The 47720-nt window shown below is 69.6% G+C and carries 43 protein-coding genes and 1 riboswitch (1 of these 44 running past the window's edge); of the genes, 22 read left to right on the top strand and 21 right to left on the bottom strand.

Annotation, left to right across the window (positions count from 1 at the left end; all coding sequences use genetic code 11):
- The 3 genes from ABZY57_RS00470 to ABZY57_RS00460 all read right to left on the bottom strand — a co-directional run.
- Positions 1 to 1300, bottom strand: a 1300-nt coding sequence (locus ABZY57_RS00470; protein ID WP_356506638.1) for an MFS transporter, incomplete at its 3' end; no start/stop codon positions are given.
- Between the two features lie 105 nt (positions 1301 to 1405).
- Positions 1406 to 2488 (bottom strand): inositol-3-phosphate synthase, encoded by a 1083-nt coding sequence (locus ABZY57_RS00465; RefSeq protein ID WP_356506636.1) that lies wholly within the window; start codon positions 2486 to 2488, stop codon positions 1406 to 1408.
- Positions 2489 to 2537: 49 nt separating this feature from the next.
- Complete coding sequence (locus ABZY57_RS00460) at positions 2538 to 3140, bottom strand: PadR family transcriptional regulator (protein WP_356506634.1); 603 nt, start codon at positions 3138 to 3140, stop codon at positions 2538 to 2540.
- A 274-nt stretch (positions 3141 to 3414) separates the two neighbouring features.
- Here ABZY57_RS00460 and ABZY57_RS00455 point away from each other — a divergent pair, with 274 nt between their 5' ends.
- Positions 3415 to 5955 carry a transglycosylase domain-containing protein gene (locus ABZY57_RS00455; protein ID WP_356506632.1) on the top strand — a complete coding sequence of 847 codons (2541 nt, stop codon included), beginning with the start codon at positions 3415 to 3417 and terminating at the stop codon, positions 5953 to 5955.
- Positions 5956 to 6067: 112 nt separating this feature from the next.
- Positions 6068 to 7528, top strand: a complete 1461-nt coding sequence (locus ABZY57_RS00450; RefSeq protein WP_356506630.1) for a glycosyltransferase 87 family protein — start codon at positions 6068 to 6070, stop codon at positions 7526 to 7528.
- A 1-nt stretch (position 7529) separates the two neighbouring features.
- Here the strand turns inward: ABZY57_RS00450 and ABZY57_RS00445 are convergent, their stop codons facing one another.
- The 3 genes from ABZY57_RS00445 to ABZY57_RS00435 form a co-directional block, all read right to left on the bottom strand.
- On the bottom strand, positions 7530 to 8561 hold the full coding sequence (locus ABZY57_RS00445; protein WP_356506628.1) for an alanine racemase: 1032 nt from the start codon (positions 8559 to 8561) through the stop codon (positions 7530 to 7532).
- A gap of 67 nt (positions 8562 to 8628) precedes the next feature.
- Positions 8629 to 9747, bottom strand: a complete 1119-nt coding sequence (locus ABZY57_RS00440) for a peptidoglycan bridge formation glycyltransferase FemA/FemB family protein (RefSeq protein WP_243331146.1) — start codon at positions 9745 to 9747, stop codon at positions 8629 to 8631.
- Positions 9748 to 9876: 129 nt separating this feature from the next.
- On the bottom strand, positions 9877 to 10188 hold the full coding sequence (locus ABZY57_RS00435; protein WP_356506626.1) for a hypothetical protein: 312 nt from the start codon (positions 10186 to 10188) through the stop codon (positions 9877 to 9879).
- Positions 10189 to 10437: 249 nt separating this feature from the next.
- Between ABZY57_RS00435 and rpsF the strand changes: the two genes are divergently transcribed.
- From rpsF to rplI, 4 genes are all read left to right on the top strand, one after another.
- On the top strand, positions 10438 to 10728 hold the full coding sequence (gene rpsF, locus ABZY57_RS00430) for a 30S ribosomal protein S6 (RefSeq protein WP_015034882.1): 291 nt from the start codon (positions 10438 to 10440) through the stop codon (positions 10726 to 10728).
- Positions 10729 to 10800: 72 nt separating this feature from the next.
- A complete protein-coding gene (locus tag ABZY57_RS00425) occupies positions 10801 to 11403 on the top strand; it encodes a single-stranded DNA-binding protein (protein ID WP_356506624.1) in 603 nt (200 codons plus the stop codon).
- 43 nt (positions 11404 to 11446) lie between these two features.
- The gene (rpsR, locus tag ABZY57_RS00420; protein WP_005315025.1) at positions 11447 to 11683 is read left to right on the top strand and encodes a 30S ribosomal protein S18; all 237 of its coding nucleotides are present in this window, start codon (positions 11447 to 11449) and stop codon (positions 11681 to 11683) included.
- Between the two features lie 18 nt (positions 11684 to 11701).
- Positions 11702 to 12148, top strand: coding sequence for a 50S ribosomal protein L9 (gene rplI / locus ABZY57_RS00415; RefSeq protein ID WP_243331152.1), 447 nt, complete (start codon positions 11702 to 11704; stop codon positions 12146 to 12148).
- A 151-nt stretch (positions 12149 to 12299) separates the two neighbouring features.
- On the opposite strand, the gene ABZY57_RS00410 is transcribed toward rplI, so the two are convergent.
- Complete coding sequence (locus ABZY57_RS00410) at positions 12300 to 13637, bottom strand: MATE family efflux transporter (RefSeq protein WP_356506621.1); 1338 nt, start codon at positions 13635 to 13637, stop codon at positions 12300 to 12302.
- 451 nt (positions 13638 to 14088) lie between these two features.
- On the opposite strand from ABZY57_RS00410, the gene dnaB reads away from it, so the two are divergent.
- Positions 14089 to 15552 (top strand): replicative DNA helicase, encoded by a 1464-nt coding sequence (gene dnaB / locus ABZY57_RS00405; protein WP_356506818.1) that lies wholly within the window; start codon positions 14089 to 14091, stop codon positions 15550 to 15552.
- A 10-nt stretch (positions 15553 to 15562) separates the two neighbouring features.
- Positions 15563 to 16948 (top strand): serine hydrolase domain-containing protein, encoded by a 1386-nt coding sequence (locus ABZY57_RS00400; protein WP_356506619.1) that lies wholly within the window; start codon positions 15563 to 15565, stop codon positions 16946 to 16948.
- Positions 16949 to 16958: 10 nt separating this feature from the next.
- Here the strand turns inward: ABZY57_RS00400 and ABZY57_RS00395 are convergent, their stop codons facing one another.
- The 3 genes from ABZY57_RS00395 to ABZY57_RS00385 are packed head-to-tail and all read right to left on the bottom strand — an operon-like array spanning position 16959 to position 19557.
- Positions 16959 to 18134, bottom strand: a complete 1176-nt coding sequence (locus ABZY57_RS00395) for a winged helix DNA-binding domain-containing protein (RefSeq protein ID WP_356506617.1) — start codon at positions 18132 to 18134, stop codon at positions 16959 to 16961.
- A 53-nt stretch (positions 18135 to 18187) separates the two neighbouring features.
- Positions 18188 to 18652, bottom strand: coding sequence for a GNAT family N-acetyltransferase (locus ABZY57_RS00390; protein ID WP_356506615.1), 465 nt, complete (start codon positions 18650 to 18652; stop codon positions 18188 to 18190).
- A 17-nt stretch (positions 18653 to 18669) separates the two neighbouring features.
- On the bottom strand, positions 18670 to 19557 hold the full coding sequence (locus ABZY57_RS00385) for a GNAT family N-acetyltransferase (protein ID WP_356506613.1): 888 nt from the start codon (positions 19555 to 19557) through the stop codon (positions 18670 to 18672).
- A gap of 145 nt (positions 19558 to 19702) precedes the next feature.
- Here ABZY57_RS00385 and ABZY57_RS00380 point away from each other — a divergent pair, with 145 nt between their 5' ends.
- Positions 19703 to 20353: an HAD-IB family phosphatase gene (locus tag ABZY57_RS00380; protein WP_356506611.1), complete on the top strand. Its 651-nt coding sequence runs from the start codon at positions 19703 to 19705 to the stop codon at positions 20351 to 20353.
- A gap of 121 nt (positions 20354 to 20474) precedes the next feature.
- Positions 20475 to 21686 carry a globin domain-containing protein gene (locus ABZY57_RS00375; protein WP_356506609.1) on the top strand — a complete coding sequence of 404 codons (1212 nt, stop codon included), beginning with the start codon at positions 20475 to 20477 and terminating at the stop codon, positions 21684 to 21686.
- Positions 21687 to 21715: 29 nt separating this feature from the next.
- Here the strand turns inward: ABZY57_RS00375 and ABZY57_RS00370 are convergent, their stop codons facing one another.
- The 4 genes from ABZY57_RS00370 to ABZY57_RS00355 all read right to left on the bottom strand — a co-directional run bounded on the left by ABZY57_RS00370 (position 21716) and on the right by ABZY57_RS00355 (position 24358).
- A complete protein-coding gene (locus ABZY57_RS00370) occupies positions 21716 to 22195 on the bottom strand; it encodes an NUDIX hydrolase (RefSeq protein WP_356506607.1) in 480 nt (159 codons plus the stop codon).
- A 118-nt stretch (positions 22196 to 22313) separates the two neighbouring features.
- Complete coding sequence (locus ABZY57_RS00365) at positions 22314 to 23477, bottom strand: cystathionine gamma-lyase (protein ID WP_356506605.1); 1164 nt, start codon at positions 23475 to 23477, stop codon at positions 22314 to 22316.
- Complete coding sequence (locus ABZY57_RS00360; RefSeq protein ID WP_356506816.1) at positions 23474 to 23965, bottom strand: low molecular weight protein-tyrosine-phosphatase; 492 nt, start codon at positions 23963 to 23965, stop codon at positions 23474 to 23476. The genes ABZY57_RS00365 and ABZY57_RS00360 overlap by 4 nt, the downstream gene beginning before the upstream one ends.
- Before the next feature lie 12 nt (positions 23966 to 23977).
- Positions 23978 to 24358 carry a phage holin family protein gene (locus ABZY57_RS00355; protein WP_356506603.1) on the bottom strand — a complete coding sequence of 127 codons (381 nt, stop codon included), beginning with the start codon at positions 24356 to 24358 and terminating at the stop codon, positions 23978 to 23980.
- Between the two features lie 90 nt (positions 24359 to 24448).
- Between ABZY57_RS00355 and ABZY57_RS00350 the strand changes: the two genes are divergently transcribed.
- From ABZY57_RS00350 to ABZY57_RS00335, 4 genes are all read left to right on the top strand, one after another.
- Entirely contained in the window at positions 24449 to 24766 is a 318-nt protein-coding gene (locus ABZY57_RS00350) for a cupin domain-containing protein (RefSeq protein ID WP_356506814.1), read from the top strand.
- Between the two features lie 145 nt (positions 24767 to 24911).
- Entirely contained in the window at positions 24912 to 25139 is a 228-nt protein-coding gene (locus ABZY57_RS00345; RefSeq protein WP_356506601.1) for a DUF5326 family protein, read from the top strand.
- A 290-nt stretch (positions 25140 to 25429) separates the two neighbouring features.
- A complete protein-coding gene (locus ABZY57_RS00340) occupies positions 25430 to 26167 on the top strand; it encodes a helix-turn-helix domain-containing protein (RefSeq protein ID WP_356506812.1) in 738 nt (245 codons plus the stop codon).
- 97 nt (positions 26168 to 26264) lie between these two features.
- Positions 26265 to 26714: an SsgA family sporulation/cell division regulator gene (locus tag ABZY57_RS00335; RefSeq protein WP_267754475.1), complete on the top strand. Its 450-nt coding sequence runs from the start codon at positions 26265 to 26267 to the stop codon at positions 26712 to 26714.
- Between the two features lie 218 nt (positions 26715 to 26932).
- Here ABZY57_RS00335 and ABZY57_RS00330 read toward each other — a convergent pair whose 3' ends face one another.
- Positions 26933 to 28339: a YibE/F family protein gene (locus ABZY57_RS00330; protein WP_356506599.1), complete on the bottom strand. Its 1407-nt coding sequence runs from the start codon at positions 28337 to 28339 to the stop codon at positions 26933 to 26935.
- Between the two features lie 72 nt (positions 28340 to 28411).
- A riboswitch (TPP riboswitch) is annotated at positions 28412 to 28556 on the top strand.
- On the opposite strand from ABZY57_RS00330, the gene thiC reads away from it, so the two are divergent.
- Positions 28551 to 30338: a phosphomethylpyrimidine synthase ThiC gene (thiC, locus tag ABZY57_RS00325; protein WP_356506597.1), complete on the top strand. Its 1788-nt coding sequence runs from the start codon at positions 28551 to 28553 to the stop codon at positions 30336 to 30338. It overlaps the preceding riboswitch by 6 nt.
- 72 nt (positions 30339 to 30410) lie before the next feature.
- On the opposite strand, the gene ABZY57_RS00320 is transcribed toward thiC, so the two are convergent.
- Positions 30411 to 31274, bottom strand: a complete 864-nt coding sequence (locus ABZY57_RS00320; RefSeq protein ID WP_356506595.1) for an FkbM family methyltransferase — start codon at positions 31272 to 31274, stop codon at positions 30411 to 30413.
- A gap of 106 nt (positions 31275 to 31380) precedes the next feature.
- A complete protein-coding gene (locus ABZY57_RS00315; protein WP_356506593.1) occupies positions 31381 to 32493 on the bottom strand; it encodes a glycosyltransferase in 1113 nt (370 codons plus the stop codon).
- 260 nt (positions 32494 to 32753) lie between these two features.
- Here ABZY57_RS00315 and ABZY57_RS00310 point away from each other — a divergent pair, with 260 nt between their 5' ends.
- The 3 genes from ABZY57_RS00310 (at position 32754) to ABZY57_RS00300 (ending at position 36521) form a co-directional block, all read left to right on the top strand.
- A complete protein-coding gene (locus ABZY57_RS00310; protein WP_356506591.1) occupies positions 32754 to 34268 on the top strand; it encodes a hypothetical protein in 1515 nt (504 codons plus the stop codon).
- A gap of 142 nt (positions 34269 to 34410) precedes the next feature.
- Positions 34411 to 35460, top strand: a complete 1050-nt coding sequence (locus ABZY57_RS00305) for an aldo/keto reductase (RefSeq protein WP_356506810.1) — start codon at positions 34411 to 34413, stop codon at positions 35458 to 35460.
- 263 nt (positions 35461 to 35723) lie between these two features.
- Entirely contained in the window at positions 35724 to 36521 is a 798-nt protein-coding gene (locus ABZY57_RS00300; protein WP_356506589.1) for a hypothetical protein, read from the top strand.
- A gap of 3 nt (positions 36522 to 36524) precedes the next feature.
- Here ABZY57_RS00300 and ABZY57_RS00295 read toward each other — a convergent pair whose 3' ends face one another.
- The 3 genes from ABZY57_RS00295 to ABZY57_RS00285 all read right to left on the bottom strand — a co-directional run bounded on the left by ABZY57_RS00295 (position 36525) and on the right by ABZY57_RS00285 (position 40071).
- Positions 36525 to 37337 (bottom strand): hypothetical protein, encoded by an 813-nt coding sequence (locus ABZY57_RS00295; RefSeq protein WP_356506587.1) that lies wholly within the window; start codon positions 37335 to 37337, stop codon positions 36525 to 36527.
- A gap of 148 nt (positions 37338 to 37485) precedes the next feature.
- Positions 37486 to 38742: a metallophosphoesterase gene (locus ABZY57_RS00290; RefSeq protein WP_356506808.1), complete on the bottom strand. Its 1257-nt coding sequence runs from the start codon at positions 38740 to 38742 to the stop codon at positions 37486 to 37488.
- A 213-nt stretch (positions 38743 to 38955) separates the two neighbouring features.
- Positions 38956 to 40071, bottom strand: a complete 1116-nt coding sequence (locus ABZY57_RS00285) for a LacI family DNA-binding transcriptional regulator (RefSeq protein WP_214954921.1) — start codon at positions 40069 to 40071, stop codon at positions 38956 to 38958.
- A gap of 362 nt (positions 40072 to 40433) precedes the next feature.
- Here ABZY57_RS00285 and hisC point away from each other — a divergent pair, with 362 nt between their 5' ends.
- Positions 40434 to 41516: a histidinol-phosphate transaminase gene (hisC, locus tag ABZY57_RS00280; protein WP_356506584.1), complete on the top strand. Its 1083-nt coding sequence runs from the start codon at positions 40434 to 40436 to the stop codon at positions 41514 to 41516.
- Between the two features lie 91 nt (positions 41517 to 41607).
- On the opposite strand, the gene ABZY57_RS00275 is transcribed toward hisC, so the two are convergent.
- The gene (locus ABZY57_RS00275; RefSeq protein WP_243331197.1) at positions 41608 to 41976 is read right to left on the bottom strand and encodes a cyclophilin-like fold protein; all 369 of its coding nucleotides are present in this window, start codon (positions 41974 to 41976) and stop codon (positions 41608 to 41610) included.
- A gap of 190 nt (positions 41977 to 42166) precedes the next feature.
- On the opposite strand from ABZY57_RS00275, the gene ABZY57_RS00270 reads away from it, so the two are divergent.
- The 3 genes in view from ABZY57_RS00270 to cydD are tightly spaced (at most 51 nt apart) and all read left to right on the top strand, a layout consistent with a single transcriptional unit that may run on beyond the window.
- Positions 42167 to 43672: a cytochrome ubiquinol oxidase subunit I gene (locus ABZY57_RS00270; protein ID WP_356506582.1), complete on the top strand. Its 1506-nt coding sequence runs from the start codon at positions 42167 to 42169 to the stop codon at positions 43670 to 43672.
- An 18-nt stretch (positions 43673 to 43690) separates the two neighbouring features.
- Positions 43691 to 44692, top strand: coding sequence for a cytochrome d ubiquinol oxidase subunit II (gene cydB / locus ABZY57_RS00265; protein WP_356506580.1), 1002 nt, complete (start codon positions 43691 to 43693; stop codon positions 44690 to 44692).
- A 51-nt stretch (positions 44693 to 44743) separates the two neighbouring features.
- Positions 44744 to 47720 carry the 5' portion of a thiol reductant ABC exporter subunit CydD gene (gene cydD / locus ABZY57_RS00260; protein ID WP_356506578.1) on the top strand. Its footprint extends 575 nt past the window's final position, so 2977 of the gene's 3552 nt are visible here — the first part of the coding sequence; the start codon lies at positions 44744 to 44746; the stop codon falls past the right edge of the window.

Here is a 47720-nt window from a genome sequence, read left to right as displayed (position 1 = left end):
GGGGGGGTTGGGGCTGGGTGCAGGGCGATGTTTCACGTGAAACATCGCCCTGCCGCATGAGGAGTGCCGCGGTAGCGCCGTAGAGCATCGCCACCCCCAGGATCAAGGGGACGGAGCGCCCGTCGAGGGGGAGCACGAGAGCGGCCACCCCGGCGGCGCCGACGAAGGCCGCGTTGAAGAGCACGTCGTAGACCGAGAAGACGCGGCCGCGAAAGGCGTCGTCCACCTGGGACTGCACGACGGTGTCGGTGGAGATCTTGGCCCCCTGGGTGGCCAGGCCCAGCACGAAAGCGGCCGCCAGCATCGGTCCGGGCGCGAAGAACAGGCCGAGCGCGGGCACGAGCACCGCGGCGCTCGCGGCGCACAGGGTGATGGAGCCGAGGGGGCCCAGCCGGCCCACCATCCACGGAGTGATGACGGCGGCTGCGAAGAACCCGGCCCCGGACACGCCGACCGTGACCCCCAGTAGGGCCAGCCCGTCCGCCTCGTTGTCGGACCAGGCATAGCGGCAGAGCATGAGCAGCGTCACGAACAGGGCCCCGTAGCAGAACCGCATGACGGTCATGGCGGTGAGCGCCCGGGCCGCCTCGCGCCGGGAGGACAGGTGCCGCAGACCCTCGGCCAGGCCGCGCACGGTGAGGGCGACCCCCTGGCGGACCGTCGGGTTGATCCGGCCGGGAAGGTGGTCGGGGCCGAGGAGGTTCAGGGCCAGGCGCAGGGAGACCAGGGCCGCGCACAGGTAGAGGCCGGCTCCCAGGAGGACCACCAGGGCGTCGGAGTCGTCGGCCAGCACGCGGACGAGGAAGGCCAGGCCCCCGCCGGCGACGGCGGCGAGCGTGCCCGCGGTGGGTGAGAGGGCGTTGGCGGTGACCAGCTGACCGGGTGCGACGACCCGTGGCAGGGAAGCGGCCAGCCCGGCCAGTACGAAGCGGTTGACCGCGGTCACGGACAGGGCCGAGGCGTAGAAGAGCCAGTCGGGGACGTGCGCGACGATCAGCATGCCGGTGACGCAGGCGAGGAAGGCCCGCAGCAGGTTGCCGTAGAGGAACACCTGGCGGCGGCGCCAGCGGTCCAGCAGGACTCCCGCGAAGGGGCCGATCACCGAATACGGCAGCAGGAGGACCGCCATGGCCGAGGCGATGGCCGCGGCCGAGGCCTGCTTCTCCGGGGAGAAGACGACATAGGCGGCCAGTGCGACCTGGTAGACCCCGTCGGCGGCCTGGGAGAGCAGCCGTACGGCGAGAAGGTTGCGGAAGTCCCGCAGACGCAGGAGTACGCGCAGATCACGTACGACAGCCATGAGGGACAGGGTCACATACGCGGAGGGTCCCCGGGCACATTGCCCGGGGACCCTCCGCGGAAGAACAGCCGAAGTCCAGGTGTCCTTGAGGACGCCGGGTTCCGACTAGCGCTCGACCTCGCCCTTGATGAACTTCTCGACGTTCGCGTAGGCCTCGTCGTCGAAGTACTGCACCGGCGGGGACTTCATGAAGTAGCTCGAAGCCGACAGGATCGGGCCACCGATACCGCGGTCCTTGGCGATCTTCGCGGCGCGCAGGGCGTCGATGATGACACCGGCCGAGTTCGGGGAGTCCCACACCTCGAGCTTGTACTCGAGGTTCAGCGGAACGTCACCGAAGGCGCGGCCTTCGAGGCGGACGTAGGCCCACTTGCGGTCGTCGAGCCACGCGACGTAGTCGGACGGGCCGATGTGGACGTTCTTCTCGCCGAGCTCGCGGTCGGGGATCTGCGAGGTGACGGCCTGAGTCTTGGAGATCTTCTTCGACTCGAGGCGGTCGCGCTCCAGCATGTTCTTGAAGTCCATGTTGCCGCCGACGTTGAGCTGCATGGTGCGCTCAAGACGGACACCGCGGTCCTCGAACAGCTTCGCCATCACGCGGTGCGTGATGGTGGCGCCGACCTGCGACTTGATGTCGTCGCCGACGATCGGGACACCGGCCTCGGTGAACTTGTCGGCCCACTCCTTGGTGCCGGCGATGAAGACCGGGAGGGCGTTGACGAAGGCGACCTTGGCGTCGATGGCGCACTGGGCGTAGAACTTCGCCGCAGCCTCGGAACCGACCGGCAGGTAGCAGATCAGGACGTCGACCTGACGGTCCTTGAGGGTCTGGACGATGTCGACCGGGGTCTCGGTCGACTCCTCGATCGTCTCGCGGTAGTACTTGCCCAGACCGTCCAGGGTGTGGCCGCGCTGGACGGTCACACCCGCGCTCGGGACGTCACAGATCTTGATGGTGTTGTTCTCGCTGGCGCCGATGGCGTCCGAAAGGTCGAGGCCGACCTTCTTCGCGTCGACGTCGAACGCGGCGACGAACTCGATGTCGCGCACGTGGTAGTCGCCGAACTGGACGTGCATCAGACCGGGGACCTTGGCCGCCGGGTCGGCGTCCTTGTAGTACTCGACGCCCTGCACCAGCGAGGCGGCGCAGTTGCCTACGCCGACGATGGCTACGCGAACCGAACCCATTCCGGTTGCTCCCTGTTTGTTCTCGGACGAGGCCTGCGAGATGCAGACCTCACTTTTCAGTTTCGTCGGACGGACCGGGTCGTCTCTGATCCCGTCCCGCCCTCTCACTCTCGATGAGCTCGTTCAGCCAGCGCACTTCGCGCTCCACGGATTCCATGCCGTGGCGTTGCAGCTCGAGCGTGTAATCGTCGAGCCGCTCGCGTGTGCGAGCCAGCGCGGCGCTCATCTTCTCCAGGCGCTCCTCAAGGCGGCTGCGACGGCCTTCCAGTACCCGCATGCGTACGTCTCGTTCGGTCTGACCGAAAAAGGCGAAGCGGGCGGCGAAGGACTCGTCCTCCCAGGCATCGGGGCCCGTGTGGGAGAGGAGCTCCTCGAAGTGCTCCTTACCTGCTGCCGTCAACCGGTAGACGATCTTGGCGCGGCGCCCTGCGAGTGAAGCGGCGAGAGCGTCTTCCGGGGCATTGCCCGGTTCTTCGATCAACCAGCCGTTGGTGACGAGCGTCTTGAGGCAGGGGTAGAGCGTCCCGTAGCTGAACGCTCTGAACACCCCCAGCGAGGTGTTGAGCCGCTTGCGCAGCTCGTAACCGTGCATGGGGGATTCGCGAAGCAGGCCGAGAACAGCGAACTCGAGGATGCCTGAGCGCCTGCTCATCCGCCTGCCCTTTCCCCGCCTCGGAGTCTTTATGTCGAGCTGATGTATCGACTCGATACATCCAGACGATAGAACGGGTGGCCGCCCGCTACAAGTGCCGACACGGTGACCGGCGTCACATCACTGATTTGCGTGAGGCAAGTTGCCTGATTTGGGGTGAACTTCGGCACTGATTAGCTTTTGGGCGTGCGTAGTCTGTGCGCCATGACACCGGGGGGACCGGAACTCACCTGCCGCTTCCAGGCCACTCGCCTGCCCGAGGAGTAGTCGTTCGATGAGCGAGCACCGCCGCAAACCGCAACAGCCCCAGAGCGGTGGCCGCGCCGCCGCCCGCAGGGCTGCCCAGCAGCGCCCCGCCAGGGGCGCCGGTTCCGGGCGTGACGTCCCCACCGCGTCACCCAGCGGGCCGTATTCCCAGGAGCCGGGTCACGGCAGCCGTTCGGACGCCCGGAGATCCGCCGGCCGCGGCTCGGCGGGACGGGGCAGAAGCGCCGCTGGAGCAGCGGCCGCCGGCCGCCCCAAGCGGTTCATCAACTACCCGCGCGGGGAAAAGGCCGGCTGGAAGCGCTTCGTCCCGTCCTGGAAGCTCGTCAGCGGCACGGCCCTGGGCTTCTGCGCGATCATCACGGCAGGCGCCGGCATCGGCATCGCCATGGTGAACACGCCCGACGCGAACAAGATGGCCGATGCGCAGAACAACGTCTTCTACTGGTCCGACGACACCCAGATGGTCGCGACCGGCGGCTCCATGAACCGTCAGATCGTCCCCATCGAGAAGATCCCCCTGTCGATGCAGAACGCCGTGATCGCGGCGGAGAACGAGTCCTTCGAGTCGGACAAGGGCGTCGACCCGATGGGCATCGCCCGCGCCGTGTGGAACATGGCCAAGGGCGGATCCACCCAGGGCGGCTCGACGATCACCCAGCAGTACGTGAAGAACACGTACCTGGACTCCGACCAGACGCTCAAGCGAAAGGTCACCGAGCTCTTCATCTCGATAAAGCTGGGTGTGAGCGAGGAGAAGAACAAGATCCTCGCCGGCTACCTGAACACGGCCTACTACGGCCGTGACGCCTACGGGATCCAGGCGGCCTCGCGCGCGTACTTCGGCAAGGACTGCGACAAGCTGACCCCCTCCGAGAGCGCCTTCCTCGCCGCCTTGCTCAAGGGCCCGAACCTCTACAACCCCGACGGCGGCATCGGCTCCGCGGCGACGCCCGAGGCGAACCGGGCGCGGGCCGAGGAGCGCTGGGCCTGGGTGCTGGACCGCGAGGTCAAGGTCGGGCGCATGCAGCAGGCCGAGCGGGACAAGTACAAGGAATTCCCCGCTCTGATCGAATCCGCCGAGGCCGCCGGCATGTCCGGCCAGATCGGCTACCTGGTCGAGACGGCCAAGCTGTACATGCTGAAGAAGAACGGCATCAAGGTCGAGGACCTGGCCAAGGGCGGCTACCGGATCTACACCACCTTCGACAAGAAGAAGGTGGAGGCGATGGTCAAGGCCGTCGAGGGCACCCGCGACGGGATGCTCGACGAGAAGGCGCGGCCCGACACCGACACCTTCGTACAGTTCGGCGCGGCCTCCGTCGACGTGAAGACCGGCGCCCTCGTGGCCCTGTACGGCGGCCCCGGCATCGACAAGAAGCACTTCAACAACAACGCCAACACCTCCGGCGTCCAGGTCGGCTCGACCTGGAAGCCGTTCGTGCTGGCGGCGGCCATGCAGTACGGCACCCAGAACTCGAAGGGCGAGGGGATCTCGGCCGACAGCAAGTACATGGCCAGCGACCTCACGGTGATCAACAACCGTGCGGGCCAGCCGCTGCGCGACGGCTCCGGCAAGCCGTTCCGGCAGAAGAACGAGAGCCCGACCGATTACGGCTACGTGACCTTGAACAAGGCGATGGAAGACTCCATCAACGTGCCCTTCGCCCAGCTCGTCTTCGACGTCGGCCACAACAAGGTGAAGGACGTGGCCAAGGCCACCGGCATCCTCCCGGAGTCCTTCGACCCGAACGACAACGCCTCCTTCGCGCTCGGCACCTCGACCCCCAGCGCCATCCGGATGGCCGACTCGTACGCCACCTTCGCCGCCTCCGGCACCCACCACGATCCGTACTCGGTGCGCAGCGTCAAGAAGAACGGCCACGACGTCCCCGGCTTCGAGCCGCCCAAGGCGGAGCGGGCCATGGACAACTCCATCGCGGACAACATCACCAAGGTCCTGCGCAACGTCGTCGAGAAGGGCACCGGTACGAAGGCCAAGAAGCTCGGCCGGCCCGCCGCGGGCAAGACCGGTACCACCGACAAGAACATGTCGGCCTGGTTCGTCGGCTACACCCCCGAGCTGTCCACCTCCGTGGCCCTGTTCCGCTCGGACCCGAGTGCGAAGAAGAAGGAACTGATCTCGATGAGGGGCGTGGCGGGCATCCCCTCCCTCCACGGTGGTGACATCCCGGCCGAGATCTGGACGAAGTACATGAAGGAGGCGCTGAACGGCGTCCCGAAGTCGGACTTCCCGGAGCCCGAGGAACTCGGTGTCGTCGCGGACGCCTCCGGCGCTCCCTCGCCCACCCCCTCGCCGTCCCCCTCGCCCTCGCCCTCGCCGTCCCCGTCGAACTCGCCGTCCCCGTCTCCCAGCCCGAGCCCTTCGCGCAGCCACGGCAAGCCGCCGACCTGCAAGCCGTGGGCCATCTGTGAGCCGAGCCCCAGCGCCAGTTCGTCCCGGTCGCCCTCGCCCTCGCCCAGCAAGTCGCGTGACAGGCCGAGCGGCGGTACCGGAGACTTCCCGATAGGGGGCTCCACGGGCGGCTGACCGTCGCCCCATGACACGGCCGGAGAGGGCCGTCGCACCCGGTGCGGCGGCCCTCTCTCCCGTGTACCCCCGTGTCATGGGCGAGGGTTGCGCCGTACGGCAGGATGTGCGCATGACGAAGGTGCACGAGGACAGCCCCGTACTGCCCACCCAGCAGGACGAGGTGGCCGCCGCGGGGAGCGAGTTCATCGGCGGCCCGCTGGGCCGTTACGCCCGGCTGGGCGGCCACTGGCTGACCCCGGTGCGGGTGGTCGTGCTCGTCGCCCTGGGGATGTTCGCGCTCGGCATGGTGCAGAAGCTGCCCTGCTACGACTGGGCGTGGTTCCGCGGGGCCGGCTCCCAGTACACGCACGCCTGCTACTCGGACATCCCGCACCTCTACGTCGTACGCGGCTTCGCCGACGGCCTCACCCCGTACTTCGACCGGATCCCCGGCGACATGCAGTTCCTGGAGTACCCGGTGCTCACCGGGCTCTTCATGGAGATCGCCTCGTGGATGACCCCCGGCAGCGGCTCCATGCAGCACCGGGAGCAGATGTACTGGATGGTCAACGCGGGCATGCTGATGGTCTGCGCTGCCGTGATCGCGGTGTGCGTGGCCCGCACCCACCGCAGGCGGCCGTGGGACGCGCTGCTCTTCGCCCTCGCGCCCGCCTTCGCCCTCACCGCGACCATCAACTGGGACCTCCTGGCCATCGCCCTGACCGCCGCCGCGATGCTCATGTGGTCGCGGGGCGGTGCGCGGTCCTTCGGTGTCCTGATCGGCCTGGCCACCGCTGCCAAGCTCTATCCCGTCCTGCTGCTCGGGGCCGTGTTCGTGCTCTGCTGGCGCGCCGGGAAGTGGCGGGCGTTCGGCGAGGCGGTCGGCGGCGCCCTGGTCGCCTGGCTCGCGGTGAACCTGCCCGTGATGCTCTTCGCCTGGGAGGGCTGGCAGAAGTTCTACACCTTCAGCCAGGAGCGGCCCATCGACTTCGGGTCGGTATGGCTGCTGATCTCCCAGCGCTCCGGGAACCCCCTCGAAGGGGCCAACACCTATGCGACGGGCCTGACGCTGCTGCTGTGCGCGGGCATCGGGCTGCTCACGCTCACGGCGCCCCGGCGCCCCCGCTTCGCGCAGCTGGCCTTCCTGCTGGTGGCGGCCTTCATCCTGGTCAACAAGGTCTACTCGCCCCAGTACGTGCTCTGGCTCATCCCGCTCGCCGCGCTGGCCCGGCCGCGCTGGCGGGACTTCCTGATCTGGCAGGCCGGCGAGGTCGTCTACTTCCTGGGGATCTGGTTCTACCTCGCCTACACGACCAGCGGCGACAAGCACCAGGGCCTGCCCCTGGAGGGCTACCAGCTGGCCATCGCGGCCCACCTGCTGTGCACGCTCTACCTGTGCGCGGTGGTCGTGCGCGACATCCTGCTGCCCGAGCGGGACGTGGTGCGGCGCGACGGCTCGGACGACCCCTCCGGGGGCGTCCTGGACGGCGCCGAGGACGTCTTCGCACTCCCGCGTACGCCGAAGGCGCCGCAGGACGCGGCGCCTTCGGAGGGACAGCGGGTGGAGTGGGGCGCGCGCCCCGGGGAGTGACTCAGGCGTCGAGCACCCGGTCGAACTGCGTGGTGGTGTGGCGCAGGTGCGCCACCAGCTCGTCGCCGACCTTCGGCTCGGGAGAGTCCGACGGCACGAACAGGATGGACACCTGCATGTGCGGCGGCTCGGCGAACCAGCGCTGCTTGCCCGCCCACACGAACGGCGACAGGTTCCGGTTGACGGTGGCGAGTCCGGCCCGGGCGACGCCCTTGGCGCGCGGCATCACCCCGTGCAGGGCCTTGGGGGCCTCCAGGCCGACTCCGTGGGAGGTACCGCCTGCGACGACGACCAGCCAGCCGTCGGAGGCGGCCTTCTGCTGCCGGTAGCCGAACCGGTCGCCCTTGGCGACGCGGGTGACGTCGAGCACCGCGCCGCGGTACTCGGTCGCCTCGTGGTCGCCCAGCCACAGCCGGGTGCCGATGCGGGCCCGGAAGCGCGTCTGCGGGAACTGCTGCTGCAGCCGCTCCAGATCGGAGGCCTTCAGGTGGCTGACGAACATCGTGTGCAGCGGGAGCCGGGCCGCCCGCAGCCGGTCCATCCAGCCGATGACCTCCTCGACGGCGTCGGAGCCGTCGGGGCGGTCCAGCGGCAGGTGCAGGGCGAAGCCCTCCAGCCGGACGTCCTCGATCGCCGTGTGGAGCTGGCCGAGGTCCTGCTCGGAGATCCCGTGCCGGCGCATCGAGCTCATGCATTCGATGACCACTCGGGCGCCGACCAGGCCGCGCACCCCGTCCAGCGAGGACACCGAACGGATGACACGGTCCGGCAGCGGCACCGGCTCCTCACCGCGCCGGAACGGGGTGAGGACGAGCAGGTCACCGCCGAACCAGTCCTTGATGCTGGCGGCCTCGTACGTCGTCCCGACGGCGAGGACGTCGGCACCCATCCGGGTCGCCTCCTCGCAGAGCCGCTCGTGACCGAAGCCGTAGCCGTTGCCCTTGCAGACGGGGATCATCCCCGGGAACTGGTCCTGGATCTGCTTCTGGTGCGCACGCCAGCGCGCGGTGTCGACGTAGAGCGTGAGCGCCATGCCCGTCCGGAGCCTCTCTCGATGAGCTGCGTGGTGCAGCGGTGCGGTGTGTGTGGATGGAGCGGGGTCAGCGACGCGACATGTAGATGTCGAGCGCCTTGTGCAGCAGCTTGTTGAGCGGGAAGTCCCACTCGCCGACGTACTCGACGGCCTCTCCGCCCGTGCCGACCTTGAACTGGATCAGACCGAACAGGTGGTCGTTCTCGTCCAGGGTGTCACTGATGCCGCGCAGGTCGTAGACGCTTGCGCCGAGCGCGTAGGAGTCGCGCAGCATGCGCCACTGCATCGCGTTCGAGGGACGGACCTCGCGCTTGTGGTTGGCGGAGGCGCCGTACGAGTACCAGACGTGCTGGCCGACGGTGAGCATCGTGGCGGCGGCCAGCGGCTCCCCCTCGTGCGTGGCGATGTACAGCCGCATCCGGTTGGGGTCCTCGGAGTTGAGGGCCGTCCACTGGCGCTGGAAGTAGCTGAGCGGGCGCGGGCGGAACTTGTCGCGCTCGGCCGTGACCTCGTACAGCTTCTGCCAGGTCGGCAGGTCCTCGTAGCCGCCCTGGACGACCTCGACGCCGGCCTTCTCGGCCTTCTTGATGTTGCGGCGCCACAGCTGGTTGAAGCCCTTGAGGACGTCGTCCAGCGAGCGGTTGGCCAGGGGTACCTGGAAGACGTACCGGGGCTGGACATCGCCGAAGCCGGCGCCGCCGTCCTCGGCCTGCTGCCAGCCCATCCGGCGCAGCTTGTCGGAGACTTCGAAGGCGCGGGGCTCGATGACGGAGGCCTCCACGTCGCGCAGGCGCTTGACCTCCGGGTCCTGGATACCGGCCTTGATGGCGGTCGAGTTCCAGCGGCGGATGACGACGGGCGGGCCCATCTTCACGGTGAAGGCGCCCTGCTGCTTGAGGTGCGCCAGCATCGGCTGGAGCCACTCTTCGAGGTTCGGGGCGTACCAGTTGATGACCGGGCCCTCGGGGAGGTACGCGAGGTACCGCTTCACCTTGGGCAGCTGTCGGTACAACACGAGTGCGGCGCCGACGAGTTCGCCGGACTGGTCGAACCATCCGAGGTTCTCGGAACGCCACTCGTTCTTGACGTCGGCCCACGCCGGGACCTGGCAGTGGCTAGCCGAGGGCAGGCTCTGGAGGTAGCCCAGGTGCTGCTCTCGGCTGATGGTCCTCAGGGACAGGCTCATGCGGGGCGTCTCCTCGGCGGCTTCGCTGGCTATGGCGCGAAGCCTACTGCGACGGGGGCGCCACCCATCTGGGGGACAGGCCGTGCCTGGGCCGGTGGGAGGCCGGCGCCCCGTCGCGGAGCCACCCGGTCAGCCCAGCCAGCCGCCGAAAAGACCGCCGTGTGCCATGCCGAGGAAGAAGCCGATCGCCGAGGCTCCGAGGCCGATGATCAGTGCTGTGCGTTCGCGTGTCGTGGCGGAGATGAACTGGCCGTAGAGCCCGGTGACGATCCCGATCAGCCCGGTCCACGAGCTGAGCAGGTGCAGATCGTGGAAGAAGGCCGTGATGAACGCCACGGCGCCGAGGAACAGGGTGACCGCCACCAGGGTGTCCTGGAGCGGATGGGGCTTGCCGTCGGTCGCGAAGAGCGAGATGGACTGGCGTTGCATTGCCTGTGCCATGGGAGGCACCTCCTGGCTGCAGCAGAGCGGTGCTGCGGGCGGCCTCCGGCAGGGGCCGGGGGCTTAGCACCGAGAACACCCGATGCATACAGATTGTGGCCTCCTGGTGCCGGATTTCAACCGGAAGGAGTCGAGGAGGTAGTCTGTACAGCTGCGCGGTGTCTGCTCTGCAGATGCCGTGCGCACGCATCACGACCCTCCTGCCACGGAACGACCGTGGCCGCTGAGTCCAAAGGAGGTGGGTTCCACATGCGTCACTACGAAGTGATGGTCATCCTCGACCCCGATCTCGAGGAGCGCGCTGTCTCCCCGCTGATCGAGAACTTCCTTTCTGTCGTCCGTGAGGGCAACGGAAAGGTCGAGAAGGTCGACACCTGGGGCCGTCGTCGTCTCGCTTACGAGATCAAGAAGAAGCCCGAGGGCATCTACTCGGTCATCGACCTCCAGGCCGAGCCTGCGGTCGTCAAGGAGCTTGACCGACAGCTGAACCTGAACGAGTCGGTTCTCCGGACCAAGGTCCTTCGCCCCGAGACCCACTGAACTTCGGTTCAGCGGTAATCGGGACCGAGTAGCACAGCAGCCCAGCAGCAATCCCCGCCGAGAGGTTCATCCATGGCAGGCGAGACCGTCATCACGGTCGTCGGCAATCTCGTCGACGACCCCGAGCTGCGCTTCACCCCCTCGGGTGCGGCGGTCGCGAAGTTCCGTGTCGCGTCCACTCCCCGCACCTTCGACAAGCAGACCAATGAGTGGAAGGACGGCGAAAGCCTGTTCCTGACCTGCTCGGTCTGGCGTCAGGCGGCGGAGAACGTCGCCGAGTCCCTTCAGCGGGGCATGCGCGTCATCGTGCAGGGCCGGCTGAAGCAGCGGTCGTACGAGGACCGTGAGGGTGTCAAGCGCACGGTCTACGAGCTGGACGTCGAGGAAGTCGGCCCCAGCCTGAAGAACGCCACGGCCAAGGTCACCAAGACCACGGGTCGCGGTGGCCAGGGTGGATACGGCGGCGGTGGCGGCGGTCAGCAGCAGGGCGGCGGCAGTGGCAACTGGGGCGGAGCCCCCAGTGGCGGCGCCCCCCAGGGCGGCGGAGCTCCCTCCGACGACCCCTGGGCGTCCAGTGCGCCGGCCGGCGGCCAGCAGCAGGGCGGCGGCGGTGGCGGTTGGGGCGGAAGCTCCGGCGGCTCCGGCGGTGGCTACTCGGACGAGCCGCCCTTCTAGGGCAGCTCGCACCCCCACTTCTTGATTTCACAGGAGAGACACAATGGCGAAGCCGCCTGTGCGCAAGCCTAAGAAGAAGGTCTGCGCGTTCTGCAAGGACAAGACCGCGTACGTGGACTACAAGGACACGAACATGCTGCGGAAGTTCATTTCCGACCGTGGCAAGATCCGTGCCCGCCGCGTTACCGGCAACTGCACGCAGCACCAGCGTGACGTCGCCACGGCAGTCAAGAACAGCCGTGAGATGGCACTGCTGCCCTACACGTCCACCGCGCGATAAGGAAAGGGTGACCGAATAATGAAGATCATCCTGACCCACGAGGTCTCTGGCCTCGGCACCGCCGGCGATGTCGTCGACGTCAAGGACGGTTACGCTCGCAACTACCTGGTCCCGCGTGGTTTCGCGATCCGCTGGACCAAGGGTGGCGAGAAGGACGTGGCGCAGATCCGCCGCGCCCGCAAGATCCACGAGATCGCGACCATCGAGCAGGCCAACGAGTTCAAGGCCAAGCTCGAGAACGTCAAGGTCCGTCTGGCCACCCGCGCGGGTGACGCCGGTCGTCTCTTCGGTTCCGTCACGCCCTCCGACATCGCCACGGCGATCGAGGCGTCCGGTGGCCCGAAGGTCGACAAGCGCCGCGTGGAGCTGGGCTCCCCGATCAAGACCCTCGGTTCGTACCAGGTCTCCGTGCGCCTGCACGCTGACGTGGCCGCGACCGTCGGCATCGAGGTCGTCGCCGCCTAAGGGCTGCGCATGAAGGGCCGCACCCCTGTGGGGGTGCGGCCCTTCTTCGTTGTTTCACGTGAAACACGGGGTTTCACGTGAAACACGGGCTCGCTCACGGCCGTGTTTCACGTGAAACATCGCTCCAGGGCCCGCCGTGGCCCACCTCGGTCTACCGGGTGGCTCCGGCGACCAGCCAGCGGCCCGAGCGGGCCCGGAGCTGGAGGGTGCCCATCCTGACCAGCATCATCAGGGTCATGGCGCACCAGAGGGCCGTCAGTCCGCCGCCCAGGGCCGGTACGAGCAGGGCGGCCGGGGTGAAGACGGCGAGGGTCAGGAGCATGGCCCAGGCCAGGTAGCGGCCGTCCCCCGCGCCCATCAGGACTCCGTCGAGGATGAAGACGATGCCGGAGACGGGCTGCGAGAAGGCCACCACGAGAAGGGCCGGCAGCAGGGCGGCCTCGACGGCGGGGTCGCTCGTGAAGAGCGGGATGAACACGGGGCGGGCCGCGATCACGAGGAGGCCCAGGACGATGCCGGAGCCGATCCCCCACTGGACCATGCGGCGGCAGACGGCCTTGGCTCCCTCGGTGTCGCCCGCGCCGAGGTAGCGGCCGATGATGGCCTGCCCGGCGATCGCGATCGCGTCGAGCGCGAAGGCGAGCAGGCTCCACAGGGCGAGCAGGATCTGGTGGGCCGCGATGTCGGCGTCCCCGAGGCGTGCGGCCACGGCGGTCGCGATCAGCAGGACCGCCCGCAGGGACAGGGTGCGGACCAGCAGGGGCGCACCGGCCTGCGCGCAGGCCCGTATGCCCTCGGCGTCGGGCTTCAGGGAGGCGCCGTGCCTGCGGGCGCCCCGGACGACCACGACCAGGTAGGCGGCGGCCATGGCGCACTGGGCGATCACCGTGCCCCAGGCGGAGCCGGCGATGCCGAGGCCGGCCCCGTAGACGAGGGCGACGTTCAGGGCTCCGTTGAGGGCGAATCCGCCGATCGCGACGTAGAGCGGGGTCCGGGTGTCCTGGAGGCCGCGGATCACACCGGTGGCGGCGAGCACCACGAGCATCGCGGGGATGCCGAGGGCGGAGATCCGCAGGTAGGTGATCGCGTACGGGGCGACGGTGTCGGAGGCCCCGAAGAGGGAGATCAGGGTGGGCGCCGTGGGCAGTACGACGGCGACGACGGCCGCGCCGAGGAACAGGGCGAGCCAGATGCCGTCCATGCCCTGCCGGATGGCCGCCTGGAGGTCGCCCGCGCCGACGCGGCGGGCCACGGCCGCGGTGGTGGCGTAGGCGAGGAAGACGAAGATGCTCACGGCCGTGGTGAGCAGTGCGGCCGCGATGCCGAGACCGGCCAGCTGGGGTGTGCCGAGGTGGCCCACGATGGCGCTGTCGGCCATCACGAAGAGGGGTTCGGCGACGAGGGCGCCGAAGGCTGGGACGGCGAGTGCGAGGATCTCGCGGTCGTGCTGTCTCGGGGCAGCCGTCGGTGCGATGGGGGCCTGTCTCATGCGCTCAATCTAATCTTCCACAGGTAATAGACGCAAGGCCCTTTGGATCCTTACGGATCCGGCGATTCGAGCGTTCGTTGCACCTCGTTGGAGGCGATCCTGAGACACTGGCGAATTTTTTTCTCCCCCACAGCCGGTGGAGAGGGAAATCGCAGGTCAGATGGGTTAGGTGGGTAGGGCAGGTGATTTTGTCCACAGCGCCGTCCCCCGGTCCGTACACAGCTTCCGGGGAGTTACCCACAGCATTGGCCCCGTCATCCACATCTCATCCACACAGCCTGTGGATAACAAGATTGGCTGACGTCGCTCGCGGGCCTACCGTTGGTCGTTGTCCGACTCGCCGAGAGCCGATTCGGGTGCCCCAAATGTCAGAGCCGTGTCGTAGAAAGAGTGACACGGCAAGGTCCGCGTTGCGGACGGGAGGAGGCGGCCCGTGAGCATGTCCGAGCCCATGGACGACCCCTGGGCCGACAGCGGTCCAAGTGACCGTCTGCCCGCCCGTACGCGCCGTGGCGGCGAAGGCCGTGGCCGTGGAGACGACGAGAGCGACCGGGGCCGCGAGGGCGGATCCTGGGACGGCGGTGGCGGGGGCTTCGAGCGCGTCCCGCCCCAGGACCTCGACGCCGAGCAGTCCGTCCTGGGCGGCATGCTGCTGTCCAAGGACGCCATCGCCGACGTGGTCGAGGTGCTGAAGGGGCACGACTTCTACCGTCCGTCGCACGAGACGATCTACCAGGCCATCCTCGACCTGTACGCCAAGGGAGAGCCGGCCGACCCGATCACCGTCAGCGCCGAGCTGACCCGGCGCGGTGAGATCAGCAAGGTCGGCGGGGCCCCCTACCTGCACACCCTGGTCCAGTCCGTCCCCACGGCGGCGAACGCCGAGTACTACGCGGAGATCGTCCACGAGCGGGCCGTCCTGCGACGGCTGGTCGCCGCCGGCACGAAGATCACGCAGATGGGTTACGCCGCCGACGGGGACGTCGACGAGATCGTCAACAGCGCCCAGGCCGAGATCTACGCCGTCACCGAGCAGCGGACCTCCGAGGACTACCTGCCGCTCGGCGACATCATGGAAGGCGCCCTCGACGAGATCGAGGCGATCGGTTCGCGCAGCGGCCAGATGTCGGGCGTCCCGACCGGCTTCACGGACCTGGACTCGCTGACCAACGGTCTGCACCCGGGCCAGATGATCGTCATCGCGGCCCGTCCCGCCATGGGCAAGTCCACCCTCGCGCTCGACTTCGCCCGCGCCTGTTCCATCAAGGCCAATCTGCCCAGCGTCATCTTCTCCCTCGAAATGGGGCGCAACGAGATCGCGATGCGCCTGCTCTCGGCGGAGGCCCGGGTGGCCCTGCACCACATGCGCTCCGGCACGATGACGGACGACGACTGGACCCGGCTGGCCCGCCGGATGCCCGACGTCTCCGCCGCCCCGCTCTACATCGACGACTCCCCGAACCTGTCGATGATGGAGATCCGCGCGAAGTGCCGCCGCCTCAAGCAGCGCAACGACCTCTCGCTCGTCGTCATCGACTACCTCCAGCTGATGCAGTCGGGCGGCTCGCGCCGACCCGAGAGCCGCCAGCAGGAGGTCTCGGACATGTCCCGAAACCTCAAGCTCCTGGCGAAGGAGCTGGAGGTGCCGGTGATCGCGCTGTCCCAGCTGAACCGTGGTCCCGAGCAGCGCACCGACAAGAAGCCCATGGTCTCCGACCTGCGTGAGTCCGGCTCGATCGAGCAGGACGCCGACATGGTGATCCTGCTGCACCGCGAGGACGCCTACGAGAAGGAGTCCCCCCGCGCGGGTGAGGCGGACCTGATCGTGGCGAAGCATCGTAACGGTCCGACGGCCACCATCACCGTGGCCTTCCAGGGCCACTATTCGCGGTTCGTGGACATGGCCAACACGTAGCATCCACACCATGGATGCCGCACTCGAAGATCTCGTCCTCCTGCCCGCGACCCGGCGAGCGCTGAGCCACCGGATCGCGGTCGCGCAGCGCGAAGGCCGTGCTCCGTCCCTGGTGGCGGCCGTCGTACGGGGTGGCGAGGTGGTCTGGGAGGGATCCCGGACGATGGTCGAGGGGCACGGTCCCGACGGAAACGTGCAGTACCGGATCGGGTCGATCACCAAGACGTTCACGGCCGTGCTGGTGATGCGGCTGCGGGACGAGGGCCTGCTGGAACTGGGCGACCCGATCGAGAAGTTCCTTCCGGGTACGGGAGTCGGCGAGGTGACGGTGGGGCAACTGCTGTCCCACACCTCAGGGCTGGCGGCGGAGACGCCCGGCGAGTGGTGGGAACGCACGGCGGGCACGCTGCGGCCGGAGCTCTCGGACGTCCTGGGCGAGCGCCCCTTCCGCTTCGAGCCGGGTCGGCGCCACCACTACTCCAACCCCGGCTACACACTGCTCGGTTCACTCGTCGAGGCCGTCCGCGCGATGCCCTGGGAAGAGGCGCTCCGTGTCGAGGTGCTGGAGCCGCTGGGTCTGCAGCGCACGACGGCCCAGCCGGTGGCCCCGCACGCCGACGGCTGGGCGGTGCACCCGTGGGCGGACGTGATGATGCCGGAACCCCAGGAGGACCTCGGGCTCATGGCCCCGGCCGGCCAGCTGTGGTCCACCACCGGTGATCTGGCGAAGTTCGCCGCCTTCCTCGTCCGGGGCGACGCGCGCGTGCTGAGCGCCGAGTCCGTACGGGAGATGCGGACGTCGGCCACTCCCCCGGAGCCGGGCATCGCCGATCTCGGATACGGGCTGGGGATGCAGCTGACACTGAGCGGCGGGCGCCGGCTCGCGGGCCACAGCGGCTCGCTGCCGGGCTTCCTCGCCGGGCTGTGGCTGAGCGAGGCGGACGACGTGGCTGCGGTGGCGCTGGCCAACTGCACGTCGGGGCTCGCGGTGTCGACGCTGGCGGCCGAACTGGTGGGCATCGTCGCCGAGGCGGAGCCGCGGATCCCCGAGCCGTGGCGGCCGCTGCGGGAGGCCGATCCCGTCGCACTGGAGCTGTGCGGCCCTTGGTACTGGGGCACGTCCACCCAGGCCGTACGACTGACCTACGACGGACTCCTGGAGCTGGGCCCGGTGGGCGCGGGCGGCCGGGCCGCCCGCTTCCGGCCGGAGCCGGACGGCAGCTGGACCGGACTGGGCGGCTACTACGCGGGTGAGTCGCTGCGGGCCGTACGGCGGCCGGACGGATCGGTGAGCCACCTCGACCTCGCCTCGTTCGTGTTCACCCGGGAGCCCTACGACCCGAAGGCCCCGGTGCCCGGCGGGGTCGACCCGCAGGGCTGGCGGGGCATCGGCTAGCGGACGGCCTTCACCCGGCTACGAGTTCACGCTCCAGCGGGGTGCGGAAGCGCGGGGTGACGCGGGCCTCCCCCAACCAGGTGGCGAGCCGGACGGCCTCGGCGGCGACGGCCTTCTCGGCTTCGCTGCCGGGGTCCCCCAGGAGCCGGTGGACGATCTCGCCGTCGCCGCGCTGGGCCCAGCCACCGACGATCTCTCCGTTCCACCACACGGTGGGGCCGATGTTGCCGGAGCGGTCGAAGAGGGCCGGCCGGTGGGCGGGGTCGAGATGGAAGCTCCGGTCCACCCAGCCCATCGCGCTCGGGTCGAGGGCGGGAAGCAAGGCTGCCCAGGGCTCCTGCCCGGGTTCTGGCCCGGTGTCCCCGGGGCAGACGAGCGCGCTGGCGCCGCCCTCGAGCCGGACCTCGTCGGGGCCGACGGCCGCGAGGGCCTTGCGGACCTCGGTGAGGGTCCAGCCCGTCCACCACTTGAGGTCGGCCTCGGTGGCCGGACCGTAGGAGTGGAGCCATCGGCGGGCGATCTCGGCGCGGGCCTCGGCCGCGGGGACGGAGGGCCAGGGTTCGGTGTGGGCCCAGCGGTACTGGCTGGAGGTCCACGATCCCCGGGGCCGGTCCCGGCGGATCCGGCCGTCGGCGGCCAGCAGGCGGATGACGCGCGTGGCGACCCCGGTCTCGGTCTCGTAGTTCTTGCCCCGGCCGTAGACGAACTTCCGGCGCAGAGCGGGGACGGCCGTGGAGAGCTGGCTGCCGGTGGAGGGGCCGTGGGCGTCGAGCGCCTGGAGCACGGCGCTCTCCACCTGGGCCAGCCAGTCCGCGTCGAGGCCCTGACCGTCCTCGTCGAGGTGCTTGAGGAAGGTGCGGCGTTCCTTCAGGGCGATGCCGCGGGCGGCGGAGGCGTCGACGTACGGGGCGAGCTCGTTGGAGACGGCGAAGAGCGTGTTGCGCATGCTGAGCAGCCGTACCAGGGTCACGTCTTCGTACAGGGCCTGCTCGATCGCGGCCGGCGAGCCTTCGTTCAGCCTGGCGCGGACGGAGAGGAAGACGGTCGCCGCATCGGTGGCGTGCAGAGCGACGACGCAGTCCGCGGCCTCGGGCACGGTGGCGGCGTGTGCCGACGGGGCCAGGCGGTGCCTGCGGCCGAGGCGCCGGCGGCGCTCCGCGGTGCTGAGGAGGGGAAGGCTGCTCATCCTCCCGATCGTAGGCCGGGCCGCCGGCAGCGGCACGGCCCACGCACGTGGCCTCAGAGCTGGAGCTTGAACCCGACGTGGGAAGCGGCGAAGCCGAGCCGCTCGTAGAAGCGGTGGGCGTCGGTGCGGGTCACGTCCGAGGTGAGCTGGACGAGTTGGCAGTTCTCGGCACGTGATTGTTCGATCGCCCACTCGATCAACAGGGTGCCCAGCCCGCTGCCGCGTTCGCCGGAGTGGACCCGTACGCCCTCGATGATCGAACGGGTGCTGCCCTTGCGGGAGAGGCCGGGGACGATCGTCAGCTGGAGGGTGCCGATGACGTCGCCCGCGCGGACGGCGACGACCACGTGTTGGTGGGGGTCGTCCGTCAGCCGCTTGAGGGCCGCGGCATAGGGGGTGAGATCGTCCGGGGACTCCCGGGCGGCACCGAGCGGGTCGTCCGCGAGCATCGCGACGATCGCGGGCAGGTCCTCCTCGGTGGCGGGGCGGATGAGCAGGCCGGAGTCGCTGTCGGTCATGGTCTGGTGCTCCTCGCTCAGCCGGCCGCCACGGTGAGCGGGGCCCACCGGCGGGTCCAGTCACCGGGTAGACCGGGGATGTCCCGGGTCATGACGGTGTTGAAGGCCACCGAGCCGAGACCGCGGTCCTTCAGCCAACCGAGCAGTTCTTCGTGGCGTACGTCGACATCGGTCCGCAGGTGCCGGTCCGTGGACGCCGCGAGGGCGGTGACGAGAGCCTGGGCCGTGCCGGTGTCACGGGCAACCAGGGGGCCGATGACATGGGTGTCCATGTTCGGCCAGATGGCTCCGTAGCCGATCAGGCAGCCGGAGGGGTCCTCCGCGACGAGCAGCCGGTCCGTGAAGGCCGGCAGTCGGGTGACCATGTGGGTCCGGTCGGCGCCGAAGACCTCGGCGTCCAGCAGGAGGATCCGCGAGATGTCCTCGGCGCCCGCGGGGCGTACGCGGACGGTGTCCTGCGCGGGGCCGGTGGCGTCCGGGCTGAAGGAGCCCCGGAGCATCTCGGCGCGGCCGGTGGTCTCGAAGCCGAGCTCCTCGTAGAGGGGGCGGCCGTACGGGGTGGCGTGCAGGGTGAGCGGAACGCCCTTGAGGACCTCGTCGCAGATGTACCTCATCAGGTACCGGCCCAGACCCTGGCGGTTGTAGCGCTCGGCGACGAGGACCATGCCGATGGCGGCGAGATCGGGATCGGCCAGCGGCGGTCCGTACCGGGTGACCACGCAGGCCGTGGCCAGTCCCTGTCCGTCGGGGGCGTCGATGCCGTAGCCGTTTCCGGCGGCGAGCAGCAGCCCCCACTTGTGGTCCTCGCGGGGCCAGCCGCGGTCTTCGGAGAGATCGGCGCAGTGGCGGAGGTCGTCCACGGTCAGTGCGCGGATCGGGAGGGAGGTGAGGTGGGGTGGTGTCACGGCCCCAGCCTGGTTCATCGACGGTGACCTGGTCCAGGGGATTTGGGGTGGATGTTTCACGTGAAACATCACGCGCACCTCACATGGGGGCCGTTGGGAGGAACCCACTGTTTCACGTGAAACAAACGCACTAGCCTCGACGGCTATGACCCTCCTTCACCTTTTCGACCTCGACGGGACGCTGATGTACGGCTCGGCCTCGCCGGTCGAGATCTCGCGTCAGCTCGGGCTCTCCGACGAGATCGCCGAGCTGGAGCGGGCCTTCGCCGCGAGGGAGCTCCAGCCGCACCAGTTCGCACTGGCGGCACAGACCCTCTGGGCGGAGCTGACTCCGGCCCACGTCCGGGCGGCGTTCGACGGGGCTCCGTGGCTGTCGGGGATCCGGGACGTCTGGCAGGCGATCAGGGCGCGCGGTGACTACTGCGCGGTCATCTCGCTGTCGCCGTCGTTCTTCGTGGAGCTCCTCCTGGAGTGGGGTGCGCACGCTGCGCACGGCTCCGTCTTCCCGGAAGTGCCCTTCACCCGGCCGGTGGACGTGGCCGGGATCCTGACTCCGGAGGGCAAGGTGAAGGTCGCGGACCGGCTGTGCGCGCAGTTCGGTGTGACCCGGGCCGACTGCGTCGCGTACGGGGACTCCAGCACCGACGTGGCGCTCTTCGCGGCAGTCCCGCTCTCGGTCGCGGTGAACGCCCGGCCCTACTTGGTGGAACGGGCGACGCACGTCTACGAGGGCCGGGACCTGCGCGAGGCTTACCAGCTGACAGGGGTGGCGCGCATGGGAGTTGAGGAATCTTAAGGGGAAAGTGGGTTCGAAACGCGGAATTCCCGCATTTCCCCGCACGCTCTGGGGCGGACTGGCACGCTGTGAAACCCGGAACCACGGATTCGAAGGCCGTGGCGTGTGCAGACCTACCGAGATGTTCGAAGCGAGGCACCGCATGGACGCTCCGCCCACCAGATCGGCAAGACGGGGGTCATCCCGGATACCGTCCGGGGACGGGGCGCCCGAGCCCTCCCCCGATGCGGTGCTCATCCGCCGGACCCTCGCAGAGATCGCACCCGTCGCCGACAAGGTGACCTCCTACTTCTACGCCGTCGTCTTCACGGGACACCCGGAGCTCCGGGGGCTGTTCCCTGCAGCGATGGACGTGCAGCGCGACCGGCTGCTGAAGGCGCTGCTGACCGCCGCCGAGCACATCGACAGCCCTGAGGTGCTCACGGCTTACCTGCGCCGGCTCGGCACGGGGCACCGCAAGTACGGAACCCGGCCCGAGCACTATCCGCCGGTGGGAGAGGCCCTGATCGGGGCGCTGGCCAAGTACGCGGAGGCCTCCTGGGGACCGGAGACCGAGGCCGCCTGGGTCCGGGCGTACACCGCGATCTCCCAGATCATGATCGACGCGGCGGCCGAGGACGAGCCCAAGGCGCCGCCGTGGTGGCACGCGGAGGTGGTCTCGCACGATCTGCGCACCTCCGACATCGCGGTGCTCACCGTCCGCCCCGACCAGCCCTACCCCTTCCTCGCGGGCCAGTACACGAGTCTGGAGACCCCGTGGTGGCCGCGGATCTGGCGGCACTATTCCTTCGCCTCGGCGCCGCGCGCGGACGGACTGCTGTCCTTCCACGTCAAGGCCGTTCCCGCGGGATGGGTCTCCAACGCGCTCGTGCGGCACGCCCGCCCCGGTGACGTGCTGCGGCTCGGACCCCCGGCGGGATCGATGGTGGTGGACCACAGCACCGACAACGGAATGCTGTGCCTGGGCGGCGGGACGGGCATCGCCCCGATCAAAGCGCTGATCGAGGACGTGGCCGAGCACGGGGAGCGACGCCCGGTGGAGGTGTTCTTCGGGGCGCGCAGTGACGACGACCTGTACGACAAGGACACGCTGCTGGGGCTGCAGCGCTCGCACCCCTGGCTGTCGGTGCGCCCGGTGGTCTGCGACGAGGGCCTTGCCGGACAACTGCCGCAGGCCGTCGGCACCCACGGGCCCTGGAGTTCGTACGACGCGTTCGTCTCGGGGCCGGCCGCGATGATCCGCAGTGGGGTGGACGCGCTGAAGAGGATCGGGATCCCCGGGGAGCGGATCCGGCACGACGAGGTGGAGGAACTGGCGGGCGTCGCCGGCTGACTCCGGCGGCGGCGCCCGCGCGCGGTGGGTCAGCCCAGGTCGGGGGCGTGCATCGCGCGCACGCCCTCGATGTTGCCGTCGAGGTAGTGGCGCAAGGAGAGCGGGACGAGATGGACCGCGGCGATGCCGACGCGACTGAAGGGCACGCGGACGATCTCGTACTCGCCCTCCGGCTCTTCGATCTCGGGGCCGTGCCGCTGGCTGGGATCCATGGATTCGAGATGGCAGACGAAGAAGTGCTGCACCTTGACGCCGGTCACTCCCCCGTCGGCGATGTGCTCGACGGTGTCGACGAAGCAGGGCACGACATCGGTGATCTTCGCGCCGAGCTCCTCGTGGAGTTCTCGGTGGAGGGCGTCGACGACGGTCGTGTCCGAGGGCTCCACGCCCCCGCCGGGGGTGAGCCAGTACGGGTCGAGGCCTGGTTTGGTCCGCTTGATGAGGATCAGGTCGTCACCGTCGAGCAGGATCGCGCGGGCGGTGCGTTTGACCACTGGACGTTCGGTCATGGGAGAAGACTGGCCCAGACTTCCGCTTCTGAAACGCGTGCCGGTCAAACCAGCCCGGCGGGGATCCGGGCGGCCCGAGCTGCTGGACGGCGTGCTCGGACCGCCCCCGGAGAGGCGCTCACCCGGTCGCGGCCGCCAGATCCAGTGCCCGCAGGACGTCCGTGACCAGGTCCTCGGTGTCCTCGGCCCCCGCGGAGAAGCGGATGAAGCCCTCCGGAACGTTGTCGCCGCCCCACCGCCGGCGCCGCTCCGCGGTGGACCGCACCCCGCCGAAACTGGTGGCGTCCTCGACAAGCCGCAGGGCCGCCATGAATCGTTCCGCGTGCGCGCGGTCGGGCAGGGTGAAGGAGACCACGGACCCGAAGCCCCGCATCTGTCGCGCGGCCGTCTTGTGGGACGGGTCCGCCGGCAGGCCCGGGTAGCGCAGGCCGGTGACCTCGCCACGGTCGGCGAGGGCCTCGGCGACGGCGAGTGCGTTGGCCCACTGGCGCTGGGCGCGCAACTGGATGGTGGACAGGGACCGGTGGGCGAGCCAGGCCTCCATGGGGCCGGGGATCGCGCCGACCACCTTGCGCCAGCGGCGGATGCCCGCGGCGAGCCCGGCGTCGCGGCACACGACGTACCCGAGCAGCAGGTCGCCGTGGCCGGTCAGGCCCTTGGTGCCGCTGGCCACCGAGAAGTCTGCACCCAGCTCGAGGGGGCGCTGGCCGAGCGGGGTCGCGAGGGTGTTGTCGACGGCGACGAGGGTTCCGCCGGCGTGTGCCGCGTCCACGAGGCGTCGTACGTCGCAGACGTCGAGCCCCGGATTGGACGGGGTCTCCAGCCACAGCAGCCGGGCTCCGTCGAGAACCGCGAGCTGGGCGTCCTCGCCGGTGGGGGCGGTGCGCACGTGGACCCCGTAGGCCTCCAGCTGTTCCCGTACGAGGGGCAGCACCTGATAGCCGTCGTCGGGCAGGACGACGGTGTCGCCGGCGCGTGCCTGGGAGAGCAGGACGGCGGACACGGCGGCCATGCCGGAGGCGAAGACGACCGTGTCCACCCCGTCCAGGCCGGGCGCCTCCAGTTCCCCGATGGCCCGCTCCAGCAGGGTCCAGGTGGGGTTGGTGTCGCGGCCGTAGGCGTAGGGGCCTTCGACGTCGCCGGGAAGGTGGAAGTGGGCGGCGAAGACGGGGCCGGGCAGCGGCGGCTCGTTCTTGACGGGCTCAGGCAGACCGGCGCGGACGGCGACGGTGCCGTCGCCGAGCCGCTCCTGACTCGCGGGCACGGGGTCGGGGGCGTTCATGGGGTGTGCTCCTTCACGGCTTCGCTTACGGCGGCCAGCAGGCCGGGGCTTGCCGCCTCGACCAGGTGCAGGCACTCCTCGAATCCGTCGAGGGGGCCGTAGTAGGGGTCCGGTACATCGGTCTGCGCGGCGGAGGCCGCCGGGTCGTAGGACCGCAGCAGCCGTACCTTGGCGGCGTCCTCCGGGGTGGGGGCCAGCGCTCGCAGGTCGCGCAGGTGCCCGGCGTCGAGCGCGATGACGAGGTCGAGACCGGCGAACCAGGAGGCCCGGAACTGCCGGGCCCGGTGGCCCGGCTCGTACCCGGCCGCCTCCAGGACGGCCACGGTGCGCGGGTCGGCCCCGTCCCCCTCGTGCCAGCCGCCGGTGCCGGCGCTGTCGACCTCGACCAGGTCCGAGAGCCCGGCGTCGGCCACGTAGGAGCGGAAGACCGACTCGGCCATGGGCGAGCGGCAGATGTTGCCGGTGCAGACGAAGCACACGCGGTACATGGGCACCCGGCTTCAGTTCTTGTCGGGCAGGACCATGTTCAGGGCCCAGGAGACGACGGAAATGATCAGGGCGCCGACGACCGCGGTCCAGAAGCCGTCGACGTGGAAGCTGAGGTCGAACTGCTTCGCCAGCCACGAGGTCAGCAGCAGCATCGCCGCGTTCACCACGAGGGTGAACAGGCCGAGGGTGAGGACGAAGAGGGGCAGCGAGAGCAGCCTCACGACGGGCTTGACGATGAAGTTGACCAGGCCGAAGATCAGCGCGACCAGGATCAGGGACAGCGTGCGGTGGCCCATGCTGCTGCCGTCGTCCAGCGTGATGCCCGCGAGGAGCCAGATGGCCACGGCCAGGGCTGCCGCGTTGGCGAGGGTCTTGACTACGAAATTCGTCATGTGTCTGATCGTTGCAGAGAAGGTCCCGGTGGAACATCAGCTGATCTGCGGATGCTTGCCGGACGAGAGAGCACAAGGGGTACGAAGAAGATGAAGGCCTTCCGGCTGGACGACCTCGAGGCCGAGCGGGCCGCGAACGAGGGTGCCTACCTGCAGTTCCTGCGCGAGCGGAACATGTCGGTCGGGCTGTACGCGCTGGACGCCGGGCAGACCGATCCCCAACAGCCCCACGGCCAGGACGAGGTGTACTTCGTCGTCAGCGGCCGGGCCTCGATCACCGTCGGCGAAGAGACGACGATGGTCGCCAACGGGAGCGTGGTCTACGTGCCGGCCGGGGTGCCGCACAAGTTCCACCACATCACCGAGAACCTGAAGGTCATGGTCGTCTTCTCTCCGCCGGAGGGGTGAACGGGCACCGGGCTGAGGGTCCGGGGCCCCGTCCCCCTAGGGGGCGGATCAGGGGAGTACGGGGGCTCGCGGGCCCCCGCCGGGTGCCGTGGCCTCCTAGCATCGAGAGCAGGAAGTCACGGACTAGGAAGAAGAGGTCGAGGACATGGAAGGCATCCGAGCGATATTCGAGGGCATGCCCTGGTGGGTCAAGTGGGTCGCCGTTCCGCTGCTGGTGCTGTTCGTCTTCGGTGGTGTGATCACCAGCATCATCGGTGCGCTGATCAGCTTCCTCTTCAAGGCGCTGCTCCTCGTGGCCCTCGTCGGAGGCCTGATCTTCCTCGTCAGGAAGTTCAAGGGCACTGCGTCGAAGTCCTCCGCCGGGGAGTGGTAGAACTGGTGCAACCAGGGTCACAGCGGGATTAACCCAGCTGAGGGAACGTGAAGCACTAAACCGCTCACAGCCCGGGAATCGGCGGATAGAGTGGCAATCTGTGCCGTTCCCTGGGCACCGAACGCTGGTAATGCCGCTCTGACCTGCGGTTCTTCGTTACAGCCGCCGAGCACGACCTCCAGGAGTCACGGCACACGCGGGGGCGGCCCCCGCAAGGCGGGCCCCCCAAGGCTCGCCGCCACGCCTGGGGGTGAGCTTTGTCTTCGGTTCACAATGCCGGTGTGCCGACTCTGATCGGTTCGGTGCAGCGGGCACTGAGGCTGCTCGAAGCGGTGGGTTCCCATAGTGAGGGAGCCCCGGCGAAACAACTGGCGCGCGAGGCCGGGCTCCCGCTTCCCACCGCGTACCACCTGCTGCGCACCCTGACGCACGAGGGTTATCTGCGACGGGAGAGCGGGGTCTTCGTCCTCGGAGACGCCGCGAGCCGTCTGGCGGGTGGCGGGCTCCAGCAGAAACGTCGCAGCATGATCCTCGACTCCCTCGCGCACTTCCGCGACGCGGTCGGGGCCCCCGTCTACTTCGCGGTCTACCGCGAGGGTGAAATCGAGGTCGTGGGTGTCTCGGACACCCCGGCGAACCCGGCCTGCGAAGAGTGGGCCGATTTCCGCGAGACCGGCCACGCGCACGCCATCGGGCAGTGCCTGCTGGGCCAACTCGACGAGAAGGCGCGCAAGGAGTACTACGACCGCCACCCGGTAGAGGCCGTCACCCCCTACACCGTGCGGGACATGCGGGCTCTGGAGCAGCGGATCGGCTCCATGGAGCGGATGCAACCGGTGACCGAGCGTCAGGAGTACTCCCTGGGCACGGTGTGCGCGGCGATCCCCATCACCGCCGGCGACACCGCCGCGACCATGGCGATTTCTCTTCCTCTGCACCAAGAGGATCGATTGCTGTATGCGGTCGATCGACTACGGAGTGAAGTAGGCGCGCTGTTGAGCACCCTCTCCTTCTCTATCAGTATCTGAAAACTCACTCCTTGTGATCTGCAAGCGCTTACACCACTCTTGTCAAGAGGGCCTTGGGGGATCATTCCTGGCCACTTCCACTACAGCGGGGTAGGCAATGCGCGAGTCGGTACAGGCAGAGGTCATGATGAGTTTCCTCGTTTCCGAGGAGCTCTCGTTCCGGATCCCGGTGGAACTCCGGTACGACGCTCGTGACCCCTACGCAGTCCGCCTGACGTTCCACCTTCCCGGAGATGCGCCCGTGACCTGGGCGTTCGGCCGGGAGCTCCTTCTGGACGGCATCAACAAGCCGTGCGGTGACGGCGATGTCCACATCGCCCCGACCGATCCGGAGGACCTGTCCGATGTCCACATCCGGCTGCAAGTAGGCGCAGACCGGGCACTCTTCCGCGCGAGCGCGGCGCCACTCGTGGCGTTCCTCGACCGCACCGACCGCATCGTTCCGCTCGGCCAGGAACGCAACCTCGGCGACTTCGAGGAGAACCTCGACGAGGCGCTCGACAAGATCCTCGCGGAGTCGCAGCAGAACGAGCAGAACGCGGGCTGACCGAAGCCCGGCCGGACGTCTGCTGACCAAGGCGTGCCGGTACGCATCACTGCATCACGGCGTCACTGCACCACGGCATCACCGCACCAGCTGCACCACCTGCAGCACCGCACTACGCACCACGGCTCAGCGTGCCGACGCGCTGAGCGCTCCAGCACGCCGTTTCTCACGGCCGGCCGTGCGCGCGAACTGACCGGTCGCGCCCGCCGGTCCGCATTTCAGCGCTTGCGGCGCCGACCCCGGCCGCCGCGCAGCGGCCCCGAGGCCGCTGGGGCCGCCGGGGATTCCGCGCGGTCGGCGGACACCACCAGCGCGGCCAGCGCCGTCGTCACGGGTACCGAGGCGACCAGTCCGATCGAGCCCACGAGGGTTCGTACGATCTCCTCCGCGACCAGCTCGCTGTTGGCCACCGAACCCATGCTGCTGTTCGCGATCGAGAACAGGAGCAACAGGGGCAACGCCGCGCCCGCGTAGGCCAGTACCAGGGTGTTCACCACAGACGCGATGTGGTCGCGCCCGATGCGGATGCCTGCCCGGTAGAGCCCGCGCGGGCCCATCGACGGGTCTGCCTGGTGGAGTTCCCAAACTGCCGAAGTCTGCGTGACGGTCACGTCGTCGAGTACGCCGAGCGATCCGATGATGACACCCGCAAGCAGCAAACCGCTCATGTCGATGTTCGGGTAGAGCCCGTGGATCAGCCCGGTGTTGTCGTCCGTGTTGCCGCTGAGGAAGGCCCAGTCGATGAACTGCGAGCCCAGCAGGCCGATCAGCAGGAGCGAGACGAGGGTGCCGAGGACGGCGACCGAGGTGCGGGCCGTCAGCCCGTGGCACATGTAGAGCGCGATCAGCATGATCGCGCTGGCTCCGACCACGGCCACGACGAGCGGATTCGACCCCTGCAGGATCGCGGGGAGGATGAAGAGGGTCAGCACCGCGAAGCTGACGGCGAGGGCGATGAGCGCGAACAGCCCGCGCATCCGCCCGACGAGGACCACCGCGAGGGCGAAGATGCCCGCGAGCAGGGCCATCGGCAGCTTGCGGTTGACGTCGATCACGGAGTACTGGAGGTCCTGGGGTGCGTCGGGAGCGTAGGCGACCACCACCTCCTGGCCGTCCGTCAACTGTCGTGGCGCGCCCGGCTGGACGACCTCGACGAACTCGCGGCCCTTGTCGGGACCGCTGCCGACCCTGATGGTGGCCTTCTTGCACTCGCCGTTCTGAGAGGCGAGGGCCTCGCGCCCCTCGGGGGTGGAGGTGTCGCCGGTGGCCGGCACCTGCGCGGCGTTCACGGATTTGCAGTCGACGTGCTGGAGCGCGACGACCCTGCCCTGCTGGGTCTGCCGGTCGAACCCGACCCCGGTGCGCTCGTGGCCGGGTGCGCCGCCGGGCCAGAGCACCGCCATGCCGATCACGACGGCGGTGGCGAAGGGGATCAGTACGGCCGCGATCACCTTGCGCAGGTGCTTCGAGACGGGGGCCGCCGGGCCATGGCTGTGCGCATGGCCGTGGGAGTGGCCGGGAGACGGGGCGGGCGAGTGACCGGGGTCCGTGTACGCATGGACTGAGTCGCCGGCGGGACCAGCGGGATCCGTGGGCACGGTGGGGGGCTGCGGCGAGGACGTCACTGACTGATCATCGCAACAGATGAGGGGGCCCACTGTTCAGCACGCCACACATGACGCTAGCGTGGGGGCTACTTTGCACAACGCGGGAGCTCGGAGCACCGGGCTGAGAGGGCGCTGATCACCGTTCGCATTCGAATATGCGTACGGGAGGAGGCTGCGTCGACCGCCGAACCTGTTACCGGGTAATGCCGGCGTAGGGAGATTAGGTCTCATGACCATTCAGGACGCACGCACGCCTGCCGTCAGCCAGGACGCCGACGGCCAGACCGAGCGCCAGCCTGGCTGGCACAAGGGATACGTGGCGGGCTCCCGCCCCGACATCCGGGTGCCGGTTCGCCAGGTCCACCTCACCAACGGCAAGGACGTGACGCTCTACGACACGTCCGGTCCGTACACCGACCCGCAGATCGAGACCGACGTGCGCCGCGGCCTGCCGCCGCTGCGCGAGAACTGGATCATCGGCCGCGGCGACACCGAGGAGTACGCGGGCCGCCCCGTGCGCCCCGAGGACGACGGCATCAAGCACACCTCGCCGCGCGGTGGCCTCAAGAACCTCGACGCGGTGTTCCCGGGCCGTCCGCGCCAGCCCCGCCGCGGCCGTGGCGGCGCCGCGGTCACGCAGCTCGCGTACGCCCGCCGGGGCGAGATCACCCCGGAGATGGAGTACGTCGCGATCCGCGAGAACGTCTCTCCTGAGGTCGTCCGCGAGGAGATCGCCGCAGGTCGCGCGGTCATGCCGGTCAACGTGAACCACCCGGAGATCGAGCCGATGATCATCGGCAAGCGGTTCCTGGTGAAGGTCAACGCCAACATCGGCAACTCCGCGGTCACCTCCTCGATCGAGGAGGAGGTCGACAAGATGACCTGGGCGACCAAGTGGGGCGCCGACACGGTCATGGACCTCTCGACCGGCCGCAACATCCACACCACCCGCGAGTGGGTGCTGCGCAACTCCCCCGTGCCGATCGGCACCGTGCCGCTGTACCAGGCGCTGGAGAAGGTCGACGGCCGTGCCGAGGACCTCACCTGGGAGATCTACAAGGACACGGTCATCGAGCAGGCCGAGCAGGGCGTCGACTACATGACGGTCCACGCCGGCGTGCTGCTGTCGTACGTGCCGCTGACCGCGCGCCGCAAGACCGGCATCGTCTCGCGCGGCGGCTCGATCATGGCCGCGTGGTGCCTCGCTCACCACAAGGAGAACTTCCTCTACACGAACTTCGAGGAGCTCTGCGAGATCCTCGCGACGTACGACGTCACGTACTCGCTGGGTGACGGCCTGCGCCCCGGTTCCATCGCGGACGCCAACGACGCGGCGCAGTTCGCGGAGCTGAAGACGCTGGGCGAGCTGAACACGATCGCCAAGCGGTACAACGTGCAGACGATGATCGAGGGCCCCGGGCACGTCCCGATGCACAAGATCAAGGAGAACATCGACCTTCAGCAGGAGATCTGCGAGGAGGCGCCGTTCTACACGCTCGGCCCGCTGACCACCGACGTCGCGCCCGCCTATGACCACATCACCTCGGGCATCGGCGCCGCGATGATCGCCTGGTGGGGCACCGCGATGCTCTGCTACGTCACGCCCAAGGAGCACCTGGGCCTGCCGAACCGCGACGACGTGAAGACCGGTGTCATCACGTACAAGATCGCGGCCCACGCGGCGGACCTGGCCAAGGGTCACCCGGGCGCCCAGGAATGGGACGACGCCCTGTCGGACGCGCGGTTCGAGTTCCGCTGGGAGGACCAGTTCAACCTGGCCCTCGACCCGGACACGGCCCGTGAGTTCCACGACGAGACCCTCCCGGCCGAGCCGGCCAAGACCGCGCACTTCTGCTCCATGTGCGGTCCGAAGTTCTGCTCGATGAAGATCTCCCAGGACATCCGCCGCCAGCACGGTGGCGACCTGGGCGCCGAGGAGATCGAGGCGGGCATGGCGGAGAAGTCCGCCGAGTTCGCCGCCGCAGGCAACCGCGTGTACCTGCCGCTGGCTGACTGACCGCGCCCCGGCACGCACGGACGGCCCGCGACACCGAGGGGGGAGTCGCGGGCCGCCGTTGCGTACGTCGTGTCAGCCCAGTGCGGCGTGGTAGCGGTTCGGTGCGTCGGGATCGGCGAGGTTGCGGATGCTCAACTGGTTGAGGCAGTAGTAGGCGAGGTCGGTCGAGTCGTAGACGTGGTGGGCTACCAGGGCCAGTTGCCTGAGCTGCTCGTCGGTCATGGATTCGGGGTGTCCGAAGTCGCGCACGTACACGACATCGGCTTCGAGGAGCTGGTGCCGGGCCATGCGGAAGTCGCCGCCGAAGACCACGGGGGCGATCGGCCAGCGCTTGACCGCCGCGAAGGCGTGCGGGATGAATCCCTGGGCGCGCAGCTCCTGGTCCACGTCGCCGAACACGGGCTGGTCCTCGTACAGCGGGACGAAGGAGACCTCCGTGTGCACGGCCACGGCCTCGGACAGCTTTTCCCGGGCGCCCTGGAAGACCATCAGCTCGGCGCCCTGGATGTCGATCTTCAACAGGTCGAAGGCGCCGACCGCTTCGACGTCGTCCAGTCGCCGGGTGGCGACCTGGACCTCCTCGCGGACCCGGCCCCACTCGTCGAAGCCGTTGAAGAGCCCGAGCCTGTTCGTGTCCGGGCGGAAGAGGCTGGTCATCCCGGAGCTGGTGGCTACGAAGAGCGTGTGGATGCCGCCGTCTCCGAGGACGTCGGGCAGGTAGGTCTCGTACGGCCCCTTGCTGCGTTGCAGGGTTTCCAGGGCATCGGGCTGCGGCTCGAACCCGGTCACTCTGCACAGGCCTGCCTCGAGCATGCCCTTGTACGGCGGGTCTCCGTCGATCGGGTTGGCGCCCACGTCGACCACATGGGTCGGACGGGTCGGCCGCACCAGGTCGAGCAGGGGTGAAACGGAGGGGGTCGGGGCAATGACGGTCATGAGAGCTCTCAGGGTATCGAGCTGACGAGGGCCTGACGAGGGTCCCTCGACGCGGTTTTCCGCAACGGGAGTCGATCGGGCGCGTAGGCCACGCGAGGAGACGGGGTCAGGCGAATGCCCGGGACTCCACGCCCAGCCTGCGCCGCGCGAACTCGAGGTTCGCGAGGATCCGGTCCTGCTGGTCGTCGGGGAGCTTGCCGTCCTGGAGCAGGCGTTCGCAGCAGTCCGACGACTCCTGGTACTCCCCGGTCCAGTAGGCGGCCACGGCGAGTTCGTCGAGTGCGCGCCAGTCGTGCCAGGCGAACTCGACGAAGAGGATGTCGTCCGGGTACGGGATCCGTACGGCCTGCCGGGCGAACATGTAGGCGAGGGGCCAGCGGCTTTCGAGGCGGCAGAGGCGGGCGAGGTCGCCGAGGGCCTCGGCGCGTGAGGGACGGCTCTCGTGTGCGCGGAGGTAGCGGTCCATGACCTCGGCCGACGGCCTGTTGAGGGTGACCGCGAGCCGCGCGGCGTAGAGCTGCGCGCAGTAGGTCTCCTCGGCCCAGCCGCCCATGGCCACGCGGTGGTCGTAGGCGGCGAGGGACTTCTCCGGCTCTCCCGCGTCGCGCCAGCTCTGGGCGAGGTAGAACGCGTAACGGGCGTTGTCGGGTTCTTTCGCGAGGCCTTCGGTGAGTACCTCCGCGTCGCGCAGGTACTTCGCCCGCTGGCCTTCTGCCCGGAGGCGGCCGCCACCGCCGACGGAGAGGATGTTGAAGCCCTCGATCACGCCGCGGCTGTACTCGGTGCCGGATTCGATGTACTCGTGGAGTACGCCCACGTACCGCCAGGGCAGCCGGTTGGAGACCAGTGCCGGCCGCCAGTGGACGATCGGGCCGTCGTGCAGCGCGATCTGGTACGCGTCGAGCGTCAGGTTCGGCATGCGGAAGCCGGGCTGAATCTGCATTTCGTCGTCGCCGTCGATGAACAGCAGGTAGTCGGCGCTGGAGCGTGCGAGTTCGATCGCCTCGGTGCGACTGCCGTCGAAACCCTTCCACGGCCGGTCGTGGAGCGTGCCGGGCAGGTCGGCGAAGCAGTCCCGGATGACGTCCTGGGTGCCGTCGGTCGAGCCAGTGTCCACGATCACCCAGGTGTCGATCAGTGGGCGCACCGACTCCAGGCACTTCCGGATGGTCGGCGCCTCGTTCTTGACGATCATGTTCAGACAGATGGTCGGCCTCACCGCAGCACCCTCTCCTCGGACGGATCGCGGGCGACATTAGGGAGTGAGGCGACCGATTGGGTGGCGGCACGCCGATGGAAGCACCGTTGCGCGCGTGTAGACGCATCCATTGGTAGAGGCGTGATAGGCCGATCTGTTGATGTGGTCCAAAAACACTCAAGCCACCCCAGTTGTCGTCCGTAGCCCCCGGAGGGACATCGAACTTGCAGCCGGGGCGTCACCCGTGCCGGCTCGCATTCCGTTTCAAAGGAGCGCTGTACATGAGTCGTGAGCATCGGACCAAGGCCATGGCACTTGGCCCCATCCCCCGCAACCGTGCGTGGATTGCGGGAGGCGCCCTGGCCTCGCTCTCCCTCGTCCTCGTGGGCATGGCCAGCCCCGTCGTCGCGGCGGTCAAGCCGACCGCCTCGGCCGTGAGCGCTGCGGCACTGTCGAGTGGCGGAGGCGACGACTGCAGGCCGCACGGCGGACCGCACGACGGGCCCCACGGCGGACCGCACGACGGGCCCCACGGCAAGCCGCCGCACGCCGCGCTGCTGGACAAGTACCTGGGCGGCGGGGACGAGGGCGACGGTCCCGGCTGGGACGACGACGGGCGCGACCCCCACGACGGGCACGACGACAACTGCAAGGGCCAGACCGGCCCGACGGGTCCGACCGGCCCCACGGGTCCGACCGGTCCGAAGGGCGACACGGGTCCCACCGGTCCTACCGGCCCCGGTGGGACGGGTGGGACGGGTGCGACCGGTGCGACCGGTGCGACGGGTGCGACCGGTGCCACGGGTGCGACGGGTGCGACGGGTGCGACGGGTGCGACGGGTGCGACGGGCGCCACGGGTGCGACGGGTCCGGGGGGTGAGGGCTCTGTAGGCCCCACTGGCCCCACTGGCCCCACTGGCGCCACTGGCGCTACGGGTGCGACCGGCGCCACGGGTGCGACCGGTGCCACGGGTGCGACGGGTCCGGGGGGTGAGGGCTCTGTAGGCCCCACCGGCCCCACCGGCCCCACTGGCGCCACTGGCGCTACGGGTACGCCCGGCGCTGACGGTGCGACGGGTGCGACCGGTGCCACGGGTGCGACGGGTGCGACCGGTGCCACGGGTGCGACGGGTGCGCCTGGTGCTGACGGTGCGACGGGTGCGACCGGCGCGACGGGTGCGACGGGTGCGCCTGGTGCTGACGGTGCTACGGGTGCGACGGGTGACACCGGCCCGACGGGTCCCTCGGGTCCGACCGGTGCCACGGGTGCGACCGGCGCCACGGGTGCCACGGGTGCGACGGGTGCGACCGGCGCGACGGGTGCCACGGGCGCGACCGGTGCCACCGGTTCGTGCAATGCCGTCTCCGCCTACAAGCCCAACTCGTCCGATGAGATCAAGGGGGTCTCGGTCAACCAGGGGGTGTGGGTCGGAATCCGGAGCCTCACCCCGGCGCCTGCTGGCCCCTTCGAGTGGAACAACTTGACCAACAATGCCGGCTTCCCCGCCGGGGCGTGCGGCGTCTCCGTCAGCGACCACGGCGGAATCACCAACGTCGAAACGGTTGCGCCCGACGGGACGGTCTACGAGCTCGAGTGCACCCAGAACCCCGGTAACCCTCCGAGCCTCACGTGCACCGATGACTGGGACCCTGTGAACCCGCTCGTCGACAGCCCCCCGCTGCGGAACCAGGCCGCCAAGATTCCGCCCGCCAAGAAGCCTGCCGTCAAGAACCAGGCTGCCAAGAAGCCGGCCGCCAAGCACATGGCCGACAAGGGCAACAAGCACCGCGGCTAGCAACCGCACGGGTGACTCCGGCGGAAGCAACCCCATGACCCGCCAGTGAACCCAAGCGCCGGGCCGCTCCTCAAGGAGCGGCCCGGCGTCTTTGTGCTTGCGCTGGAGTGCGCTCCAGCTCCTACAGTGCGGGCCCATGAGCATGCGATACCGAATTCTGGGTGGGACCGGCATCGAGGTCAGTGCGCACTGCCTCGGCACGATGATGTTCGGTGCGGTGGGCAATCCGGATCACGAGGAGTGTGTGCGGATCATCCACGCCGCGCTCGATCACGGGATCAACTTCGTGGACACCGCGGACATGTACTCGGCCGGGGAGTCCGAGACGATCGTGGGCAAGGCTCTCAAGGGCCGGCGGGACGACGTCGTGCTCGCGACCAAGGTGCACTTCCAGATGGGCGAGGGCCGCAACCGCAGCGGGAACTCCCGCCGTTGGATCGTCCGTGCCGTCGAGGACAGCCTGCGCCGAATGGACACGGACTGGATCGACCTCTACCAGGTGCACCGGCCCGATCACGGCACGGACGTCGAAGAGACCCTGTCCGTCCTCGGTGATCTCGTCCGGGCCGGCAAGATACGGGCCTTCGGCTGCTCCACCTTCCCGGCCGAGGAGATCGTGGAGGCGCACCACGTCGCCGAGCGGCGGGCCCTGCCGAGGTTCCGGACCGAGCAGCCGCCGTATTCGATCCTTGCGCGCGGGATCGAGAGCAGTGTGCTGCCGGTGGCCCGGAGGTACGGGATGGGCGTCCTGACCTGGAGCCCGCTCGCATCCGGATTCCTGAGCGGGAAGTACCGGCTCGGTGGTGCCATTGACCTGACTTCGGGGCGGGCGGCGCTGACTCCCGCCCGCTTCGACCCCGCGATTCCGGGCAACGTCGCGAAACTGGAGGCCGTGGAGCAGCTGGTGGAGCTCGCCGACTCCATCGGCTGCACGCTGCCCGAGCTGGCAGTGGCCTTCCCGCTGGCGCATCCGGCGGTCACGTCGGTGATCATCGGGCCGCGGACCATGGAGCAGCTGGAATCACTGGTGACGGGCGCCGGGCTGGTCCTCGACGACGCGACCCTCGACCGGATCGACGAAATCGTGGAGCCGGGCCGGAATCTGTACCACCCGGACGGAGCCTGGCGCTCGCCGGCGCTGGCGGATGTCGCGCAGCGGAGGCGGGTGTTGGGAGACCGGTCCGCTGGTTAGGCGGGCGAAGCCTGGGATGTTTCACGTGAAACAGAGACGGGTGTTTCACGTGAAACATCCTGCGCCGGATGGCGTGACCGTGCGCAGACCCGTGTGGCCGTGCGGCAGGCCGCCAAGTGGCGGTGTCCACTGGGCCGTTCCGCTGACTGATGGGCGCGCCGATCGGACTCGGGGGGGCGAGGTCCTCAGGATGGCCCGCGGAGCCCGGTCATATTTCCGGACTTCGCAGGTCGATTCGATCCGGTGTCTGCGAGGAGCGGTACATGAGTTCTGAGAACAAGGCCCGTACCTACCTGGGGCCGTTGCCCCGTCGGGCCGGCTGGCTGACGGGAGGCGCGCTCGCCACGGTGGCGCTGGTGCTGGGGGGCCTGGCGTCCCCGGCAGTCGCGCTGGCCGAGGCTCCGGGAGGTCCGGACCACTGCAAGTCCCAGCACCACAGAGCGGTCGAGGGCGGCCAGCTCGCCCACGGCGACGACTGCAAGGTAGGCCCGCGGGGCCCGCGCGGACCCAAGGGGCACAAGGGTGCGACGGGTCCCACCGGGCCCAGGGGCGCGACTGGCCCGACGGGCCCGCGGGGTGCCACGGGTGCGACCGGCGCATCGGGTGCTACCGGGCCGACGGGTCCCGTCGGTCCCACCGGTCCGACGGGTGCCACCGGCGCCACGGGTGCGACCGGTCCGTGTGTCGACATCGACAGCTACTCGCCCTCGAACACCGAGGACTTCCACGCCGCACTCGTGGGTGGGGTCGCGTACGCGGGACAGGCAACCGTGCCCGGCGGTGTGCCGCGCTGGCAGAACATCAGCAACAACGGGAACTTCCCCGTCGGTCTCGCCTGCGGCATCTCCATCGAGGCCCAGGGCAATGACTCGTACATCAAGGTGCTGACCACGACCGGCCAGGTGTACCAGACGCACGGCGACGTGGGAGGCGGAACCTTCATCTGGGACGAGGCCTGGACACAGCTCCTGCCTGCTCCGAACCCGATGGTCGGCCTCCGCGCCAAGGGCATCGGATGGAAGGGTGATATGGCCTACTCCGGTACGCCGAACAGCCTGTAGTGCTCATTTCGGCCCGGTCTCCGGGCCGCCGAAGTCCGGGCTGGTGAAGTCCGGAGACGCGTAGCCGGGACGGGGCCCCTGAGCCGGGGCCCCGGGACTGGTGAAATCGGGCCGGGAGTATCCCAGGTTGGGGATGCGCCCGGCCCCCGGCTTTCGGGGGGCCGGGAAGCCGGCCCCCGCGCTGGGATCGGCCAGCGCGTCCCGGAGGAACGGCACGATGCCCCGTTCCAGCAGGGCGTTGCGCCAGGCCTCCCGGGCCCGCGCCACCTCGTCGGGTACCGCCTCGGTCTCGTCCGCCGCCACCTCGGTGGAACTGTTGCGGAGGGCCGTGACGAGCAGCCCGATCACGGCGAAGAGCAGTGCGGCGGCGGTGAGGCCGCCGAAGAGCCAGCCCGTCGTCAGCATCGTGTCGGCGAAGGCCGGTTCGGGTTCGATCATCTTCAGGATGTAGCCGACCAGCAGGAAGATCAGCATGGCGGTGCCGGCCAGGACCGGCGCGAGGACCGCGACCACGGCGCTGACGCCCGCGCCACCGCCCTGCCCGTCGTCCTCCTCCCCCGTCGTTCCGGGGGTGGACAGGATCTCGTCCTGCCGTTCCTTGCGGACCTTCACGTAGTGGTCGTACTCGGCCGCGGCCGCGGCCGTCAGCAGCGAGGTGGCCCCCATGGCCATGGTGCGCAGCTGTTCGGCGTTCAGCCGTTCGCCGAGGGCGGCGAGCTCGGGCCGGGCGTTCGCCGTGCGCAGCGCCTCGTCGAGGAGCCGATCGAACTCCGGTCGGTCTTCGGTGAGCAGGTGCGGAGCGCTGGTCATGTGCATCCCCCGATGCTCCGTAGGGACCGGTATGCCCGCGTAGAACGGGGCACCGGCACAAACGGAGGAGAGCCTGCTACGGATAGAGCGATGGTAGAGCGCCCACGCCGTACGTTGACAGGGGCTTTCCGGAAATACCCAGCTCCGGGAAGCCTCAGTCGTTCAGCGGGAGTTGCACGACGAGCAGTTTGCCCGCCATCGTCACGCCACCGTCCATGGCGATGGCCAGGCCTTCCGCGTAGACGTGGGGGCCGACGACGGCCTCGGGACCGTGCGCCCCGTCGCCGTCCTCGGTGCCCACTTCGCCCAGCAGGTACGGGATGGGGCTGTGGCCGTGCACGACGCGGCTGCCGCCGTAGGTGCCGATGAGCTCGCGCACGGCCTGGGGACCGGTCTCTTCGTCGCGGAAGGCGAAGCGCTTGGTGAACTTGCGGAACAGGTCCCAGGTGATGTCGGCGTCGTTGCGGTTGAGCAGCTCGTGGATGGTGTCGTTGACGTCCTCGACCGAGTCGCCGTAGTCGAGGTAGGCGGTGGTGTCGGAGTGGAGGAGCAGGTGGTCCTCCACCAGGACCGCCGCGTCCAGCCGGGACATCCACTGGAGGTGGACGTCCTGCAGCCGGTCCATGTCGGTGCGCTGGCCGCCGTTGAGGAGCCAGGCGGCCTGGAAGGTCGCGGTGCCGGCGCCGGAGACGACGGGGGTGTCCCCGAACCGCTTGGCGCCGATGAGCAGCAGCTCGTGGTTGCCCATGAGGGCCTTGCAGTAGCCGCCCGCGGCGGCGGCTTCGGCGGAGAGCCGCATGACGAGGTCGATGACCCCGATGCCGTCCGGGCCGCGGTCGGTGAAGTCGCCGAGGAACCACAGCCGGGCATTGCCGGCGGACCAGTTGCGGTCGGCGTCGATGAGCCCCTGGAACTGCAGTTCGGCGACGAGCTCGTCGATGTAGCCGTGGACGTCGCCGACGACGTAGAGCGGGCCGGGGCCCTCGCCGGGGGTCTCCTGGGGGACGTACTGGATTTGGACGGTGTCACCGGGGCCGCCGAGGGCGCCGCGCCCGATGACGGGGAGGTCCCGCTGCGTCGGGGTGTACCCCTCGGGGTCGCTGTCCTCGGAGGCGTGGCCCATGGGGTGGCCGGGCTCGCCGGGGGCGCCGGCGGCGCCGTACGGGCCTTCGTGGCCGTATCCGTGCTGCGCGGGGACGGGAGCCGGGCCCGCGCCGTAGTACGCGGGGTACTCGCCGTAGACGGGTGCGTCCGCCCCGAGCCCCGCGGGACCGCCCGATCCGGCTGCTGCGGTCCCCGGGGGGACGGTATGCGCGGCGGGTTCGGCGACCGGCAACCGGAAGTCCCGCTCGGTGTCCGTCCGCACCGCGGGTCCCTGACCGGCCCCCTGAGTCATCGACCCCTCCACCACCGTCGCGCTGCCGTACACCTGCGGACCTCCCGCCTCTGGGGCGGAGGGTCCGTGATGTCGTGCGCCCATCATAGGAATGCAGCTCGCGCTCTGTGACGCACCAGGGGTGGTGAATCCTGAGCGGAACCGGTCCTTCCTGCCGGTTTCTCCCGATATCGGTGTTGCGGAAATCCTCGGCGGGGCCCAGGCCCCGCCGTTGGGCCGGCGTGGTGGTCAGTCCTGTGCCGGGGATCGGGGCGGGCTGACGGTCGTACGGGGCTGCCTGCGCTGGGACGAGGTACGGATGATCAGCTCGGTCGGGATGACCTGTTCGACGGGTCCGCCCGTGTCGACGCCCTCGATGGCGTCGATGAGCAGCTGGACGACTGCGGTGCCGATGCGGCGCGGTTTGAGGGACAGAGTGGTGATGGGCGGTTCGGTGTTGGCGTACACGGTGGATTCGCTGCAGCACACGAGCAGCAGATCCTCGGGAACGCGCAGGCCGTAGCGCCGGGCGGCGGCGAGCAGGTCGGTGCCGTTGGGGTCGAACAGACCGTAGACGGCGTCGGGCCGGTCGGGCCGGGCGAGCAGCCGGTCGGCGGCGACGGCGCCGGCGCACGGATCGTGGGCGGGGTAGGACTCGTAGACGGGGTCCTGGCCCACGCGTTCGCACCAGCGCAGGTAGGCCGTGGTGGAGAGCCGGGTGTAGGTGTCGGTGGTGGTGCCGGTCAGCAGCCCGATGCGGCGGGCTCCGGCGGCGGCGAGGTGGTCGAGGAGGCCCAGGACGGCGGCCTCGTGGTCGTTGTCGACCCAGGCGGTGACGGGGAGTGAGCCGGCGGGGCGTCCGTCGGAGACGACGGGCAGACCCTGGCGGACCAGTTCGGTGACGACGGGATCGTGGTCGGAGGGGTCGATGACGACGGTGCCGTCGAGGGCCACGTTGGACCAGACGTCGTGTCGGGAGGTGGCGGGGAGGATGACGAGGGCGTAGCCGCGGGCGAGCGCGGCGGAGGTGGCGGCCCTGGCCATCTCGGCGAAGTACGCGAATTCGGTGAAGGTGAAAGGTTCATCCCCGTACGTCGTCACGGTCAGGCCGATGAGGCCCGACTTGCCGGTACGGAGGGTGCGGGCCGCCGCGGAAGGGCGGTAGCCCAGCCGGTCTGCGACCTCGCGAACGTGGCGGCGGGTGGCGTCCGGCAGCCGTCCCTTCCCGTTGAGGGCGTCGGAGACGGTCGTGATCGAGACGCCCGCCGCGGCGGCCACGTCCCTGATGCCGGCCCGGCCCTGTCGGCCGGCGGCCCGCCGGGTGGTCTCGGTCCGGCTCACCTGATGCTTCCCTGCTGCTGTCATGGCGAGCCGATAGTAGGGCTCGGTGGGCAGGGCGGTCCGGATGCATATGCACGCGTTGACAGGCACGATTCTGCATGGTTCGCCACCCCCAATGACCTTGGAAATGAAGGTGTTTGGTCACGAACGGTGTCTGGTGCCCTTGTCGACGGGACCGTGCATGCCAAAACGGTGCGCTCCCGGGCTCTGCTCAACTCACCTGTACGAGGGACGCGCGCCACGGCGCAGGCCACCGGCGCACGCATATATGCGTGCGCTCTCCCGCATTCCAGGCGCCTGCCGTTCTCGGATGGACGGAATCCTCATAAGGTGAGGAGTATTGAGTCGACGGCGACGTCGTACGGGATGGTCGAGGAGGACCTGCGGTGAGCGAGAAGAGCCCGAAGCTGCGCGCCGAGCTGGACGGCATCCCCACCTACAAGCCCGGGAAGCCCGCTGCGGCGGGCGGCCCGGTCGCTTTCAAACTGTCCTCGAACGAGAACCCGTACCCGCCCCTGCCTGGGGTGCTGGAGAGCGCGGTCGCGGCGGCCGGCCACTTCAACCGGTACCCGGACATGGCGTGCACGGGTCTGGTGAACGAACTCGCGGAGCGGTTCGGGGTCCCGGTCGAGCACATCGCCACCGGCACCGGTTCGGTCGGGGTCGCCCAGTCGCTGATCCAGTCGACGGCGGGTCCGGGCGACGAGGTCATCTACGCCTGGCGGTCTTTCGAGGCTTATCCGATCATCGTTCAGATCTCGGGTGCGACCTCGGTCCAGGTACCCCTGGCCGAGGGGGACGTGCACGACCTGGACGCGATGTTCGAGGCGATCACCGAGCGGACCCGCCTGATCTTCGTCTGCAACCCCAACAACCCCACCGGCACCGCGGTGCGCCGTGCAGAGCTGGAGCGGTTCCTGGACCGGGTGCCCTCCGACGTTCTCGTCGTCCTCGACGAGGCGTACAAGGAGTTCGTGCGCGACGTCGAGGTTCCGGACGGCATCGAGCTCTACCGCAGCCGCCCCAATGTGGCCGTGCTGCGTACGTTCTCCAAGGCGTACGGTCTCGCCGGCCTGCGCGTCGGCTTCGCCGTGGCGCACGAGCCGGTGGCCGCGGCGCTGCGCAAGACCGCGGTGCCCTTCGGTGTCAGCCAGCTCGCCCAGGACGCGGCGGTCGCCTCGCTGCGGGCCGAGGACGAGCTGATGGGCCGGGTCGGATCGCTGGTGGGCGAGCGCGCCCGGGTCTACGGGACGCTGCTGGCCCAGGGCTGGACCGTGGTGCCCGAGACGCAGGCCAACTTCGTGTGGATGCGGCTCGGGGAGCGGACCGCCGACTTCGCGGCGGCCTGCGAGAAGGCCGGCGTGGTGGTCCGGCCCTTCGCGGGCGAGGGCCTGCGGGTCACGATCGGCGAGCCCGAGGCGAACGACCTCTTCCTGCACACGGCGGAGGCGTTCTTCAAGGAGCTCTAGAGCTCCCGGGAGCCGATCGGTCAGTCCGGCCGGGTTGGCTGCGGCCCGACCGGCTGAGGCCCGACCGGCTCCCGGTCAGGCCAGCTCCCGGTCAGGCCAGCTCCACGCGGATGGGGTCGCCGTCGCGGACGGTGGCCAGCAGGCGGGGGTCGCCGTCGAACGAGCCGAGGACGTTGCACGGGCTCGCCAGGCGGCTCTCGCCCCCTCGGGAGATCGGGGTGGGGCCGTAGGGCAGCGCGAGCGCGTCGCCCTCGGTCCAGAACGCGACCGTGCCGGGCTCGACGACCTGCTGGGCGTCGTGCTCCAGGGCCACGGAGACGCCGGTGTCGAAGTAGACCTCCTCCCCCCAGGTGTTGGCCGAGGCGGAAATGGGGAGCGCGTCGGCGAGCGCCTTGGCGGTAGGGGTCTCGTCGAGCGTTGCGGTGAGCTGGCCGGCGGGCCAGAGGAATCGAATCTTCATGGGTCGCATTCAACAATCTGTTGAATTTATTCGCTAGGGGGGGACCCCCCTGGAAGATGCGGACAGCAGTGCGACATAATGCTTGTGAATGTGAACGCGTTCACAAGCGTGTCCTGCTTCCTCCCGGATTGGTGGGATGCAAGAGGCAAACTGCGGCTGTGACCACGGCGAAAACGAAGGAGACGACGACGTGGACCTAGCTTTGGCGCCAGAGACCCTGGCGCGATGGCAGTTCGGTATTACCACCGTCTATCACTTCCTCTTCGTTCCCTTGACGATCTCCCTGGCCGCGCTCGTCGCGATCTTGCAGACCGCCTGGGTGCGTTCGGAAAAGGAGAAGTACCTCAAGGCCACCAAGTTCTGGGGCAAGCTGTTCCTGATCAACATCGCGATGGGTGTCGTCACGGGCATCGTCCAGGAGTTCCAGTTCGGCATGAACTGGTCCGACTACTCGCGGTTCGTCGGTGACATCTTCGGAGCCCCGCTGGCCTTCGAGGCGCTCATCGCCTTCTTCTTCGAGTCCACCTTCATCGGCCTGTGGATCTTCGGCTGGGACAAGCTGCCGAAGAAGATCCACCTGGCCTGCATGTGGATGGTCTCGATCGGCACCATCCTGTCCGCGTACTTCATCCTCGCGGCGAACTCCTGGATGCAGCACCCGGTCGGCTACCGGATGAATCCCGAGCGCGGCCGGGCCGAGCTCACCGACTTCTGGCTGGTGCTCACGCAGAACACCGCGCTGACCCAGTTCTTCCACACCATGACGGCGGCCTTCCTCGTCGGCGGCGCGTTCATGGTCGGCATCGCGGCCTTCCACCTCGCCCGCAAGAAGCACATCCCGGTCATGCGGACCTCGCTGCGACTCGGCCTGGTCGTCATGATCATCGCCGGTCTGGGAACCGCCATCAGCGGAGACCTGCTCGGCAAGGTGATGTTCAAGCAGCAGCCGATGAAGATGGCTGCCGCCGAGGCGCTGTGGGACGGCGAGGCGCCGGCGCCCTTCTCCCTCTTCGCCTACGGCGACGTGGAAAAGGGCCACAACACGGTCGCGATAGAGATTCCGGGCCTGCTGTCCTTCCTGGCCAACGACGACTTCACCTCCTTCGTCCCGGGCATCAACGACGTCAACAAGGCCGAGCAGGAGAAGTTCGGGCCCGGTGACTACCGGCCCAACATCCCCGTCGCCTACTGGGGCTTCCGCTGGATGATCGGCTTCGGCATGGCCTCGCTCGGCGTCGGCATGCTGGGGCTCTGGCTGACCCGCAAGAAGTTCATGCTGCCGCCGGGACTGCGCACCGGTGAGGACGAGGTACCGCACCTGGTCCTCTTCAAGAAGGCGCTGAGCCCCAAGTTCACGAACTGGTACTGGATCATCGCGCTCTGGACCATGGGCTTCCCGCTGATCGCCAACTCCTGGGGCTGGATCTTCACCGAGATGGGCCGCCAGCCCTGGGTGGTCTACGGAGTCCTGCGCACCCGGGACGCGGTCTCGCCGAACGTCTCCCAGGGCGAGGTGCTCACCTCGATGATCGGCTTCACGCTGCTCTACGCCGTGCTCGCCGTGATCGAGGTCAAGCTCCTCGTGAAGTACGTCAAGGCCGGCCCGCCCGAGCTCACCGAGGCCGACCTCAACCCGCCGACCAAGATCGGCGGAGACGACAAGAACCCCGACCGGCCGATGGCCTTCTCGTACTGAGGCTGAGGAGACCACACCATGCAACTCCACGACGTCTGGTTCGTGCTCATCGCCGTTCTGTGGACCGGCTACTTCTTCCTGGAGGGCTTCGACTTCGGAGTCGGCGTCCTGACCAAGCTGCTCGCCCGCAACCGCACGGAGAAGCGGGTCCTGATCAACACGATCGGGCCCGTGTGGGACGGCAACGAGGTCTGGCTGCTCACGGCCGGCGGCGCGACCTTCGCCGCCTTTCCGGAGTGGTACGCCACCCTCTTCTCCGGCTTCTACCTGCCGCTCCTGGTCATCCTGATCTGCCTCATCATCCGCGGGGTCGCCTTCGAATACCGCCACAAGCGGCCCGAGGACAAGTGGCAGACCAACTGGGAACACGCGATCTTCTGGACCTCGCTGATCCCCGCGTTCATGTGGGGCGTGGCCTTCGCCAACATCGTCCGCGGAGTGAAGATCGACCAGGACATGGAGTACGTCGGAAACTTCTTCGACCTGCTCAACGTCTACTCGATCCTCGGCGGCCTGGTCACGCTGACCCTGTTCACCTTCCACGGCGCGGTGTTCACCTCGCTCAAGACGGTCGGTGACATCCGGGACCGCTCGCGCAAGCTGGCCATGCGGCTCGGGGTGGTGACCGCCGTCCTGGCGCTCGCCTTCCTGATCTGGACCCAGGCCTCGCGCGGTGACGGCTGGAGTCTCATCGCCATGCTCGTGGCGGTCCTGGCCCTGGTCGGCGCCCTCGGCTTCACCTTCAAGGGCCGGGAGGGCTGGGCGTTCGCCCTGTCGGGAGTCACCATCGCGGCCGCCGTCGCCATGCTCTTCCTGACCCTGTTCCCGAACGTCATGCCGTCCTCGCTGGACAGCGCCTGGAACCTCACGGTCACCAACGCCTCGTCCAGCCCGTACACCCTGAAGATCATGACCTGGTGCGCGGCGGTGGCGACCCCGCTCGTCCTGCTCTACCAGGCGTGGACCTACTGGGTGTTCCGCAAGCGCATCGGCACCCAGCACATCGTCGACGTGCACTGATCCCGCTCCGCCCGTCCCGCCCCGCCTGATCCTGCCTGGGGGATGTTTCACGTGAAACCGATCGACCCGCGCCTGCTTCGGTACGCCCGCTCCACACGCCTCTTCCTGGGGGCGGTGGTGGCCCTCGGGCTCGCCGGAGCGGGGCTGGTCGTCGGCCAGGCGATGCTCATCGCCGAGATCGTGGTCGGTGCCTTCGAGGACGGACTGGACGGCGAAGCCCTGCGGACGCCGCTGCTGCTGCTCGCGGCGGTGGCGCTCGGCCGGGGCCTGGTCGCCTGGCTGACCGAGCTGGCCGCGCACCGGGCGAGCGCGGCGGTGAAGTCGGAACTGCGCGGCCGGCTGCTCGAGCGGGCGGCGGACCTCGGACCCGGCTGGCTGAGCGGACAGAGGACCGGGTCCCTGGTGGCCCTGGCCACCCGGGGAGTGGACGCCCTCGACGACTACTTCTCGCGGTACCTGCCCCAGCTCGGGCTCGCGATCGTCGTCCCCGTGGCGGTGCTCGCGCGGATCGTCACCGAGGACTGGGTATCGGCGGCCATCATCGTGGTCACGCTGCCGCTGATCCCCCTGTTCATGATCCTGATCGGCATGGCCACCCAGTCCCGGATGGACCGCCAGTGGCGGCTGCTGTCCCGCCTCTCGGGGCACTTCCTGGATGTGGTGGAGGGCCTGCCGACCCTGAAGGTCTTCGGCCGTGCCAAGGCGCAGGCGGAGTCCATCCGCAAGATCACCGATGACTACCGGCAGGCGACGATGCGCACGCTGCGCATCGCGTTCCTGTCCTCGTTCGCCCTGGAACTGCTGGCGACCCTGTCGGTGGCGCTGGTCGCCGTGACCATCGGCATGCGGCTCGTCCACGGGGAGCTGGACCTCTACACCGGGCTGGTCATCCTGGTCCTGGCGCCCGAGGCGTACCTGCCGCTGCGTCAGGTCGGGGCGCAGTACCACGCGGCGGCGGAGGGGCTGGCCGCCGCGGAAGAGATCTTCGAGGTGCTGGAGACCCCGGTCGCCGCTTCGCAGGGCACGGCCGACGTCGCCGTCCAAGGGCTGCGGATCGAGCTCGACGGGGTGGCCGTCCGGTACGAGGGCCGGGGTGAGGACTCCCCCGGACCCGTCTCGCTGACCGTGGAACCGGGCGAATGCGTGGCCCTCACCGGTCCGAGCGGCGCGGGCAAGTCCACGCTGCTGCAGGTGCTGCTGGGCTTCGTGACGCCGAGTGCGGGCAGGGTCCGGGTCGGGGGCGCGGACCTGGCCGAGCTGGCGCCCGAGCAGTGGCGGGAGCGGATTGCGTGGGTTCCGCAGCGGCCGCACCTGTTTGCCGGGACGATCGCGGAGAACGTACGGCTGGCGCGGCCCGGGGCCGCCGATGCCGAGGTGACCGCCGCCCTGGTGGACGCCGGGGCGTGGGAGTTCGTACGGGCCCTGCCGCGGGGCGTCGACACCCTGCTCGGCGAGGGCGGTGCCGGGCTGTCCGCCGGGCAGCGCCAGCGGCTGGCCCTGGCGCGGGCGTTCCTGGCGGACCGGCCGGTGCTCCTGCTCGACGAGCCGACGGCGGCCCTGGACGGCGAGACCGAGGCTGCCGTGGTGGAGGCGGTACGCCGCCTCGCGGTCGGGCGGACCGTCCTGCTGGTGGTGCACCGGCCGGCGCTGCTGGCGCTGGCCGACCGGGTCGTGAGGGTCGGGTCCGGCCCCGCCGGGCCCCTTCCCGCCGCGCGGGCGGCACGGACGGCGCCGGGACCGGTGCCGCGCGACCCCGGCGAATGGATCCTCGGGGACGCCCCGGAGCGGGCGGGCGGCACGGGCGGTGCCGATGCCGGCGGCGGCGATCCGCTCAGGCGGGTACGGGGGGTGGCCAAGGCCTGGCAGGGACGGTTCAGGCTCGGGCTGTTCCTCGGGGCGCTGGCCGTCGGGTGCAGCGTCGGGCTGATGGCAGTCTCCGGATGGCTGATCTCGCGCGCCTCCGAACAGCCGCCGGTGCTCTACCTGATGGTGGCCGTCACCGCCACGCGCGCCTTCGGCATGGGACGGGCCGTCTTCCGCTACGCGGAGCGGCTGGTGTCCCACGATGCCGTCCTGCGGATGCTCGCCGACCTGCGCGTCTCGGTGTTCCAGCGGCTGGAGCGCATCGCGCCCGCCGGACTGCGCACCCAGCGGCGCGGGGATCTGCTGACCCGGCTGGTGGCCGACGCGGACGCCCTGCAGGACTACTGGCTGCGCTGGCTGCTGCCCGTCGGTACCGCGGTGCTCGTGGGCGCCGGCTCGGTGGCGTTCACCGCCTGGCTGCTGCCCGGGGCCGGGGCGGTGCTGGCCGTCGGGCTGCTGGCCGCCGGTGTCGGGGTACCGCTGGTCAGCGCGGTGTGCGCCCGCCGGACGGAACGCCGGCTGGCGCCCGCCCGGGGCGAGCTCGCCAGCCGTGTGGCGGATCTGCTCACCGGAACCGCGGAGCTCACCGTCGCCGGAGCGCTCGCCGCGCGCAAGGCCGCCGCGAAGGACAGCGACCGCACACTGACCGGGATCGCGGCCCGCGCGGCCGCCGTCACCGGGCTCGGGAGCGGGCTGTCGGCCGTGGCGAGCGGCCTGACCGTGGTCTGCTCGGCCGCCGTCGGGGCGAACGCCGTCGCGGGGGGCCGGCTGTCCGGGGTGGCCATGGCGGTGGTGGTCCTGACCCCGCTGGCCGCCTTCGAGGCCGTCAGCGGGCTTCCGCAGGCCGTCCAGTACCGCCAGCGGGTCCGGCGCAGCGCCGAGCGGGTCTACGAAGTCATCGATACGCCCGCCCCGGTCACCGAGCCGGAGCGGCCCGAAGCCCTGCCCGCCTCGCCCTTCCCGCTGCGGCTGACGGGGCTCGCCGCCCGCCACCCCGGGCAGGAGAAGGAGGCGCTGAGCGGGCTCGACCTGACCCTGGAGGCGGGCCGCCGGATCGCGGTGGTCGGGCCCTCGGGAGCCGGCAAGACCACGCTGGCACAGGTCCTGCTGCGCTTCCTGGACCAGCACGAAGGTGCGTACACCCTGGGCGGGACCGATGCGCGCG

Source organism: Streptomyces sp. NPDC006450, from assembly GCF_040612195.1.
In the GTDB taxonomy this organism is placed as follows: domain Bacteria; phylum Actinomycetota; class Actinomycetes; order Streptomycetales; family Streptomycetaceae; genus Streptomyces.
The sequence above is the reverse complement of the archived record's forward strand: the minus strand, read 5'-3'. Positions and strand labels throughout refer to the sequence as shown.

Excerpts from the sequence above, each read along its gene's own strand:
- ABZY57_RS00465 (WP_356506636.1), bottom strand. The coding sequence starts at position 2,488 with ATGGGTTCGGTTCGCGTAGCCATCGTCGGCGTAGGCAACTGCGCCGCC.
- ABZY57_RS00460 (WP_356506634.1), bottom strand. The coding sequence starts at position 3,140 with ATGAGCAGGCGCTCAGGCATCCTCGAGTTCGCTGTTCTCGGCCTGCTT.
- ABZY57_RS00455 (WP_356506632.1), top strand. The coding sequence starts at position 3,415 with ATGAGCGAGCACCGCCGCAAACCGCAACAGCCCCAGAGCGGTGGCCGC.
- ABZY57_RS00450 (WP_356506630.1), top strand. The coding sequence starts at position 6,068 with ATGACGAAGGTGCACGAGGACAGCCCCGTACTGCCCACCCAGCAGGAC.
- ABZY57_RS00445 (WP_356506628.1), bottom strand. The coding sequence starts at position 8,561 with ATGGCGCTCACGCTCTACGTCGACACCGCGCGCTGGCGTGCGCACCAG.
- ABZY57_RS00440 (WP_243331146.1), bottom strand. The coding sequence starts at position 9,747 with ATGAGCCTGTCCCTGAGGACCATCAGCCGAGAGCAGCACCTGGGCTAC.
- ABZY57_RS00435 (WP_356506626.1), bottom strand. The coding sequence starts at position 10,188 with ATGGCACAGGCAATGCAACGCCAGTCCATCTCGCTCTTCGCGACCGAC.
- rpsF (WP_015034882.1), top strand. The coding sequence starts at position 10,438 with ATGCGTCACTACGAAGTGATGGTCATCCTCGACCCCGATCTCGAGGAG.
- ABZY57_RS00425 (WP_356506624.1), top strand. The coding sequence starts at position 10,801 with ATGGCAGGCGAGACCGTCATCACGGTCGTCGGCAATCTCGTCGACGAC.
- rpsR (WP_005315025.1), top strand. The coding sequence starts at position 11,447 with ATGGCGAAGCCGCCTGTGCGCAAGCCTAAGAAGAAGGTCTGCGCGTTC.
- rplI (WP_243331152.1), top strand. The coding sequence starts at position 11,702 with ATGAAGATCATCCTGACCCACGAGGTCTCTGGCCTCGGCACCGCCGGC.
- ABZY57_RS00410 (WP_356506621.1), bottom strand. The coding sequence starts at position 13,637 with ATGAGACAGGCCCCCATCGCACCGACGGCTGCCCCGAGACAGCACGAC.
- dnaB (WP_356506818.1), top strand. The coding sequence starts at position 14,089 with ATGGACGACCCCTGGGCCGACAGCGGTCCAAGTGACCGTCTGCCCGCC.
- ABZY57_RS00400 (WP_356506619.1), top strand. The coding sequence starts at position 15,563 with ATGGATGCCGCACTCGAAGATCTCGTCCTCCTGCCCGCGACCCGGCGA.
- ABZY57_RS00395 (WP_356506617.1), bottom strand. The coding sequence starts at position 18,134 with ATGAGCAGCCTTCCCCTCCTCAGCACCGCGGAGCGCCGCCGGCGCCTC.
- ABZY57_RS00390 (WP_356506615.1), bottom strand. The coding sequence starts at position 18,652 with ATGACCGACAGCGACTCCGGCCTGCTCATCCGCCCCGCCACCGAGGAG.
- ABZY57_RS00380 (WP_356506611.1), top strand. The coding sequence starts at position 19,703 with ATGACCCTCCTTCACCTTTTCGACCTCGACGGGACGCTGATGTACGGC.
- ABZY57_RS00375 (WP_356506609.1), top strand. The coding sequence starts at position 20,475 with ATGTTCGAAGCGAGGCACCGCATGGACGCTCCGCCCACCAGATCGGCA.
- ABZY57_RS00370 (WP_356506607.1), bottom strand. The coding sequence starts at position 22,195 with ATGACCGAACGTCCAGTGGTCAAACGCACCGCCCGCGCGATCCTGCTC.
- ABZY57_RS00365 (WP_356506605.1), bottom strand. The coding sequence starts at position 23,477 with ATGAACGCCCCCGACCCCGTGCCCGCGAGTCAGGAGCGGCTCGGCGAC.
- ABZY57_RS00360 (WP_356506816.1), bottom strand. The coding sequence starts at position 23,965 with ATGTACCGCGTGTGCTTCGTCTGCACCGGCAACATCTGCCGCTCGCCC.
- ABZY57_RS00355 (WP_356506603.1), bottom strand. The coding sequence starts at position 24,358 with ATGACGAATTTCGTAGTCAAGACCCTCGCCAACGCGGCAGCCCTGGCC.
- ABZY57_RS00350 (WP_356506814.1), top strand. The coding sequence starts at position 24,449 with ATGAAGGCCTTCCGGCTGGACGACCTCGAGGCCGAGCGGGCCGCGAAC.
- ABZY57_RS00345 (WP_356506601.1), top strand. The coding sequence starts at position 24,912 with ATGGAAGGCATCCGAGCGATATTCGAGGGCATGCCCTGGTGGGTCAAG.
- ABZY57_RS00335 (WP_267754475.1), top strand. The coding sequence starts at position 26,265 with ATGCGCGAGTCGGTACAGGCAGAGGTCATGATGAGTTTCCTCGTTTCC.
- thiC (WP_356506597.1), top strand. The coding sequence starts at position 28,551 with ATGACCATTCAGGACGCACGCACGCCTGCCGTCAGCCAGGACGCCGAC.
- ABZY57_RS00320 (WP_356506595.1), bottom strand. The coding sequence starts at position 31,274 with ATGACCGTCATTGCCCCGACCCCCTCCGTTTCACCCCTGCTCGACCTG.
- ABZY57_RS00310 (WP_356506591.1), top strand. The coding sequence starts at position 32,754 with ATGAGTCGTGAGCATCGGACCAAGGCCATGGCACTTGGCCCCATCCCC.
- ABZY57_RS00305 (WP_356506810.1), top strand. The coding sequence starts at position 34,411 with ATGCGATACCGAATTCTGGGTGGGACCGGCATCGAGGTCAGTGCGCAC.
- ABZY57_RS00300 (WP_356506589.1), top strand. The coding sequence starts at position 35,724 with ATGAGTTCTGAGAACAAGGCCCGTACCTACCTGGGGCCGTTGCCCCGT.
- ABZY57_RS00295 (WP_356506587.1), bottom strand. The coding sequence starts at position 37,337 with ATGCACATGACCAGCGCTCCGCACCTGCTCACCGAAGACCGACCGGAG.
- ABZY57_RS00285 (WP_214954921.1), bottom strand. The coding sequence starts at position 40,071 with ATGACAGCAGCAGGGAAGCATCAGGTGAGCCGGACCGAGACCACCCGG.
- ABZY57_RS00275 (WP_243331197.1), bottom strand. The coding sequence starts at position 41,976 with ATGAAGATTCGATTCCTCTGGCCCGCCGGCCAGCTCACCGCAACGCTC.
- cydB (WP_356506580.1), top strand. The coding sequence starts at position 43,691 with ATGCAACTCCACGACGTCTGGTTCGTGCTCATCGCCGTTCTGTGGACC.